Genomic DNA, 55365 nt, shown 5'->3' with positions numbered 1-55365 from the left:
CGGTCGGCCATGGCCTTTTGCAATGCCTATCACGCCGATCACACCGCCACGGTCGCGTTCGGCCGCGCGCTGGTGGAAGCAAAGCTGCTCGCGCTCCATCACGCGCAATTCCAGCTTCCCGATGGCTCGCAGCATCAGATCAACGGCTTCCAGTCCGTCGATGAGCAGGCGTTTCGGGCGCTGCCCGCCAAAACCGTCGCCGACTGGCACGCAAAGGGCTGGCTCGATCTGGTGACGCTGCATCTGGCTTCGCAGCGAAGCTTCCAGAACCTCCTCGACCTCAATGCGCAGCGCGCGAACGAACGAAAGGCGCTCGTATGATGAGCAAGAAACGTGTTTTTGGTCTCTCCACGGTCGCAACCGTCCTGCTTGGTGCGGGTGCGGCGCTTTATGTCGCGCCGGGCATTGCGGTCTCGAATCCGACGCAGACCGTATCTGCAAAAAGTGGTTTCAACGATCCCGCGCCACAGCGTTTCGAGGTCGCACAGGCGCAGACCGGCGGCGCGGCGTCCAGCCTTCCCGGCGGAGCTTCCTCGCTAAACGAGACCTATAAGGACTGGCGTGTCACCTGCGTCGCGCAAGGCGCGGCGAAGCGTTGCGCGCTGTCACAGGTTCAGGCCCAGCAGAACGGCCAGCGTGTGCTGGCGATTGAATTGAACGCGCCCAGCGGCAACACCGTCTCCGGCACACTCATCCTGCCGTTCGGCCTGGCGCTCGATTCCGGCGTCACGTTCCAGATCGACGAGAAGCCGGCCATGCAGCCTGTGCGCTTCCGCACCTGTCTGCCCGCAGGCTGCGTCGTCAACGTCACATTTGATGCTCCAACACTGGTGGCGTTACGTGCTGGTGCAGCCCTCAAGGTCAAGGCGACTGCCGATGGCGGCGCGGCCGCACCATTCTCGATCTCGCTGCAAGGATTCGGGACTGCACTTGATCGTGTGGGAGCATTGTCGCGGTAACGATGGCTGAGGAAAGTACGCTGAGGGAGAATCTCAGGATAAAAGTTGTCGCTATTTGTGAAGAGAAGATCACGCAAATAAGCAAAGGTATTGGCCTATCGTTCTACGCCTTCTTTTTAACAAGAACGATGATCCCGCGGAAGTCGGTCGCGTCAGGATCGGCATTCTTTCAGCGACCATGTAAACAGCAGGATGCCGACGAACGACAGCAGAAGGCTCGGCAGGTCGATCCGGCCGTAGGTCGAGGAGCGGACCTCGCGCAACAGGATTGGCGCTGCGATCAGGAAGGCGAGTACCACGGGGACGTTGATGGGGAGGGCGATGCTCGGTGCGGCAGATGCCTTGTCCCATGCCGCCGCGACAGGCGAGATCACGTCCGAGCAGGCGCAAGCCGAACTCTACGAGATCATCGTTGCAATGGTCAGCCGGAGCCATGGATAGCCGCTAGCCCGCCATCGGCGGGTTGAGGCGAGCGAAACCCTCTTGCCGCCGATAAGGCGAGTGGGGATAGGGCGCGGTCACAGTGCTGGCCTCGTCCAGCTTTGCAACCTGTTCGGGCGTCAGATTCCAGCCAACCGCCCCAAGGTTTTGGCGAAGCTGGTCCTCGTTGCGCGCGCCGACGATGACCGTGGAGACGGTCGGGCGGTGCAGGAGCCAGTTCAATGCGACCTGCGGGACCGTCTTGGCGGTTTCCTCCGCCACGGCGTCGAGCGCATCGACCACGCGATATAGATATTCGTCGTCCACCGGCGGGCCGAAGCTGGCGGTCTCGTGCAGGCGGCTGCCTTCGGGGAGCGGTGCGCCGCGGCGGATTTTTCCGGTGAGACGGCCCCAGCCGAGTGGGCTCCAGACCATCGCGCCAAGACCCTGATCCTGCCCCAGCGGCATCAGGTCCCATTCGTAGTCGCGCCCGACGAGCGAGTAATAGACCTGATTGACGACGTAGCGCGGCCAGCCATAGCGGTCGGCGACGGCCAGCGATTTCATGATCTGCCAGCCGGAGAAATTGGAGACGCCGACATAGCGGACCTTGCCAGACCGCACGAGCGTATCGAGCGTCGAAAGCACTTCCTCGACTGGCGTGAACGCATCGAAGGCGTGAAGCTGGAAGATGTCGATATGATCCGTCTGGAGACGGCGTAGCGCATTGTCCACCGCACGGACCAACTGGAAGCGGGACGAACCGGCATCGTTCGGCCCGTCGCCCATCGGCAGGCTCGCCTTGGTGGAGATCAGAACGCTGTCACGACGGCCCTTAATGGCCTCGCCGAGCACTTCCTCCGACGCGCCGTCCGAGTAGACATCCGCGGTGTCGAACAGGTTGACGCCGGCTTCCAGGCAGACGTCGATTAGTCGGCGGGCTTCCGTGGCGTCCGAGTTGCCCCAGTTGCTGAAGAGCGGGCCGGAGCCGCCGAAGGTGCCGGCGCCGAAGCTCAGGACCGGCACCTTGAGACCGGATTTGCCGAGAGTGCGATATTCCATGGGATGTTCCTTTCGTTATGGGGAGGATGGGTCAGCGCCCGAGCAGCGCATCGAGATCGATGGCGTCGGCCATCGCCCGATTGCCCTCGTCACCGGGATGAAGGTGGTCGCCGGAGTCGAACGCTGGGTTGATCCGCGCCGGTTGGTCGGGATCGCGCAGCACCGCGTCGAAATCGACGATGGCGTCGAAGGCGCCGCTCTCTCGGATCCAGCGATTGATTCCCTGGCGCAGCGCGTCCTTCTCGGGGTTGTAGTAATTCCCGAGCGGCGTTCCGCTGAGCGCGCCTTCAAACGGCGGCAAGGTTGCCCCGATGAGCCGGACGTTGTTCGTCTCCGCCAGCGCGATGAGCTGCTGATAGCCAGCAATCATGTCTTCCGCGGTCGGGCGCTTCTGATCCGGCGCGAAATCGGTTCCCGGCCAGGAGATGTCGTTGATGCCGATGAGGACGATCGCCGCCTTCACATTCGGCTGCGAGAGCACGTCCCGTTCCAGACGTGCGGCGACGTTCACGCCCATCTTGTCCTGAAGCAGACGACCGCCTGAGATGCCGGCGTTCAGCACTGCGATCCGCTGTGGCGCGAGGCGCTTTGCGAGGAAATCCGGCCAGCGGGTATCGGCATCGACCGTCGCCCCGTTTCCGTCGGTGATCGAGTCGCCGATGACGACGACCGCACCCTCATTCGGGGTATCGACCAGAACGTCGCTGAGGATCACGCGGGCATCTGTTGCGGACGTGGCGGTGAAGTTTTTGGCCTGGGTCTGGTCTCCCTTGCCGAACCATGCCGTCTGGCGGCCATCCCAATGGAACGTGGTCAGCGGCGTTTCCTCGGGCAGGTAGAGGGAGACCACGAGTTTGCCATGCGGATCGACGGACATGTCCAGCGGATCGCTGACGGCCGGAGCGCCAGGCGGCACGACGATGGCATCCTTTCCGCCGAAAGTGATCTTGCGGAGCGTGCCGGGCTCAACGGCAATGTCATTCCCGGCAATCCCGACGCTGGCTCCCCCGATCTGCATCGGCTGGCTGCCATAGGCATTGGAGAACACCAGTCGCACACGCGAGCCGCCGAGGCTGACGCGGACGATCTGCCGGAAGGTCTGGTCCTTCACGGATGCGGGGATCTTGGTTGGAAATGGGAAATCCACCCCCCAGATTGGCTGTGGGCTCGCCATCCAGGTGCCGACCCAGTTCTGGTCCTCGGCAAGTGCCATGGAAGGAGCGGAGAGGGTCGCGGCGAGCGCAAAGGCGGCGGCGAGGAAGGCTGACCGGATCGGCCTTTTGCGGTCAGCTCCTGTTGGTAAACTCATGGGCATTGTCATTCGGTCCTGATGTTCGGGCTGCGTGAGATCGCGGCATTGCCGCGGTGAGAGGGTTACGGGGCGGTCGACAGGGGAGGTTGCCGCGCGCCACCGGCAGAGCCGGTTGGGACGGGTTCGGCAAAGACGGCTTCGATCAGCGGGCCGCCGGGCGCGCGGAAAAACAGACGGCGCTCCTGAATGTCGTCGAGGTCCATCGTGCTGTAGGGAATGCCGAGACGCTCGAGCTTCGCCCGGAACGCGGCATATCCGGTGAGCCGAAAGCCGATGTGGTCTATGGCCTCGGCGGCATGGTCGGCGCCGTTCCCCAAAGAGCCGATGATGTGAACGAGCGGCTGTCCGTCGCTGTATAGCCAGCAGCCGGGAATTCGGCGGATCAGCTCAGGGCGCTCGCCCGGCGACATGCCAAAGACATTCACGAAGAAGTCGCGTGTGGCTTCGATGTTGCGAGTGCGAATCGTGACGTGATCGAGATTCATGATCGCCTCCCTCATGAGACAGAACCATGCGCCGCCGCCGATGCCATGTGCCGGCTTGACCGGACGGCGACAAGCGCAGTGGCGATGGCGAGAAGCGGAAACAGCGCAGCCGTCATTGGGACGAGGGCGAGACCGGGCCCATGGTCGATGACCATACCGCCCGCCCATGCGCCGATGGCGTTGCCGAGATTGAAGGCGCCGATGTTGAAGCTGGAGGCAAGGCTCTGGCCCGCGCCCTCGGCCTTGGACAGCACCCACATCTGCAAGGGCGCGACGGTGGCGAAGCCGGTGGCGCCGAGCAGGCCGGTGAAGACGATGGCCGCAATCTGGTTGTCGAACGCGAAGGTCATCAGAGCGAGCGCGACGGTAAGCGCGGCCAGCGTGCCGAGAATGGCGCGAGTCAAGTTGCGATCGGCCAGCCTTCCACCCAGCAGATTGCCCGCGACGAGGCCGCCCCCGAAAACCAGCAGGATCGGTGAAACCGCGCCGTCTTCGAACCCACTGATCTGTGTCAGGAGCGGCGCAATATAGGTAAAGACGGCGAAGACGCCGGCATAGCCGAGCACCGTGGTCACCAGGCCGAGCAGGACGGGACGGCGCGCGATGGCGCGCAGGTCGGCCCGCCAGTCAGAGGCTTCAGGCTTGCTCCAGTCCTGCGGCACCAGCAAGGCCAGAACGAACAAGGCGACCAGTCCGACCAGCGTCACCGCCCAGAAGGTCGCGCGCCAGCCGTAGTGTTGGCCGAGCCATGTGCCGAAAGGCACACCGAGCACGGTTGCGACCGTCAGGCCGGTAAACATGATGGAAATGGCCGATGCGCGCTTGTCGTCAGCGACGAGCCCCGTCGCCACGACGGCCCCGACGCCGAAGAAGGTGCCGTGGGTCAGCGCGGTCAGCACGCGCGCCGCCATCAGCCAGCCATAGGTCGGCGCAAGCGCGCAGGCAGCGTTGCCGATCACGAAGATCACCATCAGTCCGACCAGCACATGCTTGCGCGGCCAGCGGGCGGTGAGCGCAGTCAGAACCGGCGCGCCGATGGTGACGCCGAGCGCATAGCCGGAGATCAGCAGTCCTGCGGCAGCGATGGTGACGTTCAATTCACGGCTTACCTCCAAGAGAAGGCCCATAATGACGAATTCGGTGACGCCGATGCCGAAGGCTCCGGCCGTCAGGGCGTAGAGCGCGACGGGCATAAATCGATCCGGTGATGTTTCCTTGCCCGAGAGATAGACGTTCTGCCGTGGATGAAGTAGGATGCCGTCAGGAACATCACTTGTGAATTCGGTTCAACGGATGCTTGATGGACATCACGCTAGAGAAATTCGGCAGCCACGACTTCGCTGACTATTTCCGTCTGGTCAGCAACCCCGAGGTCATGGCGATGATTACGGAGCGGGCCATCCCGGCCGACGAGGCGCGCCGCGACTACGACAAGATGCTGGCCGAGAACGCCCTTCACCCGGACTTGGGCCACTTCCGCGTCCTCGATGCGCAAGACGGGCGCTTCATCGGCCTGGGCAAGCTGGCGGTGGAGACCGCGGAGGCGAACCAGGCTGAACTCGGCTACATCCTCGCGCCGGAATACTGGGGCAAGGGAATCGCCAGCCGGATCGCCACCCTTCTGGTGGCGCGGGCGGAACGGCAACCCGCGCTGCGCAGCCTGTTCGCGATCATCGACCCGGCCAACATCCCGTCGAGGAAAATCCTGACCAACAACGGCTTTGTGTCGAAGGAATTCAAGGATTTCGATGGCCTGCCGGGCGAAGTGCTCGAAAGGCACTGGTAGGGCATGGGCAGCCCGCACCAGAACCGCTCCGGCGAGATGGAAGTCTTCGTGCGTGTCGTGGAACTCGGCGGCTTCTCGCCCGCCGCGCGGGCCGCGAACATGACGCCCTCGGCTGTCAGCAAGCTGATTGCGCGGCTCGAAGCGCGGCTGGGCGCGCGGCTTGTCAATCGCTCCACCCGCCAGCTCCAGCTCACGCCGGAGGGCTGCGCTTTCTACGAGCGGGCAACGCGCATCCTGGCCGATATCGAGGATGCGGAGCGCGCAGCGGGAAGCGGTGAACAGGCGGTGGGCCGTGTTCGCCTCAACACCAGCGCCTCCTACTTCAATCACATCCTGGCACCCATATTGCCGGACTTCCTGATGCTGCACCCGGGCGTGTCGCTGGATATCGTCGAGACCGATGTGGTGGTCGATCTGCTGGCCGAGCGCACCGATGTTGCGGTTCGGGCCGGGCCGCTGAAAAGCTCCAGCCTCGTCGCCCGCAAGCTGGGCGAGACGGCGCTGACCATCGTTGCCGCGCCGTCCTATCTGGAACGCTGCGGCGAGCCACGCACCATCGCCGATCTTGAACAGCACAATCGTCTGGGTTTCGGCTATGCGCGGGAGGTGAACGGTTGGCCGCTTCGCGACCACGGCGAAACCATCGTCGTCCCCGTCACGAGCCGCGTGCAGATCAGCGATGGTGAAGGCTTGCGGCACCTCGCACTCGCCGGCGTGGGCCTCGCCCGCATTGCGGCGTTCACAGTGCGCGCGGACATTGCCGCCGGCCGGCTTGTCCCGGTCCTCGGCGATCTCGATACGGGGGAGAAGGAAGCCTTTCACGCCGTCTATGTCGGCCAGGGCGGCCCGTTGCCTTCCCGTGTCCGCGCGCTGCTCGATTTCCTCGCAGCGCGCGGAAGGGTGTCGTGAGCCGGTGTGCGGCCTCTACTGCACGGAAACGCCGCTCAAGTGCCGGAGCTTGTCCGGGTTTCTGGTGACGTAAATGGCGACGATTTTTCCCTGTTCGATCTGCAAGGCCGTTGTCTGAACAATCCCGCGGCCCTCGATGCTGATGAAGCCGGGAAGCCCATCGACAACCGCATAGCGGATAAGAAGCGACGGCGATTGACTGAACTCCTGCGCAAGCTGGACGTGCCGCGCCATGACCTCGGCGATGCCGATCAGCGGACGGGGCGAGGCCGGAACCTTGCCTCCGCCATCCGTGGAGGCCGTAACGTCTTCGGCCAAAAGCGACCGCAGCGCGCCCATGTCGCCATTGCGCGAAGCGGCGAAGAACGCAGCGGCGATTTCCAGACCATGTTCCTTCGTCACCGTGAAACGCGGGCGGGCAGCCCGAATATGCTCTCGCGCCCGGCTGGCGAGCTTGCGGCACGCCGCCGGTTCGCGGCCGATCGCACCGGCTACGTCATCGAAGCCCATGCCGAAAATGTCGTGGAGCAGAAATGCCGCGCGTTCCAGCGGGGACAGCCGTTCCAGCGCGATCATTAGCGGAAGGGTAATGTCGTCGCCGGTGTCCGGCTCCCCGTCGTCGAATATGGGTTCGGGGAGCCATGGTCCGATATAGGTCTCGCGCCTGCGCCGGGCGGATTTCAACGCATTGAGACAAAGGCGCGTGACGATGGTGCGCAGCAGGGCAGCCGGTTCGCGCACCGCATCGCGGTCGGTCGCCAGCCACCGCGCCCAGGCATCCTGAACGACATCCTCGGCATCCGCCACCGATCCCAGCATCCGATAGGCCAGCCGGACGAGGCGTGGACGTAAATCGGCGAAAGAGGGTTCCGGTCGCATGTCGTTCATTTCCCCACCGTCCTGATGTTACTCCGTGATAACCGCGTTGACCCTGTAGAGGCTGGGCGCGACGGACTTCGCAAGTCCGGCGAACCGCTTGAGCTGATCCTGCGTCTCGGGTCTCCTCATGAAACCCTCGAAGTGCTCCTTCGACGCCCATTGTGCATAGTTGACGACTTTCTGGCCGTCGAAGCTGCTGTGAATGCTGACCGAGATGAAGCCGGGCTGATGTCGGATGGTGCTTTCCGTCACTTCCGTAAGCGCCTTCGTCAACTCGGCCTGTTTTTCAGGATCAACCTCATAGACATTGATAAGCGTCAGGCGCTCGGCTTGCGGGTCAATCATCGCTGTCGTCTTCTCGGCCATCGTCATCTCCTTCGCGAACTGCGGTTACGAAAGACGTGACAACGATGGTCCCGGAAATGTGACATGTGATAGCTCTTTCAGGGCGATGCCGCTCCTTGCTCAAAACTCCTCCCGTGTACCCTTGGCCTTGCTGCTTTCGATCTGGGCACGGCCGCGCTTCAGGTTCGCTGCATTGATCGGGCCGAGGTTTTCGGCCAACATATGAATCTCAAGGTCTCACCGTTGCAGCCACCGAACCATCCTTTCTGGAAGAAATTTTGGAAGCGAGGCCAGTGCGTTGGCCGAGCCAGATGCTCCCAATTACGAGCACGACGCCGACGATTTGGAGCGGGGCCAGCGATTGATTCAGGAATAGCCATCCGAGCAGAACGGCCGTCGCTGGACTGAGAAACCCAAACAGGGAAACCACCGCCGGCTCGATCCGCGAAATGCCCCGGAACCAGAGAACATAGGTCAGGGCCGCACCGATCAACCCGAGCCATAGCAAGCCGAACAGATTGGCTCCCGTCGGCATCGGCATCGTCGGCTCAAACAACAGGGCTGTCGGGACCAGAAGGATGCCGCCGGCAGTCAGTTGCCATGCGGTGAATGTGAGCAACGAAACCGGAGGCTGCCATTTGCGGGTCAATACGGTTCCGAAGGCCATGGACACGGCCCCGGCAAGCCCCGCCGCGACGCCAATCGAATCCAGCGCCGCGTTAGGTGCCAGGACAAGCAGCGCGACACCCGCGAGTCCGACGACAGCGGCGAGAACCGATATAAATCGGATCGTGCTGCCCAAAAGTGCAGCAGCAATGAAAACGACGATTAGCGGTTGGACCGCCCCGACTGTGGCCGCCACCCCGCCCGGCAGACGATAGGCGGCAATGAACAACATGCTCCAGAAGATCGAGAAGTTGAGGGCGCCGAGAATGAAGATGCGCAGCCACCAGATTCCCGATGGTAGCTGTCGCACGATCAGTAGCAGCAACAGACCGGCGGGCAAGGCCCGCAGCAACGCCACAGTCATCGGCGAGAAGTTGGGCAGGAACTCAGTCGTGACGATGTAGGTGCTGCCCCAGGTGACGGGCGCAATCGCCGTTAGCAGCAGATCGGACGTGCGGTTTTTCATGAGATTTCCAGGACCTCCGCGAGCGGGCGGCGGGGTTTCTGCGGCCAGTTGCCGGGCGCGGCGCGGCCGACCGCGACGAGCATCACAGGCACCTCCTCCCGCGCCAGGCCGAACGCTCGCGCCACGCCCTGCGGCTCGAATCCGGTCATCGGGCCGGAGGCGAGGCCCAGTGCTTCAGCCGCATGTATCAGCGTTGCGGCGCCCAGGGTCGCTGAACGCACGGCCTCGTCGCGCGCCGCCTGCGGGTCGGCGTATTGTCCGCCGGCCGCGGCCCGCCACGTGGCGGGCATATCGGCCGGCATGTATCCGGCCGCGACAGCCGGGCTCAGCCTCTCGGGTAGGGACGCCGGATCGGGCAGCACGCCGCAGACGATGAAGGTTACGGCTGCATCCTCGACCTTTGCCTGGTTCCATGCCAGCGCGCGCAAACGTGCCTTCGCTTCCGCCGTGCGAACCGCGATGAATCGCCAGTTTTGCAGGTTGTAGGCGGTCGGCGCGCGTGTGGCGAGGCGCGCCAGTCGTTCGATCGCGGCGTCCTCCAGCTTGTGCGAAGGATCGAAGAGATTGGCAGATACGCGCCGTTCTATGAGCGAGATGGTGGAATTGGTCATGAGATCGTTCCGGCTGTGGGGTTCCCCGGAACAGATATTTCGCCAACCTGCTGGTGATAATATACGATAGTTTCAAGATACTCTTTACTGTCAGAGAATGATGAGATGGATCGCTTCACAGCCTTGCGCGTTTTTCGCTATGTCGCGGAGTTGAACAGCTTCGCCGAAGCCGGGCGCAGGCTCGGCCTTTCGCCCGCCGCAATCAGCAAGAATATCGCCGAGCTTGAGGCCCATGTCGGCGCGCGGCTGATCAACCGGACCACACGGCGCATGGCTCTGACCGAGGAAGGCCGAATTTATCTCGATCATGTCACCCGCGGACTGGATGCCCTGGCCGAGGCCGATCAGGCACTTTCGCCGATCCGGTCCGCGCCTGCCGGCACCTTGCGGGTCAGCGCGCCGATGACCGTCACTCTGACGCGACTTTCGCGGGCCATTCCTGGCTTTCTGTCACAATATCCCGATCTGCGGCTCGATTTGGACCTCGATGACAGGCGGATCGATATCATCCGCGAGGGCTTCGATCTTGCCATACGCGGCAGGGACAACCTCGAAGACTCCAGCCTGATCGCGCGAAAGCTGACGGTCATGCCGCATGTGTTGTGCGCCGCTCCGTCCTATTTCGAGAAACACGGCCTTCCCGAAACTCCCTCGGATCTGAACGCTCTGGATCACCTGCGTTTCAGCCTTTCCGGCCATGCGGACATCTGGGAGTTCTCCAAGGACGACCGCACCGAGCGGATCGCCGTCGATGCGCGATACTCGGTCTCGTCTAGCCTTGCTGTGCGCGATGCGCTGCGCGAGGGCTTCGGGGTCAGCCTGATGCCGCGCCCCTATGTCGAGGAGGACCTAGCGCGCGGATCTCTCCAAGCCGCACTCACGGATTGGAACACCGTCGAAACGACGCTCTACGCCGTCTATCCCTCGCGAGAGCACCTCGCTCCGAAAATCCGCGCCTTTCTGGATTTCATGATCGCGCAGTTCAGGTCCCCGTCCGTGATTGAAACCGCGATCAGCACAGGGTGAATGCCAGTTGCACGGCAAGTCCGGCGAAAGAGGCCTCAATGCCGCGCCGCATCCATGTCTGGACTGAGGCGCCGGAGGTGACCTGCCGTCGCACAACAGCGGCAAACGCTCCATAGGCGAAGAAGATCACGAGCCGGTGCGCACCATGTCCGGCTTCAACATCGATGTGGAACACGATCTCAACCTTCTCAATGAGCCGACACAGTGATCCTGCCTGCTTGGCCCGATCCACGCGAAACACCTTCAAAGGCGCTTACGGAGCCGCTGAAAGCAGCCCATGCGCGCGGCGCATGGATCGTAGGGTCTTTGTCTGGGAACCTTCGTGCTGGCCGAGGCCGGATTGCTCAATGGACGGCATCGACCCATTAGGCGTGGGCGAGCGAGTTCGAGCAGCGCTATCCGCAGGTGCGTTGAACCACAACGCGCTCTATATCGACGGAGGCGATATCCTGACCTCGGCTGGGACCGCCGCCGCCATCGATTGGTGCCTGCACACCGTGCGCAACGACTATGGCGCGGAGATCGCCAGCCGGATCGCGCGGCGTCTCGTCGTCGCACCGCATCGCCACGTCGATCAGGCGCAGTATATCGGGAGCCGTTACCGGCAACGGCGGACGCGGATCAACTCGACGCGACGATCAACTGGGCCATCACGCATCTGAACGAGCCGCTCTCGCTGGAGCGGCGGGCCGGCCACGCGGGCATGAGCCCGCGCAGCTTCACCCGGCACTTCAAGAAGAAGAAGACCGGCAACACCTTTACCCAATGGCTGCTCAACCATCGCCTTGCCGCCGCGTAGCGGCTCCTTGAGACAAGCGCATTTTCGATCGATCAGGTAGCGGAGATGGCGGCGACGGTTCCCTGCGCCAGCATTTCACGCGGGCTTTCTCGATCTCCCCTGCAAGTTATCGGCGGCGGTTCAGAAACAAGCCGGCGAGACGCGCCGCGTGAGGTCGTGATTCGACACTAAGACAAGAATGCTTCAACGGCTGCACGATCGGCGCCGCCGCCGCGCCTACCCAGCTCTATCCAAATACCCGCTTTTTTCTGGAGACAATGTGGAGACAACGACTCGAATGGAAAGCCTTGTCTCCATTCCCGCCGCCCGAGGGCGGTGGCTATGCCATTGTTTTCCTTAGGAAAGTCTGGAGCGGGCGAAGGGATTCGAACCCTCGACCCCAACCTTGGCAAGGTTGTGCTCTACCCCTGAGCTACACCCGCTCGCGCCAGTCGTTTCCGTCAGGCAGGCGGTATATGAACCAACGCTTCCGAGATTGCAACAGGGAAATTGCAGGAAAATACAGTTTCCACGAAATTAGCTGCCAGATTTGAGCTAACCGACTGTAATATAATCTTATTTTAAGGCGAAGCGTATGGTTTCAGCTGTAGTTTCTTGTCGAGGCGAGGGCGCGCGTACCTGCGCGCTCGGCTGAATCGAGCCTCATATGCGCGAGTCAGGCTGCCGTGCTTTGGGACAAGCAATCCAATTTGTTTTGCGTGGTTTCTAAGCCTCTATCCATGGTCTATAAGCGCTGTTGCGTGTCGCCGAAACGTGAGGAGCGTTGCGACATGCCCAACGTATCAGTGCCGAACAGAATGGGGTGGAATGATGCCTTTGTCGCCGAGCGAGCTTCACGATTATCTTCAGAAACTTGGTATCGAAGTGAATACGGTCGAACATCCCCCCTTGTTCACGGTCGCCGACTCCCAAAACCTGCGCGGTGAAATTTCCGGCGGTCACACCAAGAACCTGTTCCTGAAAGACAAGAAAGACAATTTCTTCCTCGTGACGGTTGAGGAAGATGCGGTGGTCGATCTGAAATCGATCCACCAATTGATCGGTGCGGCAAGCCGTGTTTCGTTCGGCAAGCCGGAAAAGCTGATGGAGTATCTGGGTGTGATTCCCGGTTCCGTCACGGTGTTTGGCGCGGTCAACGATACCGGGCATAATGTGCAGGTCATTCTTGACGCCGATCTCATGAAACATGATGTCATCAACGGGCATCCGCTGACCAACGAAGCCACGACTTCCATCAGGCGCGACGATCTTGTCGCATTTCTAAAGTCCACAGGACACGAACCGCGCATTCTAGCCGTTTCCGAGCGTGCCAAGGCGGATGCTTCGGTATAGACTGGTCGTCAGAGCGGCGGTTTTTCCACGGGCGATTGGCGATTGAAGTGGAAAGCAGAAGCGCTAAGTTACGGCGCAACTGCTGTTTGACCGTCTTGAAATTGGCTTTCGAAGTTACGAACTGAATGGACGACGCCGGCTTGCATGCGGGCCTTTGCATCAGCCGGAAAATACGAAGGAATTTCTTATGAGCAGCCAAAACAATCCTTACGCGGGTGCAGGCGGCCAGATGACGGCGAATGTCTCTTTCGGCGCGTCGCCAGCCACGGCCGGGGACGCGAATCTTGTCAAGGACACCACGACGGCAGGCTTTCAGGCGGATGTCATTGCAGAATCTCGCAAGCAGCCGGTTCTGGTGGATTTCTGGGCGCCCTGGTGCGGACCCTGCAAGCAGCTGACCCCGATTATTGAAAAGGCGGTTCGCGAGGCTGGCGGCGCCGTCAAGCTGGTCAAGATGAATATCGATGATCATCCGGCCATTGCCGGGCAGCTTGGCATTCAGTCTATTCCTGCGGTCATCGCCTTCGTCAACGGGCAGCCGGTGGACGGTTTCATGGGGGCTCTCCCAGAATCGAAGGTGAAGGAGTTCATCGCCAAGGTCGGTGGACCGAGCGACGCCGAAACTGCGATTGCCGAGGCGATCACGGCGGCGAACGAACTGGTTGAAGGGGGCGATTTTGTTCAGGCGTCGGAAATCTTCTCATCTATCCTTCAAGCTGTCCCGGATAATGTCGATGCAGTGGTCGGCCTTGCGACCTGCCTTCTGGAATCCGGCGACGCGGAAAAGGCGCGGGAGATTCTGGCCCAGATTCCGGCAGACAAGCAGAATGCGCCTGCCGTCCGCGCGCTGGAAGCGCGTCTTGCGCTGGCTGACCAGGTCAAGCTCATCGGTGATCCGATCGAGCTCGAAAAGCGAATCCAGGCCGATCCCAAGGATTATCAGGCCCGGTTCGACCTTGCGCAGGTGCGTAACGCGCAGGGGCGGCGCGAAGACGCGGCCAATGAGCTGCTTTTCATCATGAAGGCCAGCCGCGAGTGGAACGATGACGGTGCGCGCAAGCAGTTGCTCCAGTTCTTCGAGGCATGGGGCAATGCCGATCCGGCGACGCTCAGTGCGCGGCGCAAGCTGTCGTCGCTTCTGTTTTCCTGATCGCGAGCGATCGGGAGCATGGCGAACAAATTGCGCTTTGCTCGCCATGCGGATTCCAACTGTTAGGTCTCACGTCGCGTGAGCCCTAAAAGGAGGTTGCAATGCAAGTGGGCAATGCCCGTTACAGGACGGGCGCTGATATTCCTGAGACCGTGCCGGTCTTCCCGTTGAAGGGGGCGCTGCTTCTGCCCGGTGGCCAGCTTCCGCTCAACATTTTCGAACCGCGTTATCTGACGATGGTTGAAAATGCTCTGGCCGGCAAGCGCATCATCGGCATGATCCAGCCGAAAATCGACGGCGTGGAAGACGAACCGATCGACGAACTGGATGAAAGCCTTCGCCCCCAGTTGAGCAGTGTCGGTTGCCTTGGCCGCATCACCACTTATGCCGAAACCGGCGATGGCAGGTTGCTGATCACCTTGCAGGGTATCTGCCGTTTTCGTGTGCGCGAGGAGATCAATTGCCGCCAGCCTTATCGGCAATGCCGGATCATGCCGTTCCTTGCCGATCTGGAGCAGTCGCGGGATTCATCGGAGATTGACCGTGAGTCCTTGCTGGGTGCGTTCCGTGATTATCTCGAAGCGCACAATCTGGAAGCCGATTGGGACAGTATCGCGCGGGCAAACAACGAAACCCTCGTCAATGCGCTTTCCATCATGTCTCCTTTCGGTCCGGCTGAAAAACAGGCGCTTTTGGAAGCTCCCGATTTGAAGACGCGCGCCGCGACTTTGATCGCCATTACCGAGATGGTGCTGGCCAAGGTGAAGGACGACGATTTCGGATCGCGGCTACAGTAGATTTCAGGAGTACGAACATGGACGACAAGACGGAAAGCGGCAATATCGACGTGCGCCTGCTGGAACTTCTCGTGTGCCCGATAACCAAGGGCCCGCTTGAATACGACGCGGAACATAGTGAGCTGATCTCGCACAGGGCAAAGCTCGCCTATCCGGTTCGGGGCGGCATTCCGATCATGCTGCCATCCGAAGCGCGCAGTTTGACCGAGTGACTGCCAAGCCTTTCCGCAGATTGCTGTCAGCTTCGGGGTGGGCGGTGCCTGCCTGGGTGGCTGTTATATAATTTCCACACAAGCCACTATCTTTTTCATAAGTTTCAGCCATGCGCATTATTGCTTGTCGGACAACGGAGCTCTATAACCCTCGCGGAACTTGATAAAGATGGTGGCGAACGGTTCCGTGCTGTTCGCCATTGTCGTGAATCCCAACGCAGTATTCTGGAAACAGCGGGTTTCCGTTTTGCTGAATACGCGAAATAAAACAGAGGCTTGGCAATATGGCATCCAGAAAACTCCTTCTCCTGCCCGGCGACGGCATCGGTCCAGAGGCGATGGCGGAAGTCCGCAAGATTATCGCTTTCCTCAACTCGGGCCTCAATCTCGGTTTCGAGACCGAAGAGGGTCTGGTTGGCGGTTCTGCCTATGACGCGCATGGCCAGGCGATTTCCGACGCGGATATGGAGAAGGCACTGGCTGCCGATGCCGTGCTTTTCGGTGCCGTTGGCGGCCCGAAGTGGGATAGCGTGCCTTATGAAGTGCGCCCGGAAGCCGGTCTTCTGCGTTTGCGCAAGGACATGCAGCTTTATGCAAATCTGCGTCCGGCGATCTGCTACCCGGCGCTGGCTCATTCTTCCTCGCTTAAGCCGGAAGTGATTGAAGGCCTCGACATCCTCATCCTGCGTGAGCTGACCGGCGGCGTCTATTTCGGTGAGCCGAAGGAAATCATCGATCTGGGCAATGGCCAGAAGCGCGGTATCGATACGCAGGTTTATGACACCTACGAAATCGAACGCATTGCGGATGTTGCCTTCGAGCTGGCACGCACGCGCCGCAATAAGGTCACGTCGATGGAAAAGCGCAATGTGATGAAGTCGGGCGTCCTGTGGAACCAGGTCGTCACCGCCCGTCACAAGGAAAAGCACGCTGACGTGGAACTGGAGCATATGCTGGCCGATGCTGGCGGCATGCAGCTCGTGCGCTGGCCGAAGCAGTTCGACGTTATCGTGACCGACAATCTGTTCGGCGACATGCTGTCGGACGTTGCCGCCATGCTGACCGGCTCGCTCGGCATGCTGCCGTCGGCTTCGCTCGGTGCGGTCGATTCCAAGACCGGCAAGCGCAAGGCGCTTTATGAACCGGTCCATGGTTCGGCTCCGGATATCGCCGGCAAGGGTGTTGCCAACCCGATTGCTATGATTGCTTCGCTTGCCATGTGCCTGCGTTATTCGTTCAATCTCGTTGACGAAGCGGATCGTCTGGAAGCAGCAATTGCTCAGGTGCTGGATGACGGTCTGCGCACTGCCGACATCTGGTCGGAAGGTAAGTCCAAGGTCGGCACCGTCGAAATGGGCGACGCCATCCTCGACAAGTTCTCCAAGCTCTCCGCCGCATAAGCGCGACAAAATCATAGGAACGAAAGCCCGTCATGTTATCCGCATGGCGGGCTTTTCTTTTTTGAATAAGTGCCCGATTTGAGGCTGTAAATTCATGGCATGCTGCATAAGAATAGCGGCATGTTGTTCACGCTCCCTGACCAAGACAAACTTTACGATGCGCTTGTCGCCCGCGATGCCGCTTATGAGGGCAGGGCCTATGTCGGCGTTATCTCGACCGGGATTTTCTGCCGCCTGACCTGTCCGGCGCGCAAGCCCAAACAGGAAAACTGCCGCTTCTTTGCGTCCGTTGCCGAATGCATGGCCGACGGGTTCAGGCCCTGCAAAAGATGCCATCCGTTGCAACCCGCCGCCGAAGCTGAACCTTCGATAAAAAGGCTTCTCGAAGCGCTTGAAGCGCAGCCGGAGCGCCGCTGGAGCGAAGAGGATGTCATTCGTATGGGGTTCGATCCATCAACCGTCCGCCGCAATTTCCGCCGTCATTTCGGAATGACCTTTCTGGAAATGGCGCGGCAGGAGCGTCTGCGGCATGGATTTCAGGCGCTCGCCGATGGCGGGCGGGTGATTGATGCGCAGATTGATGCGGGATTTGAATCTCCCGAAGCTTTCCGCAGCGCCTTTGCGCGCATTCTTGGGCTTCCGCCTGGCAAATTACGGGGCGACGGCTTGCTGCGCGCCGATTGGATCAGGACGCCGCTGGGGACGATGATCGCCATCTGTGATGCTCGAAACCTGCATCTTCTCGAATTTGTGGATCGCAAGGCGCTGCCTGCTGAACTTAAGAAGCTCTATACCACCTGTCGCGGTGATCTGGGGATCGGCCGTTTCGACATGCATGATCTCGTCGAGCATCAGCTCAATGCCTTTTTTGAGGGCAATTCGCCGACATTCGATCTCCCGCTGGTGCTGCACGGCAGTGCTTTTACGCAAGATGTCTGGCGTGCACTTCAGGACATCCGGGCAGGGGACACACGCAGCTATAGCGAGCTTGCGCAAGCTATCGACAAGCCGCTTGCCGTGCGTGCGGTTGCGCGGGCCAATGGCGCGAACCAGATCGCGATCATCATTCCCTGCCATCGCGTGATTGGCGCGGATGGGTCGCTGACCGGTTATGGCGGCGGTCTCTGGCGCAAGCAGAAGCTGATCGAGATCGAGGCGCAATATCGCTGAAAAGTTGGAGCGTTTCCAAACGCAAAACGCCGCCCTTTCGGAGCGGCGTTTCGCATCGTTGTGTGCAGGATCAGTCAACCTTGTGCAGGTCGACGCCCTTGGTTTCCTTGACGAAGATCATGCCGATCACAAAGGTGATGGAGGCGATGATGATCGGATACCAGAGGCCGTAATAGATGTCGCCCTTTGCGGCGCTGAGCGCGAAGACGCCAGCCGGAAGCAGGCCGCCGAACCAGCCATTGCCGATATGATAGGGCAACGACATGCCGGTGTAGCGGATGCGGGTCGGGAACATCTCGACGAGGATAGCGGCAATCGGGCCGTACACCATCGTCACATAGATGACGAGGATGGTCAGGATGGCGATTGTCAGGACCCAGTTCACTTCTGCAGGATCAGCGACCATCTTGAATGCACCGGCATTCGGAATGGTGTAGACGGCCTGCTCGGTGCTGACGCCGAGGCCGTCGGCTTCGGTCTGGGTGAGAAGCTTCTGCTTCACCAGATCTGCGGCCGGAACCATGGCCTTGTCACCCGCGCGGATGGCTTCGGCATTCAATTGAAGCTCCGGATTGGCGGCGACAAATGCGTCAAGCTTGCTGTCCGGTACTTTCGCCGGATCGCGGACGAGCGGGAAGCCGGCCTTCTGCAAGGCAAGGTTCACGTCGTGAGCCAGCGCCGACTGCTTGGCCGCAGCGTCGGCTCCAGCCTGAACAGCGTCGTAAGACGTGATCGTGCTGTCACCGAGCGTGATGGTTGCAGGCGTTCCGGCTGCTGCCGTCTGCACGATTTCATAAGGCACCGAGCTTTTGGCGAGGAAGCTTGTCGCGACATCGCAGGAAGTGGTGAACTTCGACGTGCCGGTGGCGTTGAACTGGAAGTTACAATCGCCGGGTGCTGCCGTGACGGTTGCCTTGATGGTCTGTTCGGCCTGCGCCAGAGCCGGGTTGGCGGCATTGGTCAGCGCCTTGAACAGCGGGAAGTAGGTCAAAGCCGCCAGAATCAGGCCTGCCATGATGATCGGCTTGCGCCCGATCTTGTCCGACAACCAGCCCCAGAAAACGAAGAAGCCGGTGCCGATCAGAAGGGCAATAGCCACCATGATATTGGCCGACTGGTTTTCCACCTTCAGAACGTTCTGCAGGAAGAACAATGCGTAGAACTGACCACAATACCACACCACAGCCTGACCAGCGGTAAGGCCGAAAAGGGCGATGAGTGCGATCTTGGCGTTCTTCCATTGGCCAAATGCTTCGGAAAGCGGCGCCTTGGAAGTCTTGCCTTCTTCCTTCATGCGCTTGAATGCCGGCGACTCACTCATCTGCATGCGAATCCAGACGGAAATACCAAGCAGGATGATGGAGACGAGGAATGGAATGCGCCAGCCCCAGGCAGCGAAAGCTTCCTTGCTCATCACAGCCTGAATGCCGAGGATCACCAGCAGCGACAGGAACAGGCCGAGCGTTGCCGTCGTCTGGATCCAGGACGTGAAGAAGCCCCGACGATTGTTCGGAGCATGTTCCGCAACATAAGTTGCCGCGCCGCCATATTCACCGCCGAGTGCAAGACCCTGCAGCATGCGCAGGACAATCAGGATGATCGGCGCGAAAATGCCGAGCGTGGCCGAGCCGGGCAGGATACCCACCAGGAACGTGGACGCGCCCATGATGACGATAGTCACGAGGAAGGTGTATTTGCGCCCGACGAGATCGCCGATGCGCCCGAAAACCAGAGCGCCGAACGGACGGACGAGGAAGCCCGCCGCGAAGGCGAGCAGAACGAAGATGTTTCGGGTTGCTTCAGGATATTCGTTGAAGAATGCCGCGCCGATAAAGGCGGCAAGCGTTCCGTAGAGATAAAAGTCGTACCATTCGAAGACGGTACCAAGCGATGACGCAAAGATCACCTTGCGTTCTTCGCTCGTCATTTTCTGCGTGCCGACCTCGGCACTTGACGAGACTGCCATTAATCTGTCCTCCCAAACAGAGCCCATACGGGCAAATGTAAGACGATACTTCTTCACCGGGTAAAATGAAGTTCGCCTGGTGCGCCGGGAACAGTTCCTCTCAACTGTCCGGACGCTCTCCTCACACTTGCATGATGAACCGAAAAAGGGGATTCGTGCAGTAGTCTTTAGTATGAGACAGAGTTTGCGGCTTGAAATACTGAAAGAAAGCAACAAAGCGCCAAAAAAAGTGCCCGTCGTGAGGGTGGAGAATTGACTCCATCCATAAACCGCGTAAAAGCAGTGGCGAACGAAGGAGAACCCGCGTGGATCGCGTCAACGTAGCGTCAGTTTCTCTTGGAACTGCCGGCATTCTTGCCGGGGCAGCGCGCATGCCTTCGATTTCCAAAACACTCACGGCCATTACCAAAACGACCACGAAAACGGTCTGATTCCCTTGGCCTGCTCGCCCTCTCCCCGGGTCTGGCCCGGGGGCGGAAGTCCCGCGTGGCCTGCGGGGTTCCGAATCTGGAAGCGGAGAGGGACAGGAGACGAAAAATGGGTTTCAAGGTTGCAGTTGTCGGCGCCACCGGAAATGTCGGGCGCGAAATGCTCAATATCCTCGAGGAACGCGGCTTTCCGGCGGACGAAGTGGTCGCGCTTGCATCGCGTCGCAGCCAGGGCACTGAAGTGTCCTATGGCGACCGGACGCTGAAGGTCAAGGCGCTCGATACGTATGATTTTTCCGATACGGATATCTGCCTGATGTCTGCCGGCGGCGAAATTTCCAAGGAATGGTCGCCGAAGATCGGCAAGCAGGGCTGCGTCGTCATCGATAATTCCTCGGCCTGGCGTTATGACGCGGAAGTGCCGCTGATCGTGCCCGAGGTGAACCCCGACGCGGTCGAGGGTTTCCGCAAGAAGAACATCATCGCCAATCCGAACTGCTCGACCGCTCAGCTCGTGGTGGCTTTGAAGCCGCTGCACGACGTTGCCAAGATCAAGCGCGTCGTTGTCGCGACCTATCAGTCGGTCTCGGGCGCGGGCAAGGAAGGCATGGACGAACTGTTTGAGCAGTCGCGCGCTGTTTTCGTAGCCGATCCGGTTACGGCGAAAAAGTTTACCAAGCGCATCGCGTTCAACGTCATCCCGCATATCGATGTCTTCATGGAAGACGGCTACACCAAGGAAGAATGGAAGATGGTGGCCGAAACCAAGAAGATGCTCGATCCGAAGATCAAGCTAACGGCTACCGCGGTTCGCGTTCCGGTTTTCATCGGCCATTCCGAAGCGGTGAATATCGAGTTCGAAAACCCGATCACGCCGGAAGAAGCACGCGAAATCCTGCGCGAGGCCCCGGGCTGCCAGGTTGTCGACAAGCACGAAAACGGCGGCTACATCACGCCTTATGAATCCGCTGGTGAAGACGCGACTTATATCAGCCGCATCCGCGAGGATATCACGGTCGAAAACGGTCTTGCCATGTGGGTTGTTTCCGACAATCTGCGCAAGGGCGCTGCTCTCAACACGATCCAGATCGCTGAATTGCTGGTTGCGCGCGGCCTCATCAAGCCGAAGGCGCTTGCCGCCTGATCAGCCTTCCCAGCACTGATATTGAAAAGCGTCGGGAAACCGGCGCTTTTTGTTTGATGCGGATGGCGGTCCATTAGGCTCCGGGATAAGAAGTGATCGGGAGGGCGATATGAGCTTGATACATAACACTACAGTTGCATTCTTCGTGATGCCGGGCTGCAAAGAGCAATTTGTCTGCGTTCCGGTGCTCACGTACCTTTAAGTACGCTGCGCTCCGGTACTCGAAAATCACTCTTTTCGCCACGGCCTGACGAATTTGCAACTGTAGTGATAACGAACGAACCAAGCTGCTGGCGAACAATCTTGATCGCCTTTCCACGGCGTTTCTCGCTGTCGGAGTTCTGGGCAAGACCTTCAATTTCACACCGGGAAGCGGACTGCTTGTGTCTTTTCTCGGCGTCACAGCTTGGATTTTGCCGGCGATTGGCTTACATTTAGCGGCAAGGCGCGTTCTAGGGAGATTGGAGCCATGACCTCTGAAGTGTTCTTCTGGTATGTTTTCCCGTTGATCGTTGCGGCCGCTGCTTTCGGCTGGCTTTGGTACGACAAGCATTATAACGACCATTATCGCTGATCTGCATAGTCTTTTCAGCAGTCCGAGCGCCGGTTTTCCGGCGCTTTTTTGTTAGCGGTTGAGACTGTTGGCGAGATTGCCGCGTATATCGAGCAAGCGCGCGCGCAAATCCTGTAATTCATCGATAGGTTGACCAAGTGCGCAGAACACCTGCTCGGGGATGTTCTCAGCCTCCTTGCGCAACTCTCGGCCCTCGTCGGTCAAAGTAATGCGCACCTGCCGCTCGTCGCGGGCATCGCGCCGCCGTGCAATGCGCCCGGCAGCTTCAAGTCGCTTCAGCAACGGGGTCAGGGTTCCTGAATCCAGATTGAGTTTTGCGCCGATCTCCGAGACGGTCCGGTCGTCTTGTTCCCACAGCACGATCATCACCAGAAACTGTGGATAGGTGAGGTCGAGTTTGTTGAGGATCGGCTGATAGGCGCGCGTCAGCGCATTTGCGGTCGAATAGATCGCAAAGCAGACCATGTTGGAAAGACCGAGACTGGATTCCTGTTCGTCGCGCTTCATCTGATAACTCCTTTGGAAACATATACATCAAGCGCAATCCTATTGTGCATCATATAATTGTGATATTTTATTTTGCAAAATTAGATTGCGCACAATTTAATAATCTGCAAGCTTGGTTGCGAAGACAATCCAAAGGAGAAACCCAGATGCCAATTCTGTACACCACCCAGTCCACAGCAACCGGCGGCCGTACCGGTAGCGCCAAAACCGCCGACGGACGGCTCAGCGTCGTTCTCGACACGCCGAAGGAACTGGGCGGCTCGGGCGGCGAGGGCACCAATCCCGAACAGCTTTTCGCTTCCGGCTATGCGGCCTGCTTCCTCGGCGCGCTGAAGTTTGTTGCCGCAAAGGAAAAAGTTTCCATTTCAGCCGACAGCACGGTCACCGCGACGGTCGGTATCGGTCCGCGGGAAGATGGAACGGGCTTCGGCCTCGATGTCGCGCTGCAAGTGGCATTGCCGGGCGTCGAGAAGGCCAAGGCAGAAGAGCTGGTTCAGGCAGCTCACATTGTCTGCCCTTACTCGCACGCAACGCGCGGCAATATCGATGTTCGCTTGAGCGTGGCCTGACAAAACATTCAAAAGGCGTCCGATGAGGGCGCCTTTTTATGATATTTTCCCATTTTCAGCAGGAAGCCATTTCGATGAACCCGAATATTCGCGACCTTCGCTCCACGTGTGAAAGAATGGAGGCGCGCTATCTTATAAACCCGACATTAGAGCATAATCCGACCGGAGTGAAACGAGGATCGATAAGATTATGCTCAAAATAGAAAGCTTTAGAGCGCCGATCTGATCCAATCAGATCGAAACGCGCTCTAGATGCCTCATATCACAGGCTTGCAGATCGCTTTGCCACAGACCTCTCAGAAGAGCGAGACATCTTGCTCAGTCGTTGCGCCGCGCTTATGGCGATCAAATTCTGAGGACGGAGCGCTTTAAATCGCCCCACAAAGGCAAATGATTATTCCGCCTGCGCCTCGATATTTTCCATATCGTCGTCCGACAGGCCGAAATGGTGGCCGATCTCATGAATCAGCACATGGGTGATGATATCGCCCAGCACTTCTTCATGTTCGGACCAGTAGTCGAGGATCGCGCGACGATAGAGCGTGATACGGTTTGGGCCTTCGCCGGTCTGCAGGCTGAAACGTTCGCCGATGCCGCGTCCTTCAAAAAGGCCAAGCAGGTCGAATGGGGTTTCTAGCCCCATGTCCTCAATGATCTGATCGTCAGGAAAGTCGGCAATCTGGATAATGATGTCGCCGCACAGCGCGCGAAACTCCTGCGGCAGATGCGCGAGAGCTTCAATCGCGATGGATTCAATTTCGTCCAGCGAGGGCGAAAGACGTCCCGCCCAGTCGCCGCTTTGATCTTCTCGGGCCATTTCAGCCAATCGTGTCCTATTCACTTGTGCAGGCCGCCAGACCTGCGACCGGGCATTCTGGCGGGCATTCTGGCCGAGTATATATAGTACATGCCGTCATTATGCCCAGGGACGCAGTTCGGCGCGCTTGGCCTCGAATGCGTCGATGCTGCCAGCCTTTTCCATGGTCAGGCCGATATCGTCGAGACCGTTGAGCAGGCAATGGCGCTTGAAATCGTCGAGATCGAAGGAAATCGTGCCGCCATCGGGACCGTGAATTTCCTTGGCTTCGAGATCGATGGTGAGGGTTGCATTGGCGCCGCGCGAAGCGTCGTCCATCAGCTTGTCCAGCTCTTCCTGAGTGACCTTGATCGGCAGGATGCCGTTCTTGAAGCAGTTATTGTAGAAGATGTCGGCGAACGAGGTCGAGATGACGCAGCGGATACCGAAATCAAGCAAGGCCCACGGCGCATGTTCGCGCGAGGAACCGCAGCCGAAATTGTCGCCTGCAACCAGAATCTGAGCGTTGCGGTAGCCGGGCTTGTTCAGGACAAAATCCGGGTTCTCCGTACCGTCTTCATTGAAGCGCATTTCGGCGAAAAGTCCCTTGCTCAGACCCGTGCGCTTGATCGTCTTCAGGTAATCCTTCGGAATGATCATATCCGTGTCGATATTGACGATCGGCAGGGGGGCAGCGACGCCTGTGAGCTTGGTGAACTTATCCATGTCCTGAACCTGTCGGTTGGGAATTTGCAATTTGCAAACTGGTTTACATCAGCTTGACCGAGAGTCAACGTTTGAGGCCGGAACTGCCCAATAGGTCGCAACTCCCGACCCGTTTTGCAAACTGTCCGGCGCGCCTGCAAGCACGCCTGACAGTTCAACTTTCGGGTTATGCGCATAATCCTGTCCGGAAACCAGGTCAAGCTTTCCTGATCATGCGTATGCGATGCATATTGAGCAATTATGCAACATTGAGAGCAATGCCGCCGGTCTCGCTGCCGGTGAGCCGGCGGGATTTGCCGTCGGTGCCGACAACAGCCGTGACGCGCCTGCGCAGCATCGAAAGGTTCGGTGAAACCGCCACGTCAATAGCCGGATCGAACTGGAGCGTGATGCGCCACAACTCCGGCTTGATCGTTTCCTCAACCGCGATGATGCGGGCATCGAACGGCGTGGTGTGAAACAGGCCGGTGATGCGCTGGCCGACGCGGTAAGGCGCGGTATCCTCCTGCATGGGGGCGGCTTCCGCCTTGCTGCCATTGGCGGCAAGCGTGTTCCAGTCGCGTGTGCCGGACTGGCGCGCCACAAGGTCAAGCGCCTTGCCATGGCTGATGGTGATGCCTTCCTCGCTCAGCGCCTGCCGCAGACGGCGGGCCTGATGCTTGAAGTCAGCGTTATTGGTCCCAGCGACGATAGCTGTGGTCATTGTTTTCGCTCCTGATTGTGAGCGGCGTTTTCATGAACGGGTGCCCGCATTGCCGTTTCTGCCGTCACCGGAACAAAAACGAAATTTGAAAATGCTTTACCGTGCCTTGGAAGCTGCGGGCGGCAGGTGCATTCAACCGAAGGCCGGAAAATAGGCGTGCCGACGCAGGATTTCAAGGCCCGCTCCGCAAGCGCTCTCTGTGCTTGCGCTGCCCGGCGGTTCGGTGCACAAATCGGGACATGAAAACCATTGTTCGTCCTCGCCGTTCCGTCCTGTTCGTCCCTGCCGCCAATGCCCGCGCTCTGGAGAAGTCGCTGACGCTGCCAGCGGATTGCGTGATTTATGATCTGGAAGATTCCGTCGCGCCCGAGGCAAAGGTTTTGGCGCGCGATGCGCTGTCGGCGCATTTCGCAAGCCATCCGAAGGTCGGCTTCGAACGCATCGTTCGGGTCAACATGGCGGAAACGCCATGGGGCAAGGACGATGTCGCGGCGGCGGCAAAGATGGGCGCGGATGCGATCCTCCTGCCCAAGGTCGAACGTCCGCAGGATATAATTGACGCAGCCAACCGGCTTGATCGTCACGATGCCGATCCCGCAGTTGGCGTCTGGGCGATGATCGAGACGGCAAGAGGCATTCTCAATGCCGACGAAATCGCGGTTCTCGGGCACCGTTCGGCGGTGCGGCTTGCCTGTTTTGTCGTCGGGCCGAATGATATTGCGCGGGAAACGGGCGTGCGTCCGCAACCGGGACGCCCCTATCTCATCCCCTGGCTGATGCAGATCATTCTTGCGGCGCGCGCTGGCGGGATCACTGTTCTCGATGGCGTTTATAATGATTTTCGCGACAGCGTGGGCTTCGAGGCAGAATGCGCGCAGGGCGCTTCCATGGGTTTCGATGGCAAGACGCTCATTCATCCCGGCCAGATCGAAGCGGCCAATCGTGCATTCTCGCCCACCGAGGATGAAATAGCCCATGCCCGCAGCGTCGTTGAAATCTTCGCTCGTCCTGAAAATGCCGACAAGGGCGTCGTTTCGCTGGACGGGCAAATGGTCGAAAGACTGCATCTCGAAATGGCCGAGCGTTTGCTCGCCAAGGCGGGCGCAAAGTTATAACAGGGGAAGTACCAGCATGAAGTTATATCGTTTCATTACAGGCCCGGACGATTCCGCATTCTGCCATCGCGTCACGGCGGCGCTCAACAAGGGCTGGCAGCTCTATGGCTCGCCGACCTATGCCTTCAACGCCGCCACCGGCGTCATGCATTGCGGCCAGCCGGTGGTGAAGGAAGTCGACGGCGTTGACTACACGCCCGACATCAAGCTCGGCGAATACTGATGGCCGTGCGCCGCATCGTCGCCAATATCGCCGCCGGTGATCCGGCGGCGGCAAAGCGCTTCTATGGCGATTTGCTGGGCCTCGATGTGGCGATGGATTTCGGCTGGATCGTCACCTACGTCACCGATGCTGAGGCACGGGTACAGGTGAGCATCATGAGCGAGGGTGGATCGGGTACGCCGGTGCCCGATCTTTCCATAGAGGTCGATGACGTCGACGCCGTGCTGGAACGCGCGATCACGCTGGGATTTACCGTCGAATACGGTCCGGCGGATGAGGAATGGGGCGTACGCCGTTTTTTCACGCGCGATCCATACGGTCGGCTCGTGAATATTCTGACCCACAAGTGAAAAGGCCGGTTTCCCGGCCTTTTCAGTCGATCAGTTCAGTCCACGCTTTTCAATCATGGCGTCCGGTGTCGGCATCTTGCCGCGGAATGCCTTGTAAAGCTCTTCCGGGTCGCGGCTGCCGCCGGCGGCATAGATATGCTGCTTCAGTTTCGCTGCCAATTCCGGATTGAAAGCGTCGCCGGTTTCCTCGAATGCTGAAAAGGCGTCCGCATCCAGTACTTCCGACCACATATAGGAATAGTAGCCGGCGGAATAACCGTCGCCGGAAAAGACGTGGGTGAAGTGCGGCGTGCGATGACGCATGATGATCGCATCCGGCATAGAGAGCTTTTCCAGCGTCTTTATCTCGAAGGCGAGCGGATCGGCGATCTTTTCCGTACCGGTGTGGAATGCCATGTCCACGAGCGCCGATGAGGTGAACTCGACTGTGTTGAACCCCGCATTGAAGGTGCGGGCAGCCAGCACCTTGTCGAGAAGCGCCTTGGGCATGGCTTCTCCGGTGCGATAGTGCACGGCGTATTTTTCAAGAACCGCAGGGACCGTGAGCCAATGTTCGTAAAGCTGCGAGGGCAGTTCCACAAAATCGCGGGAAACAGCAGTGCCGGAGACAGCAGGCCAGGTCACATCCGACAACAGGCCATGGAGCGCATGGCCGAATTCATGGAACAAGGTGCGTGCGTCATCAAGCGAGAGCAGGGCAGGTTCGCCCTCCTTCGGCTTTGCAAAATTCATCACATTATAGATGATCGGCTTCTGCCCGCCATCAAGCTTGTGACTTGATTGCAGGGAACTCATCCATGCGCCCGAGCGCTTCGTTGTCCGGGCGAAATAGTCGCCAAGGAACAGGCCGCGTTCGCTGCCATCGGCGTTGAACACCTGAAACACCCGCACATCCGGGTGCCACGCGGCAATGCCCGTCTTCTCCTCGAAGCGGATGCCGAACAGGCGGTTAGCCACATCGAAAGCTGCGTCGATGATCTTTTCCAGCTGAAGATAAAGTTTCAGTTCCGCTTCATCGAAGGCAAAGCGTTCTGCGCGCAGCTTTTCCGCATAGAAGCGCCAGTCCCACGGCGCGACCTTGTGATTGCCGCCATCGGCTGCAATGAGCCGTTCCAGTTCGCTCTCTTCCTCCCGAGCCTTGGCGCGGGCCTTGTCCCAGACGGGTTCCAGCAGATCCATGACAGCCTTGGGCGTCTTTGCCATGGTATCGTCAAGCTTGTAGGCGGCAAAGTTGGCGTAGCCGAGCAGATGCGCCTTGCGCTCGCGCAGCTCCACCATTTCGCGCACGATCTCACGATTGTCGCTTTCACCGCCATTTTCACCGCGCTTCGCCCAGGCGTTGAACGCCTGTTCGCGGAGCGCGCGGTTCTGCGAGAATGACAGGAACGGCTCGATGATCGAGCGCGACAGCGTGACGGCCCACGCATCCGGCTTGCCGCGCTCGGCGGCAGCACTTTGCATGGCGTTCTTCAGGAAATCCGGCAGTCCGACGAGGTCAGCCTCATCGGCGATGAACAGCGCCCAGCTCGATTCATCCTTCAGCACGTTCTGGCCGAAGCGGGCGCCAAGTCCGGCGAGCTTTTCATTGATGCCTGCAAGTTCCGTCTTGCCTGCTTCATCGAGCTTCGCGCCCGACCGGACGAAACCTTTCCACGTCTTTTCAAGAACCCGCTTGGTCTCGGTGTCGAGGTCCAGCATGTCGCGGTTTTCATAAAGCGCGTCGATGCGGGCGAAAAGTGCGGGGTCCATCATAATGCGCGAATAGTGGCGCGACATTTTCGGCGCGATCTCGCGCTCCAGCGCCTGGATCGTGGTGTTGGTATGTGCGCCCGCGCGCAGCCAGAACACGGCTGACACGCGGTCTAGCGCCTTGCCGGTCAGTTGCAAGGCCTTGAGCGTGTTTTCGATGGTCGCCTCTTCGGTAGCCCCGGCGATGGCCTCGACCTCGGCGAGGTCCTCAGCCAGCGCCACATCGAAGGCGGGAGCGAAATCGTCGTCCCCGAACGCGGTGAAATCCGGCAGGCCCAGCGGTCCGCTCCAGTCGGTCAGCGCGTGATTGTGGGCGGTCTTGTCGGACATGATGAAACTCCGGTTCAGATGGCATCGATACGCATCAGATTTAGGCGTCGCCTTGCAACCAAGCAAGAGGGAAACCGTGGGAGCCAACTTGCGGGAAAAACCGTTCCACATCGTCCGACAGGGCTTGACTTTATGGGCGACCAAGCGCACATCACGCCCGCAGCCGAATTTCTGCGGCAGCATTTTCAACCGGAGTTTTATTCTCTTATGCCAAGCGACAGTCACAGTCGATTGTTTCAGCCGTCAAGGCAGTTCGTGATCTGATCGCTCGCGGTCGGCTTGCACGGTCTGCCTTTGACGGCGGATCGATAGAAAGGCAAGCCCCATGACCGGCCTTAAGCCCGACAACAACTTCTTCCCGGAAGTGCTCAATGTTGCCGACCTCCCTGCTGCTGCCATCGCAAGCCGCATTGCGGACATGCGTACCGGCGACGCAGTGGAACTCGTTAACGAACTGGATGCCGATGATGCAGTCGCCGTCATCGCGCAGCTTTCGCACGAAGATGCCATCCGCCTGCTCGATCAGCCGGAACTGCACCGTGCCAGCGAGATCATCGCCACGCTTCCGCCCGGCCTTGCAAGTCTTTTGCTCGACGGCATGTCGGCGGACCGCGCCACCGACGTTTTCCAGGAGCTGGAAGACGACGACCGCGCAGGCCTGTTTCCCATTCTTGCGCCTGAAACCAAGGTCGCGCTGAAGAAACTGATGGGGTATCCGCCGAACACGGCGGGCTCGCTCATGACCATCGAATTCATCACCGTGCCGTCCAACTGGAATGTCGGCCAGACGCTGGATTATATCCGCAAGGTCGAGCGCACGCGTGAAACGGTTTATGCCATCTATGTCATCGATCCGGCCAGCCGCGTCCTGCTGGGCGTGGTCAGCCTGCGCCGTCTCATCATCCGCCAGCCGGATGAGCCGATCTTGTCCATAGCCCGCGATGACGAGCCCATCACGATTTCGCCGCTGGCAAGCCGCGAGGAAGTCGCCCGGCTTTTCCGCAAGCATGACCTTCTGGCTGTGCCGGTAGTGGATGAGAGTCGCCACATCATTGGCATCGTGACCGTTGATGACGTGCTGGACGCCATGACCGAAGAGGCCAGCGAGGATGCTTACCGTTTCGGTGGTATGGAGGCGCTGGACAAGCCCTATATGCGCATCGGGTTTGGCGAGATGCTGAAGAAGCGCGCCGGCTGGCTCGGTATCCTGTTCCTCGGCGAAATGCTGACGGCAAGCGCCATGCAGCATTTCGAGGCGGAACTGGAAAAGGCGCTGGTGCTGACGCTCTTCATACCGCTCATCATGTCTTCGGGCGGCAATTCCGGTTCGCAGGCAACGTCGCTGATTATCCGCGCGCTTGCCTTGCAGGAGATCAGGCTGAAGGACTGGTGGCGTGTCGCGCTGCGTGAAATTCCGTCGGGCCTCGCGCTTGGCAGTTTTCTTGGCTGCATCGGCATTCTGCGTATCATCGCATGGCAGACGCTTGGCATCTACGATTATGGCGAGCACTGGATTCTGGTGGCGCTCACTGTCGGCATGGCGCTGGTGGCCATCGTCACTTTCGGCTCGCTGACGGGCTCCATGTTGCCCTTCATCCTGCAAAGGCTGGGCTTCGATCCGGCCAGCGCATCGGCGCCCTTCGTCGCCACGCTGGTCGATGTGACGGGTCTTGTCATCTATTTCAGTGTTGCGATCATCATTCTGTCCGGCACGCTGTTGTGACCCGAAGAGTACAAAAAACTGTCAAATTGACAGTGTAAAAACGCAGTGAAATCCGGGTTTTTCGGGTTAATTGAGGGGCAGTTTCGTGCTGCCCCTTTCTAAAATGCAAAAAAACCTGTAAGAGCGCCGCATTGTTTTTCCGCGCGGGTCTGTTGGCGCGGCTCCCAACTCATATAGAAGTGATCTCCATATGGAATTGCGTAATATCGCTATTATCGCACACGTCGATCATGGCAAAACAACTCTGGTCGATGAACTCCTGAAGCAGTCGGGCTCGTTCCGCGACAACCAGCGCGTCGCAGAACGCATGATGGATTCCAACGACATCGAAAAGGAACGCGGGATCACAATTCTCGCCAAGGCCACTTCGGTTGTCTGGAAAAATACGCGCATCAACATCGTCGACACGCCGGGCCACGCCGACTTCGGCGGTGAGGTGGAGCGTATCCTCTCGATGGTGGACGGCGCTATCGTTCTCGTCGACGCTGCCGAAGGCCCGATGCCGCAGACGAAGTTCGTCGTCGGCAAGGCGTTGAAGGTCGGCCTCAAGCCCATCGTTGCGATCAACAAGATCGACCGTCCCGATGGCCGTCATGAGGAAGTCGTCAACGAAGTGTTCGACCTCTTCGCCAATCTCGACGCGACCGATGAACAGCTCGATTTTCCGATCCTCTACGGTTCGGGCCGCAACGGCTGGATGGCGCTGAGCCCGGAAGGTCCGAAGGACGAAGGTCTGGCGCCCTTGTTCGACCTCGTGCTGAAGCATGTTCCGGCCCCAAAGGTTGCTGAAGGTCCGTTCCGCATGATCGGCACGATCCTCGAAGCCGATCCGTTCCTGGGCCGCATCATCACCGGCCGCATCCATTCGGGCTCCATCAAGCCGAACCAGGCCGTCAAGGTTCTGGCGCAGGACGGTTCCCTGCTCGAAAACGGCCGTATCTCGAAGATCCTCGCTTTCCGCGGCATCGAGCGTCAGCCGATTGAAGAAGCACAGGCGGGCGACATCGTTGCTATTGCCGGCCTTTCCAAGGGCACGGTTGCCGACACGTTCTGTGATCCTTCGGTAAGCGAGCCGCTCGCCGCGCAGCCGATCGATCCGCCGACCGTCACAATGTCCTTCATCGTCAATGACAGCCCCTATGCGGGCACCGAAGGCGACAAGGTGACGAGCCGCGTCATCCGCGACCGCCTGCTGAAAGAAGCCGAAGGCAATGTCGCCCTGAAGATCGAGGAATCGACCGAAAAGGATTCGTTCTTCGTTTCCGGCCGCGGCGAATTGCAGCTTGCGGTTCTGATCGAAAACATGCGCCGCGAGGGCTTCGAGCTTGGCGTTTCACGTCCGCGCGTCGTCATGAAGGACGGCGAGAACGGCGAAAAGCTGGAGCCGGTGGAAGAAGTCGTCATCGACGTTGATGAAGAGTATTCCGGCACGGTCGTGCAGAAGATGTCCGAACGCAAGGCCGAAATGGTCGAACTGCGTCCTTCGGGCGGCAATCGCGTGCGTCTGGTCTTCTACGCTCCGACCCGCGGCCTCATTGGCTATCAGTCGGAACTCCTGACCGATACGCGCGGCACGGCGATCATGAACCGCCTGTTCCACGACTATCAGCCGTACAAGGGCGAAATCGCAGGCCGCAACAACGGCGTTCTGATCTCCAATGATCAGGGCGAAGCGGTTGCCTATGCGCTGTTCAACCTGGAAGATCGCGGCCCGATGATCATCGACGCTGGCGTCAAGGTCTATCAGGGTATGCTGATCGGCATTCACAGCCGCGACAACGATCTTGAAGTCAACGTCTTGAAGGGCAAGAAGCTCACCAACATCCGCGCCGCAGGCAAGGACGAAGCCGTGAAGCTCACCCCGCCGATCAAGATGACGCTGGAACGCGCCCTGTCGTGGATTCAGGACGACGAGCTGGTGGAAGTAACGCCGAAGTCGATCCGCCTTCGCAAGCTCTATCTCGACCCGAATGAGCGCAAGCGCTTTGAAAAGAGCAAGTCGAGCGCTGCATAAGCCCGACAGTATAAAAGAAAACGGCGGTCCGAAAGGCCGCCGTTTTTGCTTGGAGATTCTGCTGTGTCAATCGCGCTGCGGTTCGCGTGTCTCCCTCATCTTGAGGAGGCGGCCTTCGCGGAGCGAAGGATGCCGTCTCGAAAGATCGGGAGACGCTGCCGCACGGCATCGCCGCCCCTTGCCCTTCGAGACGCCGCCTGCGGCGGCTCCTCAGGATGAGGGGCTGGCGTTGCGTGAAGCGCTTACCGCTCGCCGCGGCGATAGGGCTGCATCAGCGCCTGTGGGACACGGGCGCGGCGCGCCATGATGATCAGCGCCACAATCGACATGATATAAGGGATCATGAGGAAAAGCTGGTAGGGCACGGCCTTGCCGTAAACCGTCTGCAAGCGAAGCTGGAATGCATCGAACAGTGCGAAGAGCAGGGCGCCCACAAGCGCGCGTGCCGGTTTCCACGAGGCGAAGACGACAAGCGCGATACAGACCCAGCCGCGTCCCTGCATCATGGTGGGGAAGAACGAATTGAACGCCGAAAGCGTCAGGAACGCGCCGCCGACAGCCATCAGCGCGCTGCCGAACATGATCGTGAAAATGCGCACCCGGATCGGGTTGATGCCTTGCGCTTCCGCCGCATGCGGGTTTTCGCCGGTCATGCGGATTGCAAGGCCGAGCGGCGTGCGGAAAAGCACGTAACCGAGCAGAAGCGCCAGCGGAATGGCGATCCATGTCAGCGCCGTCTGCGTGCCAAGCACCTGCCCGATGAAAGGTATGCCTGTGAGCCAGCCCGGATTGAGCGGCTGGAAAGGCGTGATGGACGGCGGTGTCGAGGACAGCGGCACCAGAAGCCGGAACAGGAAATAGGAAAGGCTTGACGCAAACAGTGTGATGCCAAGGCCCACCACGTGCTGCGACAGGCCGAGCGGCACGGTGAGGGCCGCATGAAGCAGGCCGAACAGCGCGCCGGAAGCCGCCGCCACCGCTACGCCGGTCCATAGGTCCGCGCCGTTGAACACGGTCAGCCAGCCGATCATTGCGCCGAAGGTCATGATGCCTTCGATGCCGAGATTGAGCACACCGGCGCGTTCGCAATAAAGCGCGCCGAGCGTGCCGAAAATCAGCGGCGTTGCAATGCGCAGGACCGAAACCCACAGACCGGCGGAGAGTAGAATATCCATCAACTCGTTCATCGGGCGATCCTGTATTGTGTGAAGAACAGCGCAACCAGCATGGTCAGGAGCGACAGAGCCACGGTAACATCGGCGATGAAGCTCGGGATGCCGATGGCGCGGCTCATGCCGTCTGCGCCGACAAACATCGCGGCTGCAAAAAGCGCGGAGAAGATCGCGCCGATGGGGTTCAGATTGGCGAGCATCGCGACAATGATGCCGGAATAGCCGAAGCCCGGTGAAAGATCGGTCGTGACATAGCCCTTCACGCCCATCACCTGTATCGCGCCCGCAAGCCCGGCCAGACCGCCGGAAATGCAGGCCACCTTTATCAGCGTTCTGGCCAAGGGCACACCGGCGAAGCGGGCAGCGGCAGGGTTGAGCCCCGCAGCCTTGGTTTCAAGCCCGAATACGGTCCGTTTCTGCACATAGGCGATGATGATCGCCAGCGCGATGGCAATCACGATGCCGATATGGAGCCGCATGCCGGACATGATCTTGGGCAGCACGGCGGCATCGGGAACGGGTTCGGATTGCGGCCAGCCGAAGGCAAGCGGATCTTTCATCGGCCCCTCGATCATCATCGAAACGATGAGCACGGCGACGAAATTCAAAAGCAGCGTCGTCACCACTTCATCGACGCCAAAGCGCAGGCGAAGCCCGAGCGGGATCAGCAGAAAAACCATGCCCGCAATCGCGCCGACGATCAGCAGAAGCGGAATGAGGATGGCGGCTGGAAGCTGCAACTGCGTGCCGCAGGCGACCACCGCCAGCGCGCCCATATAGAACTGGCCTTCGGCTCCGATATTCCAGAGTTTTGAGCGGAAGGCGACGGCGGCGGCAAGGCCGGTCAGCATCAGGGGCGTTGCGCGGGTGAGCGTTTCGGTGATCGAAAGCTTGTTGCCGAAAGCGCCAATGGCGATCTGCCGGAAGGCTTCCAGAACCGGCGCACCGGCGGCAGCGATCAGCAATCCGGCAAGCACGAAGGCAGTCAGGACGGCGATGATCGGTGCCGTTGCCACCAGAGCCATGGGCCGTGTTTCGCGTCGTTCGATACGCATCAGTTCAGCCCCTTGTTGGTATTATTCTGCCATTCGCCCGCCATCATCAGGCCCAATCGCTGCGCATTGGCTTCTTCCGCGTCAATGGGCGGGGAAAGACGGCCTTTAACAATGGCTTGAACCCGATCCGCCAAGCCAATGATTTCATCCAGATCTTCCGAGATCAGCAATACGGCGGCGCCCTTGGCGCGCGCTTCCAGAATGCGGGCATGGATGGCCGCGACCGCGCCTTCATCGAGGCCGCGCGTCGGCTGCGCGGCGATCAGGATGCGCGGAGCGGTTTCCAGATTGCGGCCCAGAATTAGCTTTTGCATGTTGCCGCCGGAAAGCAGGCGAATGCGGCTGTCGGGTGTGCCGCCGCGCACATCGAAATCCTTGATGATGCGGTTGGTGAATTCCCGCGCTGCCGTGCGGTTGACCAGCAGTCCGTTGGAAAACTGCGGATCGCGCACGCGTTCCAGCACCGCATTTTCCCACAGCGTCAGATCGCCGATTGCGCCTTCGGCATTGCGGTCTTCCGGGATGCGGCCAACACCAGCCGCCACAAACTGGCGAGGGTCGAATTTCGTGACCGTCTGCCCGAACATTGCAAGCTCGCCGCTTGCCGGTTGGCTGAGGCCGGAAACGAGCCGCCCAAGCGCTGCCTGGCCGTTGCCGGACACGCCGATGATGCCAAGCGTTTCACCGGCGCGAACGTGGAAATGGAGGTCGGAAAGGCGGGTGGCCCCATCTTCAACGACCGTTACATTCTTTGCTTCCAGCAAGGTCTCGCCGGGTGTGGCCGCAGCGCGTGCAGGGCGCGAAACGCGACGGCCGACCATCAGTTCGGCGAGTTCTTCTTTCGAGGTTTCGGATGCCTTGCGTTCGGCGACAAGCTTGCCGCCGCGCAGGACGACAACGCGGTCGGCTGCCGACATGACTTCATGCAGCTTGTGCGAAATGAAGATCAGCGACAGGCCCTGACGCGCCATCTCCTTGAGCGTCGCGAACAGGCTTTCGGCTTCCTGCGTGGTCAAAACGGCGGTTGGCTCGTCGAGGATCAGTATGTCGGCGTTGTTATAGAGCGCTTTCAGAATTTCGACGCGCTGCTGCTCGCCCACCGACAGATCGCCCAGCCGCGCATCGGGATCGACCTGCAAGCCGAAGCGCGTTGCAATCTGGGCGATTTTGGTGCGCGCAGGCCCGTGCGCGGATTTGAGCTTCCAGAGGCTCTCCGTGCCGGTGATGATGTTCTCAAGCACGGTGAGATTGGGCGCGAGCGTGAAATGCTGGTGCACCATGCCCACGCCCGCATCGATTGCCGCGCGCGGCTTGCCCTGCGGGATTTCCGCCCCCTTGACGAAGACGCGGCCTTCATCCGGCACATAATGGCCGAACAGGATGTTCATCAGCGTGGTCTTGCCTGCACCGTTTTCGCCAAGAAACGCGAGAATTTCACCGCGTTCGAGCTTGAGCGAAATATCGTCATTGGCGGTCAACGGGCCAAAGCGCTTGGTGATATTTTGCAGTTCAAGGACGGTGGAGGTCATGGGAGAGGCCCGTGCAGGAGGGTGCGCCGGTGCTGGAACGAGCGTTGAAGCACCGGCGCGGAGGCAAGATTATTTCGGCTCTTCGGCGTTCAGCTTCAGCGTAAAGGCACCGGATTTGATCTCGTTGCGGCGCGCTTCCATCTTCGCTTCCGCTTCTGCCGGTGCGATGCCCTTGACATAGATGATGTCGTTGCCGCCTTCCTTCATCATGCTGAAAGGCGTGTAGTCCTTGCCCGCGGGCTGTCCAGCCTTCACGTCCGCGATTGCCGCGTTAAGGATTGGCCCGAAGTTCCAGATTGCATTGGCAAAAACCGTATCGGGATAACGCGGCGTATAGTCGGTTAGCGAACCGATGGCCTTGATGCCGCGCTCCTTGGCGGCATCTGCCGTGCCGATGCGTTCGCCGAACAGAATGTCCGCGCCGGAATCGATCGCTGCAAGCCCGGCCTCGCGCGCCTTCGGCGGATCGAAGAAGGTGCCCATGAAGGAGGCGACGAACTTCGCGTCTGGCCGCGTTTCGCGCACGCCATCCTGAAAGGCGTTGATCAGCATGTTGATTTCCGGGATCGGCACCGCGCCGACCGAGCCGAAGATGCCGGACTTGCTCATCGCGCCCGCCAGCATTCCGGTGAGATAGCCCGCTTCGAAATTCCAGGTGCCGAAGACGCCGAAATTGTCGCCCTGCGGCTTGCCGGAGGAACCCATGACGAAAGCCGTCTGCGGATAGTCGCCCGCGACCTGCCGCGCTTCGCGTTCAACAGCGTAGGATTCGCCCACGATCAGCTTGATGCCCTGTTCGGCATATTCGCGCATGGCGCGGGGATAGTCGCTCGCCGAAACGCCTTCGGAAAAAACATAGTCGATCAGGCCAGCATCATTGGCCTGTTGCAAGGCGGCATGAAGGCGTGAGTTCCAGGCATTTTCCACCGGCGAGGCGTGGATGCCTGCGACTTTCAGCTTTTCATCGGCGGCGAAGGCGCGGCTGGTCATCGCCGTTGCACCAAGCGCTGCCGACATTGCAAGAAAATCGCGGCGCGTGAAGTTCGATGTCTTGATGATTTTGGTCATTTGGTCAGGGACCCCTCATGTGTGTTTTCGGCGCGCGGGTGCGCGCAGCCGGTTGCTTCGTTTTGACGTGCTTACGTCATGAGCAACGATTTCCATCATTGCCCAAACCGCCTTGAATTCAAGAAGATTCTGGAGCATTTCCAGCAAAACTGTGAAACGGTTTTGCGTTGGAAAATGCGACAAAACAAATAGTTAGAGCGGTTCCGGTGATTCAGTAAAAACAGAAACCGGCTCTAAAGCTGGCCGATCGGCGCGTAATCAGCCCCGTCAACCGATGCCGGACGGCCTTCGAGATTGAGCGTGCTGACGCGCTGCGGGGTTTCGGCGATCACCTTGCCGCGCTTCACGACCTTGAGGCGGTTTGCCTTGAGGCGCAGCGCTTCGATGGGGTCGCGTGCCTGCAACACCACGAAGTCCGCATTGCAGCCCTTGGCGAGACCATAGCCTTCGAGGCCGAGCGCCTTGGCCGAGTTGACGGTCAGCGCGTCGAAAACCTGCCGCTTGCCTTCGATGGACGTCATCTGCGCGACATGGATTGCCATGTGTCCCACTTCCAGCATGTCGCCGGAACCCATCGAATACCACGGGTCCATCACGCAGTCGTGGCCGAAAGCAACATTGATGCCCGCCGCCATCAGTTCCGGCACGCGTGTCATGCCGCGGCGTTTCGGATAGGTGTCGGCGCGGCCTTGCAGCGTGATGTTGATGAGCGGGTTGGGGATTGCGTTCATCTTCGCTTCCGCGATCAGCGGAATGAGTTTCGAGACGTAATAATTATCCATGGAGTGCATGGAGGTGAGATGCGAGCCGGAAACGCGGCCTTGTAGCCCGAAGCGCATGGTCTCGGCGGCCAGCGTTTCGACATGGCGCGACATCGGGTCGTCGCTTTCGTCGCAATGAATATCGACCGGCAGGCCGCGCTCGGCGGCGATGCGGCAGAGCGCTTCCAGCGAGGCCGCGCCATCAGCCATGGTGCGTTCAAAATGCGGAATGCCGCCGACGACATCGAGACCCATGTCGAGCGAGCGGTTGACGAGATCGACCGCACCCGGCGAACGGTAATAGCCGTCCTGCGGGAAGGCGACCAGTTGCAGGTCGATATAAGGCTTCACCTTCTCGCGCACTTCGATCATCGCTTCCGCGGTGAGAAGGCGCGGGTCGCTGACATCGACATGGCTGCGGATTGCCAGCAGGCCCTGGCTGACGGCCAGATCGCAATAGCGCAGGGCGCGCTCGACCATGGCTTCGACGGTCAGCATCGGCTTCAGTTCACCCCACAGCGCGATGCCCTCCAGAAGCGTGCCGGAGCGGTTGAGGCGCGGCAGGCCGAGCGACAGGGTCGCGTCCATGTGGAAATGCGGGTCGACGAAAGGCGGGGTTACGAGCCGGTCGGTTGCATCGATTTCCTGTGCCGCCTGATGCTCGCCCGTGGAGGGCACAATATCGGCAATCTTGCCGTCCTTGACCAGAATGTCCTGCTTTTCGCGACCGTCGGGGAGATTGGCGTTTCTCACGATCAAATCGAACATCGGCGGGACCTTTCATCTGGGTATGCAAGAACCGAGCCCAAAAAGAAGGGCTCATTTTTCAATTGCCTTATACCCTATAATCGGTGGGCGCAATGGCGGGAAATACCAAAACTCAATGAGTTTGGCTCATCGAGTTTTGGTCAAGCCCGTGCGGCGATTGAGCATTTCCCGGCGTGATGCGTCAGCATCTTAGCGCCCGGATAGAAAGTCGGAAGGGGTCGTCATCCTCAATGGAAAATGTTAGGGCGCAAACGTTATTGTTTTCGGGATTGCCATGTTCACGATCAGCCGCGTCGAAACCTTCAGCCAGGAGATCAAGAAGAGCCGGTTTCTGGCCATTGCCGCGCCGGTTGCGAACGAACAGGCGGCGAAGGATTTCTTGAGCGAGCATTCGGACCTTGCCGCCAACCATAATTGCTGGGCGTGGCGCATGGGGCAAAACTATCGGTTCAGCGACGATGGCGAGCCGAGCGGCACGGCGGGCAAGCCGATCCTGCAAGCCATCGACGGCCAGCAGCTCGACAACATCGTGGTTGTGGTTACGCGCTGGTTCGGCGGCATCCTGCTTGGCAGCGGCGGCTTGATGCGCGCATATGGCGGTACTGCCGCGACCTGTCTGCGACAGGCCGAAAAGACCGAGGTCATCCCGCTGGTCGGCTTCCATTTCGCCTGCGATTTTTCCGACCATGCGCTTTTAAAGGCGCGTCTCACCGCTGTCGAAAATCTCGCTATTGCGCAGGAAAACTTCACCGGCACCGGCGTCGAGATAACGGGTGCGATGCCCATTGCCGTGCAGGATGATATTGCGCGGCTCGTGACCGATCTGACGCGCGGCAAGACCGTCATCAAGTTCGACGACTAGATCGTGCGGCCCGTATATTGCTGGCGTTTGTTTTCATACATTAGCAGGTCGGCGCGCTTGGCGACGGTTTCCAGCTTTTCGCCGGGTAGGCTCGTGGCGGTGCCGATGGAAAGATTGAGCTTGAGCTGCGAATAATACTGGTTGTTGATATCCACCAGCCGCTGAATATCCTCGACCATCGCTTCGGCGCCGCGCTCGTCCACATAGGGCAGTACGACGGCGAACTCGTCACCGCCGATGCGGGCCGCATGGCCCGGCTGCTTCACAGCCTCATTCAGCACTTCGCCCAGGCGCCGCAGCAATCCGTCACCCGTGGCATGGCCCCATTGATCATTGGCGGCCTTGAGGCCATTGAGATCGATGATGATGATAGAAATCGGCGTATGGCCCTTGCGCTCGAGCCGGTTTAGCTCATCGACATAAAAGGCGCGATTGTGCAGCTTCGTCAGCACATCGTGCTTGCCGAGATATTCCAGATAGGCTTCCGCCTTCTTGCGGGCAGTGATGTCGGTGAGGGCGACCTGCACCAGCGACCAGTCCTGCTCATGCCCCGGCAGGACCGAGAATTGCAGCAACACATGCCGCTCGGTGCCGTCGAGCGCATAATTGACCACTTCGCGGCGCTGGAACAGAACGCCGTTCCACAAGTCGATCAGCTGCTCGCGGAACGATACTTCCATCTCATCCTTAAAGATATGCGGCAGGTTTTGCAGCAGGGTTTTCTTGTCGGGCGCGAGAAAGAGGGCAAGCGTTTCGGAATTGATTTCGAGCACGCGGATTTCGCTCATGCACTGGCGCACGAATTCCGGATGCACGTCGGTGAATACGCGAAAATCGACAATACCGCGCTGGCGCACATCATCCATCAACTGCTTGATGCGGCTGAAATCCTCGACCCAGAGGGAAACCGGCGAATGCTCGAAAAGCCCCTGCGCATGACGCTTGTGGCGGTCCTGCTCGCGACGGGCATTTTCGCGCGCGGTCACGTCCTCGATGGAAAGCAGGACGCGCTCCCAGGTGTGCTCATAGCCAGGCAGCACAACACCCTTCAACTGAATGTCGAGCCGTTTGCCGTTGAGCGTATAGTTGATGGTATCGCTCGAAAAGGCATTGCCGCCATTCCACAGCTGCACCATCTCGTCGATATGCGGGTCCAGCATGTCGTCGCGGAACACGCGTTCCAGATTGGTGACCAGATGGTCGACGCTATCGGCCTCGAAAAGCGAAAGCGTCTTGCGATTGACCTTCAGCACCCGGATATGGCTGGTGCAGATTCGCAGCCGGCTCGTATCTTCGTGCAAAAAGGCCCCCAGATCGGTAACGCCCTGCGCGCGCCATTCCTCGAACTGCCTGCGCAGGCCGCTATAGTCCTCAAGCCACAGGGAGATTGGCGCGAGGTCAAAAATATTGGCGCTGTCGCTTAAGGCAGACTCGATATTCATGGATTTCCGTTCCAACTTTTTGCCGAAACACGTGTCCAGATGGAAAGCCGTTTCACAATGTCCGGGATGCGTTGTCCGTCCCATCGGAAATGACGCGATGGCTTATCGGGAGCGCCTTATATTATGGATATCTTGGATAAACTAGGGGTTTTAGACTTGATATCTCAGCTTTGTGCGCAAAGACGAAAAAGGGCGGTCCAGCGGACCGCCCATTCATAACCCAAATTTCGCCGGTAGAGGCGGGGTTCGCTCAGTTGCTGATTGGCAGGCGATGCCGCACGAGGGTTGTCCAGTAGGAGCAGCCCCAGGCGATCACATCATCGTTAAAGTCATATTTCGGATGGTGCAGATTGGCGCTCGGGCCGTTGCCGATGTTGATCATCGCGCCCGGAACCTCATTGAGCATGAAAGCAAAATCCTCGCCGCCAAGCGTTGCGGGCATGTCCCGCGTGACGCGCTCCGCGCCTGCAACGGCTTCGGCGGCAATCGCCGCAAGCTCGGTTTCCCGCTCATGATTGACGGTCACCGGATAATTGCGCTGGTAGTCGAGCGTCGCCTTGGCTCCGAAAGCATCGGCAATGCCCTGCACGGCGCGGGTGAGCTTCTCCTCGATATGGTCGCGCACTTCCTCGCGCAGCGTGCGCACCGTGCCGGTCAAGCGGATTTTCTGCGGAATAACGTTGAACGCATCGCCGCCCTGAATGGTGGTGATCGAAATCACGGCGGAATCCAGCGGATCGATAGTGCGTGCCGTCAGTGTCTGGATCGCCTGAATGAGCGCCGCCGTTACCGGAATGGGGTCGATGGTATGGTGCGGCGAGGCCGCATGTCCGCCAACGCCTTCAATGGTGATGTCCAGCACATCGACCGATCCCATGATCGGACCGGAATTGATGGTGAAATGCCCGACGGCAAGGTTCGGGCGGTTGTGCATGCCGTAGACTTCGTTGACCGGCCAGCGCTTGAACAAACCGTCGTCAATCATCGCCTTGGCGCCTGCGCCGCCTTCTTCGGCAGGCTGGAAGATCACGATAACCGTGCCGTCGAAAGCGCGGCTTTGCGCCAGTTCGCGGGCAGCGCCCAGAAGCATGGTCGTATGGCCGTCATGTCCGCAGGCATGCATCTTGCCCGGCACTTTCGATGACCATTCCGCGCCGGTTTCCTCGAGGATCGGCAGGGCGTCCATATCGGCGCGCAGGCCGATGGCCCGGCCCGAACGGTTGGACTGGCCGCGAATGACGCCGACGACGCCGGTGCGCCCGATGCCGGTCACCACTTCATCGACGCCAGCAGCACGCAACGCCTCGGCCACCTTTTCGGCGGTGCGGCTGACATCATAGAGCAGTTCCGGGTTCTGGTGCAGGTCGCGGCGGAATGCGACCAGTTCTTCAATCTGGTTTGAAGTCCAGTTTTCAACCGGCATGTCAGGCTTCCTCGTCTTTCTTGTCGTTCGTTTCGAGGCGGTAGCGGAAATCGCAGTGGCTTGCGCCCTTCATGATGGTCTGCGTGCGCTCCAGCTTCATGTCGGGGTTGTAGCCGATGCAGAAGTCGCCGTCTCGATTGCACGACAGCAAGTGGCCGATATGGCCAAGGCCCATCTCGCGGTACATTTCCGAATAGCGGCAGCGCGTCACGTTGAAATCGAAATGATCCTCGCCCTGCGAAATCACGTCGATTTCCAGCGCGTTTTCCTTGGTCCACAGCGGCTGGATATCGGCAAAATCCTGTATGGTCGGGGTGCGGCCAAGCTCGTCGGCAAAGCTCTTGCCCTGTTCGATGGCCGAGCGGCTGACGGCTTCGCCGATTGCGGCTTGCGCTTCCTCCTCGCCGGAGCGCTCGCGAATAACTTCGTAGACATTCTTGAGAACCAGCGCCTCGATGCGGCGGCGTTCGAGAATTGACATTTGATTCATGGACCTGACCTTTCACATGAACATTCAATGAGATGCGTTAGAGATTTGGCTCGGTAAGATCCTTGCGCCGAAGCCATGCGAGATAGAACGGTGCGATTTTTCGGGCGACCTTGTGGAAAGGCAGCGGTGCCGGTTCCGAGACGGGAAGGGCAAGTTCCTGCACCGGCTCGCCGTCGAGCGCGCGGGCAAATTCCCGGCCAAGCGATGTGCCAAGCGCAACGCCGCGACCGTTGCAGCCGATCCAAGCCCAGCCATTGGCGCTGAGTTGATGGACACGCGGGAAACGATCCCATGTCATGCCGATATAACCGCTCCACACATGGGTGATTTCCGGTTCGCCCAGCGCTGGAAAGGCTTCCGCCATGTTGCGCGCTGTCTTGCGCCTGACGCGCTCGGCCACGTTGAAATCGCCCATCACCACGCCGCCGGTAATCAGCCGGTTGCGGGCATCGTAGCGGAAGAAGCGCAGGTCGCCGCGTGTGTCGGAAACCGCTTGCCTGCCGGGCAAGATCGTTGCGCGCAGATTGTCGCTGACGGGGGCGGTTGCCATCTGCCATGAGAGCACCGGCACAATGGTGCGGGCGAGGCGCGGGGCAAGCCCTTCGCGCAGTTCGCCTGTATAGGCGTTGGTGGCAAGCAGAAAGCCCTTGGCGCGCACTGTGGCGCTGGCGGTCTTGACTTCCCAATGGTCGCCCGCTTGAGCATAGGAGATGACCGGGCTTTGCTCGTGGATGATCGCGCCGTGGCGTTCGGCAGCGGCGGCAAGCCCGCGCGCGAAAGCCAGCGGATTGATATGACCGCCGGTCGGGTTGAACATGCCGCCATACCAGAAATCGCTGCCCAATAGCTGCGATGTTGCCGTGCGGTCGAGAAACTCCGCCGGGAAGCCGAAGCGCTTCCACGCTTCCACGCGACTTTGCGACAGCTTCACCCGACCCGGCGAATGGGCAGGCTGGAACCAGCCGTTCTGCTCAGCCTCGGCCTCGATGTTTTCATCGCGCACGATGGAAAACAATATGTCGGCGCTGTTGCCGATCAATCGGGCAAAACGCTCGCCCGAAGCACCATAACGTTTGGCAATGGCGTCCGGTTCGGCGGCGGTCATGGTCGGGATCACCTGGCCATTATTGCGCCCAGATGCGCCCCAACCGACCGCTTTGCCTTCCAGCAGGATGACGCGCTTGCCGCGCTTTGCCAGATGGAGTGCCGCCGAAAGCCCGGTAAAGCCGCCGCCGACAATGACAATATCGGCTTCCGCGTCTTTCGTGAGCGCGGGGGCGGGTATGCGTTCGGGTGCGGTTGCGGCCCAGATGGAGGGTGGAAATTCTATCTTCTGCATGGCTTCACGCATTTTCAAAACGGGGGGGCGTCCAGCTCTTGCCGGGGATGGAGGCGAGCAGGCGCTGTGTATATTCATGTTGCGGGTTGGCGAAGACTTGCGCCGTTGGCCCCGTTTCCGCGATCTCGCCCTTCGACATGACGATGACGCGGTCGCAAAGCTGGGCTGCGACGCGCAGATCGTGCGTTACGAAAAGCAGCGACAGGTTCAGCCTTTCGCGCAAATCGGCCAGAAGCCGCAGCACTTGCGCCTGCACCGAAACGTCGAGCGCGGAGACCGGTTCGTCGGCCACGATGATGCGCGGCTCAAGCGCCAGTGCGCGGGCGATGCCGATACGCTGGCGCTGCCCGCCCGAGAACTCATGCGGGAAACGGTCGGCGGCGGCAGGCGAAAGCTCGACCAGTTCCAGCAATTCACGTGCCTTCGCGTGGGCCTCATCCTTCGGCACGCCATGGACGATTGGCCCCTGTGCGATCAGGTCCACGACGCGACGGCGCGGATTGAGCGAGGCCATAGGGTCTTGAAAGACCATCTGGATATCCTTGCGCATGGCGCGCACTTGGCGCGGGCTGGCGCTCAGAAAATCGCGGCCATTCACATCGACTGTGCCGCTATCGGCTTCCAGCAGTCGCGTCACGATGCGCGAAACGGTCGTCTTGCCCGAGCCGCTTTCGCCAACGACGCCCAGCGTTTCGCCCTGACGCAGCTCGAAGGAAAGGTCCTTCACGGCGGGCACGGCGCTGCGTTTGCCGGTAAGCAAGCCGCCACGCGCCTTGAAGGTTTTGCGCAATGCGCTCGCCTTGAGGATGATCGGCTGCGCGTCACCCGCTGGTTTCGGTTCGGGCGGCGTGAGGGCTGGAACCGAGGCGATCAGCGCCCTTGTGTAAGGGTGCTGCGGATGGTTCAACACCGTGTCTGCCGGACCCTCTTCGACCAGTTCGCCAAGCCGCAACACGGCCACACGGTCGGCGATTTCCGCCACCACGCCAAAATCATGCGTGATGAACAGGATGCCGGTATTGTGTTCGCGTTGCAGGTCGCGGATCAGCTTGAGGATTTGCGCCTGCGTGGTCACGTCGAGCGCGGTGGTCGGTTCGTCGGCGATGATGAGGCGCGGTTTCAGGATCAGCGCCATGGCGATCATGACACGCTGGCGCTGCCCGCCGGAAATCTGGTGCGGATAGGCGTTATAGGCGGATTCCGGGTCGGGGATTTTCACCTCTGCCAGCATGTCGAGCACAGCGGCGCGGCGCTCCTTGCGGCCAAGCTTCGTGTGCAGGCGCAGCACTTCATCGATCTGCCAGCCAACCGTCTTTTGCGGGTTGAGCGCAGTCATCGGCTCCTGAAAGATCATGCCGATGCGGTCGCCGCGCAGCTTCTTCATATCGGCTTCGCTGAGCGAATAAAGATCGGTGCCTTCAAGGCGGATTACGCCATTGGTCACGCGCACTTGCGGTTCCGGCAGAAGGCGCATGATAGCGCCTGCCGAAAGCGACTTGCCGGAGCCGCTTTCACCGACGAGGCAGACGATCTCGCCGGGATTGATGGTGAGTGAAAGGTCTTGCAAGGCATAAGGCCGGTCGGCGCCTTTCGGCAGCGCGATTTGCAGGTTTTTAATTTCAAGAACGGGTGCGGCGGTCATTATTTCTTCTGCCTCGGATTAAGCGCGTCGTTCAGGCCCTCGCCGAGCAGGCTGAAGGACAGGACGGTGAGCAGAATGGCGATGCCGGGAATGACCGAGCAGAACCAGTCGGTGCGCAGCACGGCGCGGCCCTGGCCGATCATGTTGCCCCAGCTCGCATAGTTCGGGTCGCCAAGGCCGAGGAAGGCGAGCGCGCTTTCCATCAGGATAGAGGTTGCCATCACCACGGATGCGAAGACGATCACCGGCGGCAGGGCATTCGGCAGGATCTCGCGGAAGATGATCGAGACATTGCCGACGCCCAGATTGCGCGCGGCGTCGATGAATTCGCGCTTGCGCAGAGCCAGAAACTCGGCACGCACCATGCGGGCAGGCGCAGTCCATGAAACAATGCCGATGCAGATGATGATGTTTTCGATGGAAGAGCCAAAGATCGCCACCAATGTCAGAAGCAGCACGAAGCTTGGCACGGTCTGGAAGGCTTCGGTGATGCGCATAAGCACATCATCCACCCAGCCGCCGTAATATCCGGCAAGCGCGCCGATAATGATGCCGATGACGATCGAGATCAGCGTGGCGACGACCCCGATCAGAAGCGAGATGCGCGCGCCATGGAAGATGCCCGCCATGATATCGCGACCAAGCTGGTCGGTGCCGAGCGGCGTTGCCGCATTGAGGAACGGCCAGACGAGCGGATCGCCAGCGCGGCGCAGCGGGTCGCCGGGGGTGATGACATCGGCCAAAAGCGCGATCAGCACCACGGCAATGAAAAGGATGAGGCCCAGCACTGCGGCGCGGTTGCGGCTGAAGCGCTGCCACAGAATTTTCGTGCGCGAGACCTGCGGGCGGGTGAGGGAGAGGTCCTGGGAAGTCATGACAGTTCGATCCTGGAATCAAGCCGCGCATAGATGAGATCGGTGATGAAATTCACGATCACCACCAGTACCGAGCACAGGAAGATGATCCCCATCAGCGTGTTGAGATCGCGCTTGATCACGGAAGTGTAGGCAAGCTGGCCGAGGCCGGGCAGCGAGAAGATCGTCTCGATCACGACCGAGCCGCCAAGCACGGTGGAAAATTGCAGGCCGAGCAGCGTGACGACCGGCAGGAAGGCGTTGCGCATGATGTGGTGGAACATCAGCCTTGCGCCGCTGGCGCCCTTGGCGCGCGCGGTGCGTACATAATCGAGGTCTGCCACTTCCAGCACGCTGGTGCGCATCAGGCGCATATAGAAGGCGAGATAGATGAGCGAAAGCGCCGTCGTCGGCATGACGAGATGGACGGCAATATCCCAGACATTTTTCCAGCCGGTATAAAACCCGCCAAGCGTCTTGTAGCCGCCGACCGGCAGCCAGCCGAGCTTGACCGAAAAGATGAACATCAAAATGAGGCTGAGGAAGAAGCTCGGCATGGCGTAGAAGACAAGGCCAAGCGTGGAAATCGCATTGTCGGTCAGCGAATAGGCGCGCCGCGCCGCGAAAGCGCCGAGCGCGATGCCGAAAATGAACGCCACCGAAAGCGAGGAAACCATCAGCAGCAGCGTCGGCACGAGGCGCGCCATCAGCACGTCCAGCACCGGCTGCTCGTAGACATAGGACCAGCCGAAATCGAACTGCGCCAGCTTCGTCATGTAAATCCACAACTGCACCCAGACCGGCTGGTCGAGGCCATATTCGGTGCGCAGATTGGCGACGAATTGCGGGTCTGCGCCGCCCATGTCGCCGACAAGCGCGTCCACCGTATCGCCGGGGGCAAGCTTGATCAGCAGGAACGACCCGATCATGATCAGGAGAATGACGGGTATCGCCTGCAGGATGCGCCGCAGCGCAAAAGTCAGGATCGGGGGCAGGGGCATTGCGGATTATCCAGCAAGATATTCATTTCAGCATTCACGCAAGAAGTGAGCCGCCGCCGGATGACCGGCAGCGGCTGTGTCTGGCTTATTGGTCGATCCAGAGGTCGTACCAGCTCGAAGAATCCCATCGCGGCGTATTGTGATGGTTCTTCAACACCTTGTTGGTCACGCCGACGAATGGATGCTCGATGGCGAAGATGACCGGCAGGTCCTTCATCTCAAGCTGCTGGATCTGGTGATAGAGATCGGCGCGCTTGGCCGGATCGAGCTCGGAAGCGGCCTGATCAATGAGCTTGTCCATCTCGTCAGACTTGTAGCCAAACTGGTTCGACCATGCCGTGCCGACAGGAGCGCCGGAGCGCAGCCAGACGGTCGTGGAGACAGCCGGATCGGAGCGGAACTGGTGCCAGCCGCTTGCCGTGTCGAAGTCGTGGTCGCGATAGACGCCGTTGAGGAAACCCGGCGCGTCGTTGGTCAGGATTTCGACGTCGATGCCGACTTCCTTCATCGCCTGCGCATAATATTCAGCCCAGAGCTGCGTATATTCACCCCACGGGGCCGGACGATGGCGCAGCTTGAAGCGGATGCCGTTTTCCTTGACCGGATAGCCGGCTTCATCGAGCAGCTTCTTTGCCTTTTCAATATCATACGGGTAAGTCTGAACCTGATCCGTATAGTTGGCGCCGCCGGCGCTCGGGATCGGGCCGCGACCCGGCTTGGCGTAGCCGCGCATGATCGTCTTGATCGCGAAGTCGATGTCGAGCGCGTGGTAGATCGCCTGACGCACCTTCAGATTGGCAAGGATCGGGTTGCGCAGGTTGAACTCGATTGTCGAGTGAGCGACGTTGTTTTCAAAACCCTTGGTGCCGGTATCGAAGCGGCCATCCTTCTGAAGGCGTTCAGTGTCCGACATGGAAATGCCGTTGAAGGCGGTTTCCATCATTTCGCCGGCTTCAAGCGCTGCGGCGGCAGCGGCCTTGTCCGGCATGAAGCGCCAGATGATGCGGTCGAGATAAGGATATTCCTTGCCGCGCCAGTAATCGTCGTTACGTTCGGCGATGATGTGCTGGCCGCGCTCATATTCGACGAACTTGAACGGCCCGGTGCCAACCGGCGCTGCGTTATACTTGTTCTTGAGGATGTCGGTGCCTTCATAAAGATGCTTCGGCACCGGATGGCCGAGGTCGGGCATGGCGGCGACGAGCAGTTCCAGCGGCATCGGCTTGGAATAGCGGAACACGGCGGTGTGCGGATCGGTGCAGTCGACGGCTTCCAGATTGGCCTGAAGCGTGGTCGAATAGTTGAGCAGCTTCTTCCAGAGGTTCATCGCGCTGTACGAAACGTCATCGCAGGTGAAGGGCTGGCCGTCATGCCAGCGCACATTCTCGCGCAACTTGAAGGTGATGGCCTTGCCGTCTTCCGAAGATGACCAGCTTGTCGCCAGAACCGGCACGTAGCCCTCATAGGTGCGGTCAATCAGCGGCTCCATGATGCGGCCGGTGATCTGGTAGACGCCGGTGGAGGCGCGCAGCGCAGGGTTGAGCACACCCTGCTCGGTGTTCATATGGACAATGACAGTGCCGCCGCGCTTCACTTCTTCGGCGTGGGAAGACGCCGCCGCAAGCGAAAACGCCGCAACAAACAGGCCAAGGCCAGCTTTTCTGATATGCATTCTCTGTTCCCCTGAAGGACGTTGAGGGAGGGCTTTCAAGCCTCTTTTCCCGCACGTCCCAATATTGTTCAAGCCCCTGAAATTGCTCGAAAAGCGGCTTCAGAAGGTCTTTATTCTATACAAGCACTGGTATGCTAGAATGCGCAGCGATATTGTCAAGATAAACTAATATGAGACATAAAATTAGAAAAATATATCAGCGGTTTCGCGCCGATAAATGTGTATTTTTCCGATGAAGGTCGGCGACGGGCCGGTTTCCCGGAAAATGACGGGTAAACGGGCGGCGGCGATGAAATTGAAAAGGAAGTCTTGCATGTCTCATCCGGTCAAGGGCGTCGATCATATTTTTCTGCTGGTCGGGGACCTGGAAAAAAGTGCCGCGCAATATCGCCGTTTCGGGTTCACGCTGAGCCCGCGCGGGCTGCACAGCAAGGAAAAAGGCACCGGCAATTACACGATCATGTTTCCGGAGGATTATTTCGAGCTGCTGGGCATTGTTGCCGAGACGCCGGGCAATCTGCACCAGCGCGAGAAGCTGGCGGCGCAGGGCGAGGGGCTGCACGCCATTGCCTGCCGGATCGACAATGCGCGAGACGCCAAGGCGGAACTGGGCGCGCTCGGCATCGAGACAGGAGAGGTCGGCGCGTTTCAGCGCCCCGTGGAACTGCCGAATGGCGGCGAGGGTGTCGCGGCCTTTGAAACCGTTTCCTTCGCGGATCGCGAAGTGCCGCAAGGCATGGTGTTCATGTGCCAGCACAAGACCCGCGAGACAGTCTGGCTGCCGGAACTGATCGAACATGCAAATGGCGCGAATGGACTTTCCGCGATCATTGCCATTTCATCCAGTCCGGAAACAGCCGCCAAGGGGTTTGCCCGCCTGTTCGCCGATGGAAAGGCCGAGGCACAGGATGGCGGCTGGAAGGTTTCGACCGGCCCGCGTTCGGCTGACATATGGGTCGTGAGCCAGGAAAAAGCCGCCACACTCTATCCCGGAGTGAATTTTGGCCAGACGCCGGGCAAGGCTTTCGCCGCCCTGCGCATCCGTGTTGCATCGCTCGACAAGGTGCGCGGCCTGCTTGATGCCAACGGCGTTTCCTACGCCAAGACACCGGCAGGCATCGCCGTGCTGCCGGAAAATGCCAGCGGCACGGTTCTGGAGTTCTCGGAACAGTAAGGGTTTGAGCAAGCGGGGCCGGGCGGCCCCGCTTTCTCACTCAGCGCGGAAAGCGCTGGTTTTCTTCCAGCACGTTCAGGTCCATATGGTTGCGCATATAGCGCTCGGACGCCTTTTGCAGCGGCTGGTAATCCCATGGATAATAGGCGCCGTTACGCAGCGCCGGATAGACGACGTGGCGGCGCGCCTGGCTGGCGCGGACATCGGCATCGTAGCGGTCCAGATTCCAGCGCTTTTCAGCCTTGTCCAGCAGCGCATCCAGAACCGCATTGAATGCCGGGTCTTCCGCCAGATTGCGCAACTCGTCAGGATCGTCGGCAAGGTTGAACAGTTGCGGCGGGTCTGCGCGGCAGATGTTGAGCTTCCAGTCGCCATCGCGCAGCGAAACCATCGGCGCGACCGTGCCTTCGGCGGCATATTCGACCGGCACCGCGCCGCGTTCGGCGGAACCCGAAGCAACGCCCGTCAGCGAAACCCCGTCGGTCCATGGCATGATGCCCTTGAGATGGATGCCAGCAAGGTCTGCCAGCGTCGGCAGAACGTCGAGCGTCGAAACGGGGGCATCGACGCGGCCAGCCTTCAATTGCGGCGCGGCAATCATCAACGGGACGCGGGCGGAACCCTCGTAGAAGCTCATCTTGAACCAGAGGCCGCGCTCGCCGAGCATGTCGCCATGGTCGGAGGTGAAGACGACAATCGTGTCATCCGCCATGCCGCAGCGTTCGATCACGTCAAGCAGCGCGCCGATCTTCTCGTCCACATAGGAAATATTGGCGAAATAGGCCTGCCGCGCTGCGCGAACCTGTTCGCGGGTGAGATCGTAGTCCTCCGCCTTGCAGGCCCGCAGCAGGCGCTCGGTATGCGGGTCGATCCCGCCTTCTGGCAACGGCCCGATTTTCGGGTCGAGTTCGGGAATGTCCGCATAGAGATCGAAGAAGCGCTTGCGCGCCACATAGGGATCATGCGGATGGGTGAAGCTGACCGTCAGGCACCATGGCCGCTGGTCGTGACCGCGCGCCAGATCATAGAGCTTCGCTTCGGCCTGATAGGCCACCTCATCGTCATATTCGAGCTGGTTGGTGATTTCGGCGGAACCTGCTCCGGTGATGGACCCCAAATTGTGATACCACCAGTCGATGCGCTCGCCGGGCTTGCGATAATCCGGCGTCCAGCCGAAATCCGCCGGGTAGATGTCGGTGGTGAGCCGCTGTTCAAAGCCGTGAAGCTGGTCTGGCCCGACGAAATGCATCTTGCCGGAAAGCGCCGTCTGGTAGCCAGCATTGCGCAGGTGATGCGCATAGGTGGGGATTTCCGACGAAAACTCCGCCGCATTGTCGTAGACGCCGGTCCGGAACGGCAACTGGCCCGACATGAACGATGCGCGCGCGGGAGCGCAAAGCGGGCTCGCCGTGTAGCAATTGGCAAAACGGGTGGAGCGTCCGGTCAGCTTTCTCAAATGTGGAACGTGGAGAAATTCGGCCGGGCCGTCTGGGAAGAACGTGCCGTTCAGCTGGTCGACCATGAGGATGAGGATATTCGGCTTTTTCATGTTGCGGAACCGTTGGCAGGGGTGGAAACGCGAAAGGGCGGGCGCCGAAACGCCCGCCTTGCTCGTCTTGCTTGTCAGGATCAGAGGCCGAGGCTTGCCTTGACGGCTTGCGCGCCCGGTTCGCCCTTGAAGGTGGTGACGCCCGCAAGCCACTTGTCGATCTGGTCGGGATGGGCCTTCAGCCATTCCTTCGCCGCTGCGGGGCCCTCCGCGCCGCCGTCGAGAATCTTGCCCATCAGCTCGTTCTCGATGTCGACGGTGAAGACAAGGTTCTTGAAGAAGGTCGCGGCGTTCGGGCACTGCGCCGCCCATCCGGTGCGGCCAAGCGTGTAGACTTCCGCGCCGCCGAAATTCGGGCCGAAATAATCATCGCCGCCTGCCAGATATTCGATGTTCAGCTTTGTGTTCATCGGATGCGGCGCCCAGGCGAGGAACACGACCCAATCCTTGTCCTTGTTCTTGCGGTCCACCTGCGCGAGCATGGCCTGCTCGCTCGATTCCACCAGCTTCCAGCCGTCGAGCTTGAATTTCTGGTCCTCGATGATCTTCTGGATATTCTGGTTGGCGGGCGCGCCCGGCTCGATGCCGTAGATTTCCTTGCCGAACTTGTCGGCATGGGCGGCAAGATCGGTGAAATCCTTCACGCCTTCGCTCGCCACATAATCCGGCACGGCCAGCGTGAACTTCGCCCCTTCAAGGTTTTTCACGAGGACTTCGGCAGCCTTGGCCTTGTCGAGATCGTCGCGGAATTTCTGCTGCGCGGGCATCCAGTTGCCAAGGAAGACATCGAGATTGCCCGTCTTGATCGCCTCATAGCCGATCGGCACCGACATGGTCTTCACGTCCGGCTTGTAGCCGAGGCCTTCCAGCAAGACGCTGGCGATGGAGTTGGTGGAGGTAATGTCCGTCCAGCCCGGATCGGACAGGCGGATGGTTTCGCAGGCCGCGGGATCGGCAGCGGAAGCCGTTCCCGAAAGGCCCGCCAGCGCCGTGAACGCCAGTGCTGCAAGCTTGAAGTAGCGCATGTGATGACCCCTCTGATTAATTAAAATCGGTTATGTCTCGCATTCCTGCTTTAAGGAAAACATCATTTAGGCTAAGGAGAAACCCATTCATTTTTTATCGGAGCTATAGAACGGTTTTATGGTTTCTCCATCCTGGGACCTTGGCAGCCTTGGCGTTTTCGAAGCGGTGGGACGATTGGAAAATCTGACCCTCGCAGCACGTGAACTCGGCATGACGCAACCGGCGGTGAGCTATCAGATAAAACGCATTGAAGAGCGTCTGGGCGTCGCGCTGTTCGCCCGGCGCGCCCGCGGCGTCGAAATTTTGCCGGAGGGCCGCATTCTTTACGATGCAGTGCGCACCGGTCTGGATGGAATCGATGAGGCGGTGCAGCAGATCAAGCGCCGCCAGCGTGCGCCGGGACTGCGCATCGCGACCGACTACGGCTTTGCTACCTTCTGGCTGATGCCGCGTGTCGCGCAGTTCCGCCCGAAACATCCGGAAGTGGACGTGCGCATCACCGCGTCATCGATGCTCCAGCCGCTCGACCGGCGTGACGCGGACATTTCGATCCTGTTCGGCGGACGCGAGGATTTCCCGAAGGATGCCACAGCCTTCATCGGCGAAAAGGTCGTGCCGGTCTGTTCTCCGGCCTATCTCGCCGCTCATGGTCCCTTTCCGGGCGGAAAGCGGCTTGGCGCGGCCTCGCTCCTGCATCTCGATACGTTGCAGGGCGACCGCTGGTTCACATGGCCGTCATGGCTCGATGCTATCGGCGAGGACATTGAGGACGGCAATTACGGGCTGGTCTTCAATACCTATAATCTGGTGATCGAGGCAGCGATTGCGGATCAGGGCGTGGCGCTCGGCTGGGCGGGGCTGATCGACGGCGCGGTGCAGCGCGGACAGCTTGTTCATGCCTGCGACGTGTCGCAGACGAGCGACAAGGGCTACTGGCTGATCTTCAATCCGGACATTTCCGCCGCGGCGCGGAGGCTTGCGCTGGAATTGCTCCAGGCGACACAGGCAGGCTGATATTGCAGGAAGGCCATCGCGATCCTACTTTTGCACATCATTCCCAATCTCGCGCGCTTGTCAAAAGCGCGATGTTTTTTAAGAGGGTATCCGCATGATTATCTGGTAACGGATCGATGAAACGAATTGAACTCCTGATCGAAAACATCATTCTGGCGTCGCGCTGGCTGCTGGTGGTCTTCTATCTCGGCCTTGCCATCGCGCTGGCGATCTATGCCGTATCCTTCGTGGGCAAGCTGTTCGATTTTGCCACGAAAGTCACCGCGCTCAACGATACGGACACGATCCTGAAAGTCCTCGGGCTTATCGACGCCGCGCTGATTGCGAGCCTCGTCGTGATGGTCATCATTTCGGGCTATGAGAATTTCGTCAGCCGCTTCGATCAGGCAGGCGACGAGGTGCACTGGCTTGGCACCATCGATGCCGGTTCGCTCAAGATCAAGGTCGCCTCGACCATCGTTGCGATCTCGTCGATCCACCTGCTGCAGATATTCCTCAACGCTACCAGCTATACGTCAGCCCAGTTGATGTGGTTCACCATCATCCATCTGGCATTCGTGTTCTCGGCGCTGTTCCTCGCCTATATCGACAGGCTCACCGCCAAGGACAAGGGCGGAGCCAAGGGGAAGGGCAAGATCGAGCCCAATATCTGACCTTTACGGAATAATTCCCTGAAAAGCCCGGTTTTCCCGGGCTTATACATTTGAGGCCGGAACGGTAAACTTCGTTCCGGCCTCGTTTGTCATTGGGGTGAATGCAACACCGCACTGACGGCTGCAAAGAGGTTGGGTCATGCCCGGCAGGAACTTTCGTTCGTAAAA

Annotated in this window: 52 protein-coding genes, 1 tRNA gene and 3 pseudogenes (1 of these 56 only partly in view); 24 read left to right on the top strand and 32 right to left on the bottom strand. The window is 59.8% G+C overall.

Annotation, left to right across the window (positions count from 1 at the left end; genetic code table 11):
* Both F9K78_RS14885 and F9K78_RS14880 read left to right on the top strand, forming a co-directional pair.
* On the top strand, positions 1-321 hold the 3' end of the coding sequence (locus tag F9K78_RS14885; protein WP_167518117.1) for a SapC family protein. It extends 468 nt beyond the left edge of the window; only the last 321 of its 789 coding nucleotides appear in the window; its start codon lies off the left edge, out of view; the stop codon is at positions 319-321.
* Positions 321-959: an invasion associated locus B family protein gene (locus tag F9K78_RS14880; RefSeq protein WP_151682279.1), complete on the top strand. Its 639-nt coding sequence runs from the start codon at positions 321-323 to the stop codon at positions 957-959. The genes F9K78_RS14885 and F9K78_RS14880 overlap by 1 nt, the downstream gene beginning before the upstream one ends.
* Positions 960-1126: 167 nt before the next feature.
* On the opposite strand, the pseudogene F9K78_RS14875 reads toward F9K78_RS14880, so the two are convergent.
* Positions 1127-1270 (bottom strand): annotated as a pseudogene (locus tag F9K78_RS14875) (MFS transporter); the annotation flags it as partial.
* 7 nt (positions 1271-1277) lie between these two features.
* Here F9K78_RS14875 and F9K78_RS22090 point away from each other — a divergent pair.
* Positions 1278-1400, top strand: a pseudogene (locus tag F9K78_RS22090) (TetR/AcrR family transcriptional regulator); the annotation flags it as partial.
* 3 nt (positions 1401-1403) lie between these two features.
* Here F9K78_RS22090 and F9K78_RS14865 read toward each other — a convergent pair.
* From F9K78_RS14865 to F9K78_RS14850, 4 genes are all read right to left on the bottom strand, one after another.
* A complete protein-coding gene (locus F9K78_RS14865) occupies positions 1404-2441 on the bottom strand; it encodes an aldo/keto reductase (protein WP_151682278.1) in 1038 nt (345 codons plus the stop codon).
* A gap of 31 nt (positions 2442-2472) precedes the next feature.
* Positions 2473-3750: an SGNH/GDSL hydrolase family protein gene (locus F9K78_RS14860; RefSeq protein WP_151682277.1), complete on the bottom strand. Its 1278-nt coding sequence runs from the start codon at positions 3748-3750 to the stop codon at positions 2473-2475.
* A gap of 65 nt (positions 3751-3815) precedes the next feature.
* Positions 3816-4238, bottom strand: coding sequence for a VOC family protein (locus tag F9K78_RS14855; protein ID WP_151682276.1), 423 nt, complete (start codon positions 4236-4238; stop codon positions 3816-3818).
* 11 nt (positions 4239-4249) lie between these two features.
* Positions 4250-5431 carry an MFS transporter gene (locus F9K78_RS14850; RefSeq protein ID WP_151682275.1) on the bottom strand — a complete coding sequence of 394 codons (1182 nt, stop codon included), beginning with the start codon at positions 5429-5431 and terminating at the stop codon, positions 4250-4252.
* 107 nt (positions 5432-5538) lie between these two features.
* Between F9K78_RS14850 and F9K78_RS14845 the strand changes: the two genes are divergently transcribed.
* Positions 5539-6024, top strand: a complete 486-nt coding sequence (locus F9K78_RS14845; protein WP_151682274.1) for a GNAT family N-acetyltransferase — start codon at positions 5539-5541, stop codon at positions 6022-6024.
* A gap of 3 nt (positions 6025-6027) precedes the next feature.
* Positions 6028-6933: a LysR family transcriptional regulator gene (locus F9K78_RS14840; RefSeq protein WP_208851923.1), complete on the top strand. Its 906-nt coding sequence runs from the start codon at positions 6028-6030 to the stop codon at positions 6931-6933.
* Positions 6934-6948: 15 nt separating this feature from the next.
* Here the strand turns inward: F9K78_RS14840 and F9K78_RS14835 are convergent, their stop codons facing one another.
* From F9K78_RS14835 to F9K78_RS14820, 4 genes are all read right to left on the bottom strand, one after another.
* Complete coding sequence (locus F9K78_RS14835; RefSeq protein ID WP_151682273.1) at positions 6949-7821, bottom strand: sigma-70 family RNA polymerase sigma factor; 873 nt, start codon at positions 7819-7821, stop codon at positions 6949-6951.
* An 18-nt stretch (positions 7822-7839) separates the two neighbouring features.
* Positions 7840-8178 carry an antibiotic biosynthesis monooxygenase family protein gene (locus tag F9K78_RS14830; RefSeq protein WP_151682272.1) on the bottom strand — a complete coding sequence of 113 codons (339 nt, stop codon included), beginning with the start codon at positions 8176-8178 and terminating at the stop codon, positions 7840-7842.
* A 208-nt stretch (positions 8179-8386) separates the two neighbouring features.
* On the bottom strand, positions 8387-9289 hold the full coding sequence (locus tag F9K78_RS14825) for an EamA family transporter (RefSeq protein ID WP_151682271.1): 903 nt from the start codon (positions 9287-9289) through the stop codon (positions 8387-8389).
* Positions 9286-9900 (bottom strand): nitroreductase family protein, encoded by a 615-nt coding sequence (locus tag F9K78_RS14820; protein WP_151682270.1) that lies wholly within the window; start codon positions 9898-9900, stop codon positions 9286-9288. The genes F9K78_RS14825 and F9K78_RS14820 overlap by 4 nt, the downstream gene beginning before the upstream one ends.
* Before the next feature lie 105 nt (positions 9901-10005).
* Between F9K78_RS14820 and F9K78_RS14815 the strand changes: the two genes are divergently transcribed.
* Positions 10006-10926, top strand: coding sequence for a LysR family transcriptional regulator (locus F9K78_RS14815; RefSeq protein ID WP_151682269.1), 921 nt, complete (start codon positions 10006-10008; stop codon positions 10924-10926).
* Here the strand turns inward: F9K78_RS14815 and F9K78_RS14810 are convergent.
* Complete coding sequence (locus F9K78_RS14810; RefSeq protein WP_151682268.1) at positions 10913-11158, bottom strand: hypothetical protein; 246 nt, start codon at positions 11156-11158, stop codon at positions 10913-10915. The genes F9K78_RS14815 and F9K78_RS14810 overlap by 14 nt on opposite strands.
* A gap of 115 nt (positions 11159-11273) precedes the next feature.
* On the opposite strand from F9K78_RS14810, the gene F9K78_RS22010 reads away from it, so the two are divergent.
* Positions 11274-11588, top strand: coding sequence for a hypothetical protein (locus tag F9K78_RS22010; RefSeq protein WP_208851922.1), 315 nt, complete (start codon positions 11274-11276; stop codon positions 11586-11588).
* 484 nt (positions 11589-12072) lie between these two features.
* On the opposite strand, the gene F9K78_RS14800 is transcribed toward F9K78_RS22010, so the two are convergent.
* Positions 12073-12147 (bottom strand) — tRNA-Gly (locus tag F9K78_RS14800).
* 388 nt (positions 12148-12535) lie between these two features.
* On the opposite strand from F9K78_RS14800, the gene F9K78_RS14795 reads away from it, so the two are divergent.
* From F9K78_RS14795 to F9K78_RS14770, 6 genes are all read left to right on the top strand, one after another.
* Positions 12536-13057, top strand: coding sequence for a prolyl-tRNA synthetase associated domain-containing protein (locus F9K78_RS14795; RefSeq protein WP_121985229.1), 522 nt, complete (start codon positions 12536-12538; stop codon positions 13055-13057).
* A gap of 187 nt (positions 13058-13244) precedes the next feature.
* On the top strand, positions 13245-14207 hold the full coding sequence (gene trxA, locus F9K78_RS14790; protein WP_121985228.1) for a thioredoxin: 963 nt from the start codon (positions 13245-13247) through the stop codon (positions 14205-14207).
* A gap of 101 nt (positions 14208-14308) precedes the next feature.
* Positions 14309-15004 (top strand): LON peptidase substrate-binding domain-containing protein, encoded by a 696-nt coding sequence (locus F9K78_RS14785; RefSeq protein ID WP_121985227.1) that lies wholly within the window; start codon positions 14309-14311, stop codon positions 15002-15004.
* 17 nt (positions 15005-15021) lie between these two features.
* The gene (locus tag F9K78_RS14780; RefSeq protein WP_121983626.1) at positions 15022-15216 is read left to right on the top strand and encodes a Trm112 family protein; all 195 of its coding nucleotides are present in this window, start codon (positions 15022-15024) and stop codon (positions 15214-15216) included.
* A gap of 284 nt (positions 15217-15500) precedes the next feature.
* Positions 15501-16616: a 3-isopropylmalate dehydrogenase gene (leuB, locus tag F9K78_RS14775; protein WP_006468554.1), complete on the top strand. Its 1116-nt coding sequence runs from the start codon at positions 15501-15503 to the stop codon at positions 16614-16616.
* Between the two features lie 120 nt (positions 16617-16736).
* A complete protein-coding gene (locus F9K78_RS14770) occupies positions 16737-17786 on the top strand; it encodes a bifunctional transcriptional activator/DNA repair enzyme AdaA (protein ID WP_121985251.1) in 1050 nt (349 codons plus the stop codon).
* A 70-nt stretch (positions 17787-17856) separates the two neighbouring features.
* Here F9K78_RS14770 and F9K78_RS14765 read toward each other — a convergent pair whose 3' ends face one another.
* Positions 17857-19752, bottom strand: a complete 1896-nt coding sequence (locus F9K78_RS14765; protein WP_121983628.1) for an MFS transporter — start codon at positions 19750-19752, stop codon at positions 17857-17859.
* A gap of 537 nt (positions 19753-20289) precedes the next feature.
* On the opposite strand from F9K78_RS14765, the gene F9K78_RS14760 reads away from it, so the two are divergent.
* Positions 20290-21324, top strand: coding sequence for an aspartate-semialdehyde dehydrogenase (locus tag F9K78_RS14760; RefSeq protein WP_121983629.1), 1035 nt, complete (start codon positions 20290-20292; stop codon positions 21322-21324).
* A 625-nt stretch (positions 21325-21949) separates the two neighbouring features.
* On the opposite strand, the gene F9K78_RS14750 is transcribed toward F9K78_RS14760, so the two are convergent.
* Entirely contained in the window at positions 21950-22405 is a 456-nt protein-coding gene (locus tag F9K78_RS14750) for a MarR family winged helix-turn-helix transcriptional regulator (protein WP_121985226.1), read from the bottom strand.
* 146 nt (positions 22406-22551) lie between these two features.
* Here F9K78_RS14750 and F9K78_RS14745 point away from each other — a divergent pair, with 146 nt between their 5' ends.
* The gene (locus F9K78_RS14745; RefSeq protein ID WP_121985225.1) at positions 22552-22974 is read left to right on the top strand and encodes an organic hydroperoxide resistance protein; all 423 of its coding nucleotides are present in this window, start codon (positions 22552-22554) and stop codon (positions 22972-22974) included.
* Positions 22975-23368: 394 nt separating this feature from the next.
* Here F9K78_RS14745 and F9K78_RS14740 read toward each other — a convergent pair whose 3' ends face one another.
* The 3 genes from F9K78_RS14740 to F9K78_RS14730 all read right to left on the bottom strand — a co-directional run bounded on the left by F9K78_RS14740 (position 23369) and on the right by F9K78_RS14730 (position 25199).
* On the bottom strand, positions 23369-23791 hold the full coding sequence (locus tag F9K78_RS14740; RefSeq protein ID WP_006472228.1) for a metallopeptidase family protein: 423 nt from the start codon (positions 23789-23791) through the stop codon (positions 23369-23371).
* Positions 23792-23890: 99 nt separating this feature from the next.
* On the bottom strand, positions 23891-24496 hold the full coding sequence (gene leuD / locus F9K78_RS14735; RefSeq protein ID WP_121983633.1) for a 3-isopropylmalate dehydratase small subunit: 606 nt from the start codon (positions 24494-24496) through the stop codon (positions 23891-23893).
* Positions 24497-24734: 238 nt separating this feature from the next.
* The gene (locus F9K78_RS14730) at positions 24735-25199 is read right to left on the bottom strand and encodes a glyoxalase superfamily protein (protein WP_121985224.1); all 465 of its coding nucleotides are present in this window, start codon (positions 25197-25199) and stop codon (positions 24735-24737) included.
* A 169-nt stretch (positions 25200-25368) separates the two neighbouring features.
* Between F9K78_RS14730 and F9K78_RS14725 the strand changes: the two are divergent.
* The 3 genes and pseudogenes from F9K78_RS14725 (at position 25369) to F9K78_RS14715 (ending at position 26887) form a co-directional block, all read left to right on the top strand.
* Positions 25369-26314, top strand: a pseudogene (locus F9K78_RS14725) (HpcH/HpaI aldolase/citrate lyase family protein).
* A gap of 16 nt (positions 26315-26330) precedes the next feature.
* Positions 26331-26537 (top strand): DUF1737 domain-containing protein, encoded by a 207-nt coding sequence (locus tag F9K78_RS14720; RefSeq protein WP_002965766.1) that lies wholly within the window; start codon positions 26331-26333, stop codon positions 26535-26537.
* A complete protein-coding gene (locus F9K78_RS14715) occupies positions 26537-26887 on the top strand; it encodes a VOC family protein (RefSeq protein WP_121985222.1) in 351 nt (116 codons plus the stop codon). Before F9K78_RS14720 ends, F9K78_RS14715 begins: the two co-directional genes overlap by 1 nt.
* 30 nt (positions 26888-26917) lie before the next feature.
* Here the strand turns inward: F9K78_RS14715 and F9K78_RS14710 are convergent, their stop codons facing one another.
* The gene (locus tag F9K78_RS14710) at positions 26918-28966 is read right to left on the bottom strand and encodes a M3 family metallopeptidase (protein ID WP_121985221.1); all 2049 of its coding nucleotides are present in this window, start codon (positions 28964-28966) and stop codon (positions 26918-26920) included.
* 325 nt (positions 28967-29291) lie between these two features.
* Between F9K78_RS14710 and mgtE the strand changes: the two genes are divergently transcribed.
* On the top strand, positions 29292-30689 hold the full coding sequence (mgtE, locus tag F9K78_RS14700) for a magnesium transporter (protein ID WP_121983638.1): 1398 nt from the start codon (positions 29292-29294) through the stop codon (positions 30687-30689).
* Between the two features lie 190 nt (positions 30690-30879).
* Positions 30880-32703, top strand: a complete 1824-nt coding sequence (gene typA / locus F9K78_RS14695) for a translational GTPase TypA (RefSeq protein WP_121983639.1) — start codon at positions 30880-30882, stop codon at positions 32701-32703.
* A gap of 242 nt (positions 32704-32945) precedes the next feature.
* Here the strand turns inward: typA and F9K78_RS14690 are convergent, their stop codons facing one another.
* The 5 genes from F9K78_RS14690 to F9K78_RS14670 form a co-directional block, all read right to left on the bottom strand.
* On the bottom strand, positions 32946-33890 hold the full coding sequence (locus F9K78_RS14690; protein WP_121985220.1) for an ABC transporter permease: 945 nt from the start codon (positions 33888-33890) through the stop codon (positions 32946-32948).
* A complete protein-coding gene (locus tag F9K78_RS14685; RefSeq protein ID WP_122066563.1) occupies positions 33887-34930 on the bottom strand; it encodes an ABC transporter permease in 1044 nt (347 codons plus the stop codon). The genes F9K78_RS14690 and F9K78_RS14685 overlap by 4 nt, the downstream gene beginning before the upstream one ends.
* On the bottom strand, positions 34930-36459 hold the full coding sequence (locus F9K78_RS14680; protein WP_121985218.1) for an ABC transporter ATP-binding protein: 1530 nt from the start codon (positions 36457-36459) through the stop codon (positions 34930-34932). Before F9K78_RS14680 ends, F9K78_RS14685 begins: the two co-directional genes overlap by 1 nt.
* A 69-nt stretch (positions 36460-36528) precedes the next feature.
* Positions 36529-37527 carry a BMP family protein gene (locus tag F9K78_RS14675; RefSeq protein ID WP_121985217.1) on the bottom strand — a complete coding sequence of 333 codons (999 nt, stop codon included), beginning with the start codon at positions 37525-37527 and terminating at the stop codon, positions 36529-36531.
* A gap of 233 nt (positions 37528-37760) precedes the next feature.
* On the bottom strand, positions 37761-39056 hold the full coding sequence (locus tag F9K78_RS14670) for an amidohydrolase family protein (RefSeq protein ID WP_121985216.1): 1296 nt from the start codon (positions 39054-39056) through the stop codon (positions 37761-37763).
* A gap of 274 nt (positions 39057-39330) precedes the next feature.
* On the opposite strand from F9K78_RS14670, the gene F9K78_RS14665 reads away from it, so the two are divergent.
* Complete coding sequence (locus tag F9K78_RS14665) at positions 39331-39918, top strand: IMPACT family protein (RefSeq protein ID WP_121985215.1); 588 nt, start codon at positions 39331-39333, stop codon at positions 39916-39918.
* On the opposite strand, the gene F9K78_RS14660 is transcribed toward F9K78_RS14665, so the two are convergent.
* From F9K78_RS14660 to F9K78_RS14625, 8 genes are all read right to left on the bottom strand, one after another.
* On the bottom strand, positions 39915-41360 hold the full coding sequence (locus F9K78_RS14660; RefSeq protein WP_121985214.1) for a sensor domain-containing diguanylate cyclase: 1446 nt from the start codon (positions 41358-41360) through the stop codon (positions 39915-39917). The two genes, F9K78_RS14665 and F9K78_RS14660, sit on opposite strands and share 4 nt — an antisense overlap.
* A 250-nt stretch (positions 41361-41610) precedes the next feature.
* Positions 41611-42783: a M20 aminoacylase family protein gene (locus tag F9K78_RS14655; RefSeq protein WP_121985213.1), complete on the bottom strand. Its 1173-nt coding sequence runs from the start codon at positions 42781-42783 to the stop codon at positions 41611-41613.
* A gap of 1 nt (position 42784) precedes the next feature.
* A complete protein-coding gene (locus F9K78_RS14650) occupies positions 42785-43273 on the bottom strand; it encodes an L-2-amino-thiazoline-4-carboxylic acid hydrolase (RefSeq protein ID WP_121983648.1) in 489 nt (162 codons plus the stop codon).
* Positions 43274-43310: 37 nt separating this feature from the next.
* On the bottom strand, positions 43311-44612 hold the full coding sequence (locus F9K78_RS14645) for an NAD(P)/FAD-dependent oxidoreductase (protein ID WP_121985250.1): 1302 nt from the start codon (positions 44610-44612) through the stop codon (positions 43311-43313).
* A 4-nt stretch (positions 44613-44616) separates the two neighbouring features.
* A complete protein-coding gene (locus tag F9K78_RS14640; protein WP_121985212.1) occupies positions 44617-46254 on the bottom strand; it encodes an ABC transporter ATP-binding protein in 1638 nt (545 codons plus the stop codon).
* Entirely contained in the window at positions 46254-47129 is an 876-nt protein-coding gene (locus tag F9K78_RS14635) for an ABC transporter permease (protein WP_121985211.1), read from the bottom strand. The genes F9K78_RS14640 and F9K78_RS14635 overlap by 1 nt, the downstream gene beginning before the upstream one ends.
* Positions 47126-48109 (bottom strand): ABC transporter permease, encoded by a 984-nt coding sequence (locus F9K78_RS14630; protein ID WP_121985210.1) that lies wholly within the window; start codon positions 48107-48109, stop codon positions 47126-47128. The genes F9K78_RS14635 and F9K78_RS14630 overlap by 4 nt, the downstream gene beginning before the upstream one ends.
* A gap of 85 nt (positions 48110-48194) precedes the next feature.
* Positions 48195-49781, bottom strand: a complete 1587-nt coding sequence (locus tag F9K78_RS14625) for an ABC transporter substrate-binding protein (RefSeq protein WP_121985209.1) — start codon at positions 49779-49781, stop codon at positions 48195-48197.
* Between the two features lie 313 nt (positions 49782-50094).
* Here F9K78_RS14625 and F9K78_RS14620 point away from each other — a divergent pair, with 313 nt between their 5' ends.
* Positions 50095-50955, top strand: coding sequence for a VOC family protein (locus F9K78_RS14620; RefSeq protein ID WP_121985208.1), 861 nt, complete (start codon positions 50095-50097; stop codon positions 50953-50955).
* Between the two features lie 40 nt (positions 50956-50995).
* On the opposite strand, the gene betC is transcribed toward F9K78_RS14620, so the two are convergent.
* Together betC and choX are read right to left on the bottom strand one after the other, a co-directional pair.
* The gene (gene betC, locus F9K78_RS14615; protein WP_121985207.1) at positions 50996-52504 is read right to left on the bottom strand and encodes a choline-sulfatase; all 1509 of its coding nucleotides are present in this window, start codon (positions 52502-52504) and stop codon (positions 50996-50998) included.
* 80 nt (positions 52505-52584) lie between these two features.
* Positions 52585-53529, bottom strand: a complete 945-nt coding sequence (gene choX / locus F9K78_RS14610) for a choline ABC transporter substrate-binding protein (protein ID WP_121985206.1) — start codon at positions 53527-53529, stop codon at positions 52585-52587.
* Positions 53530-53647: 118 nt separating this feature from the next.
* On the opposite strand from choX, the gene F9K78_RS14605 reads away from it, so the two are divergent.
* Entirely contained in the window at positions 53648-54544 is an 897-nt protein-coding gene (locus F9K78_RS14605) for a LysR substrate-binding domain-containing protein (RefSeq protein WP_121985205.1), read from the top strand.
* A 116-nt stretch (positions 54545-54660) separates the two neighbouring features.
* Positions 54661-55197, top strand: a complete 537-nt coding sequence (locus F9K78_RS14600; protein WP_121985204.1) for a TIGR00645 family protein — start codon at positions 54661-54663, stop codon at positions 55195-55197.
* Positions 55198-55365: the final 168 nt, after the last annotated feature.

It is taken from the genome of Brucella pseudintermedia, assembly GCF_008932435.1.
Taxonomy (GTDB): domain Bacteria; phylum Pseudomonadota; class Alphaproteobacteria; order Rhizobiales; family Rhizobiaceae; genus Brucella; species Brucella pseudintermedia.
Note: the sequence above shows the minus strand (reverse complement) of the source record. Positions and strands in the feature narration are given on the sequence as shown.

Excerpts from the sequence above, each read along its gene's own strand:
- F9K78_RS14880 (WP_151682279.1), top strand. The coding sequence starts at position 321 with ATGAGCAAGAAACGTGTTTTTGGTCTCTCCACGGTCGCAACCGTCCTG.
- F9K78_RS14865 (WP_151682278.1), bottom strand. The coding sequence starts at position 2,441 with ATGGAATATCGCACTCTCGGCAAATCCGGTCTCAAGGTGCCGGTCCTG.
- F9K78_RS14860 (WP_151682277.1), bottom strand. The coding sequence starts at position 3,750 with ATGAGTTTACCAACAGGAGCTGACCGCAAAAGGCCGATCCGGTCAGCC.
- F9K78_RS14855 (WP_151682276.1), bottom strand. The coding sequence starts at position 4,238 with ATGAATCTCGATCACGTCACGATTCGCACTCGCAACATCGAAGCCACA.
- F9K78_RS14850 (WP_151682275.1), bottom strand. The coding sequence starts at position 5,431 with ATGCCCGTCGCGCTCTACGCCCTGACGGCCGGAGCCTTCGGCATCGGC.
- F9K78_RS14845 (WP_151682274.1), top strand. The coding sequence starts at position 5,539 with ATGGACATCACGCTAGAGAAATTCGGCAGCCACGACTTCGCTGACTAT.
- F9K78_RS14840 (WP_208851923.1), top strand. The coding sequence starts at position 6,028 with ATGGGCAGCCCGCACCAGAACCGCTCCGGCGAGATGGAAGTCTTCGTG.
- F9K78_RS14835 (WP_151682273.1), bottom strand. The coding sequence starts at position 7,821 with ATGAACGACATGCGACCGGAACCCTCTTTCGCCGATTTACGTCCACGC.
- F9K78_RS14830 (WP_151682272.1), bottom strand. The coding sequence starts at position 8,178 with ATGGCCGAGAAGACGACAGCGATGATTGACCCGCAAGCCGAGCGCCTG.
- F9K78_RS14825 (WP_151682271.1), bottom strand. The coding sequence starts at position 9,289 with ATGAAAAACCGCACGTCCGATCTGCTGCTAACGGCGATTGCGCCCGTC.
- F9K78_RS14820 (WP_151682270.1), bottom strand. The coding sequence starts at position 9,900 with ATGACCAATTCCACCATCTCGCTCATAGAACGGCGCGTATCTGCCAAT.
- F9K78_RS14815 (WP_151682269.1), top strand. The coding sequence starts at position 10,006 with ATGGATCGCTTCACAGCCTTGCGCGTTTTTCGCTATGTCGCGGAGTTG.
- F9K78_RS22010 (WP_208851922.1), top strand. The coding sequence starts at position 11,274 with ATGGACGGCATCGACCCATTAGGCGTGGGCGAGCGAGTTCGAGCAGCG.
- F9K78_RS14795 (WP_121985229.1), top strand. The coding sequence starts at position 12,536 with ATGCCTTTGTCGCCGAGCGAGCTTCACGATTATCTTCAGAAACTTGGT.
- trxA (WP_121985228.1), top strand. The coding sequence starts at position 13,245 with ATGAGCAGCCAAAACAATCCTTACGCGGGTGCAGGCGGCCAGATGACG.
- F9K78_RS14785 (WP_121985227.1), top strand. The coding sequence starts at position 14,309 with ATGCAAGTGGGCAATGCCCGTTACAGGACGGGCGCTGATATTCCTGAG.
- F9K78_RS14780 (WP_121983626.1), top strand. The coding sequence starts at position 15,022 with ATGGACGACAAGACGGAAAGCGGCAATATCGACGTGCGCCTGCTGGAA.
- leuB (WP_006468554.1), top strand. The coding sequence starts at position 15,501 with ATGGCATCCAGAAAACTCCTTCTCCTGCCCGGCGACGGCATCGGTCCA.
- F9K78_RS14770 (WP_121985251.1), top strand. The coding sequence starts at position 16,737 with ATGTTGTTCACGCTCCCTGACCAAGACAAACTTTACGATGCGCTTGTC.
- F9K78_RS14765 (WP_121983628.1), bottom strand. The coding sequence starts at position 19,752 with ATGGCAGTCTCGTCAAGTGCCGAGGTCGGCACGCAGAAAATGACGAGC.
- F9K78_RS14760 (WP_121983629.1), top strand. The coding sequence starts at position 20,290 with ATGGGTTTCAAGGTTGCAGTTGTCGGCGCCACCGGAAATGTCGGGCGC.
- F9K78_RS14750 (WP_121985226.1), bottom strand. The coding sequence starts at position 22,405 with ATGAAGCGCGACGAACAGGAATCCAGTCTCGGTCTTTCCAACATGGTC.
- F9K78_RS14745 (WP_121985225.1), top strand. The coding sequence starts at position 22,552 with ATGCCAATTCTGTACACCACCCAGTCCACAGCAACCGGCGGCCGTACC.
- F9K78_RS14740 (WP_006472228.1), bottom strand. The coding sequence starts at position 23,791 with ATGGCCCGAGAAGATCAAAGCGGCGACTGGGCGGGACGTCTTTCGCCC.
- leuD (WP_121983633.1), bottom strand. The coding sequence starts at position 24,496 with ATGGATAAGTTCACCAAGCTCACAGGCGTCGCTGCCCCCCTGCCGATC.
- F9K78_RS14730 (WP_121985224.1), bottom strand. The coding sequence starts at position 25,199 with ATGACCACAGCTATCGTCGCTGGGACCAATAACGCTGACTTCAAGCAT.
- F9K78_RS14720 (WP_002965766.1), top strand. The coding sequence starts at position 26,331 with ATGAAGTTATATCGTTTCATTACAGGCCCGGACGATTCCGCATTCTGC.
- F9K78_RS14715 (WP_121985222.1), top strand. The coding sequence starts at position 26,537 with ATGGCCGTGCGCCGCATCGTCGCCAATATCGCCGCCGGTGATCCGGCG.
- F9K78_RS14710 (WP_121985221.1), bottom strand. The coding sequence starts at position 28,966 with ATGTCCGACAAGACCGCCCACAATCACGCGCTGACCGACTGGAGCGGA.
- mgtE (WP_121983638.1), top strand. The coding sequence starts at position 29,292 with ATGACCGGCCTTAAGCCCGACAACAACTTCTTCCCGGAAGTGCTCAAT.
- typA (WP_121983639.1), top strand. The coding sequence starts at position 30,880 with ATGGAATTGCGTAATATCGCTATTATCGCACACGTCGATCATGGCAAA.
- F9K78_RS14690 (WP_121985220.1), bottom strand. The coding sequence starts at position 33,890 with ATGAACGAGTTGATGGATATTCTACTCTCCGCCGGTCTGTGGGTTTCG.
- F9K78_RS14685 (WP_122066563.1), bottom strand. The coding sequence starts at position 34,930 with ATGCGTATCGAACGACGCGAAACACGGCCCATGGCTCTGGTGGCAACG.
- F9K78_RS14680 (WP_121985218.1), bottom strand. The coding sequence starts at position 36,459 with ATGACCTCCACCGTCCTTGAACTGCAAAATATCACCAAGCGCTTTGGC.
- F9K78_RS14675 (WP_121985217.1), bottom strand. The coding sequence starts at position 37,527 with ATGACCAAAATCATCAAGACATCGAACTTCACGCGCCGCGATTTTCTT.
- F9K78_RS14670 (WP_121985216.1), bottom strand. The coding sequence starts at position 39,056 with ATGTTCGATTTGATCGTGAGAAACGCCAATCTCCCCGACGGTCGCGAA.
- F9K78_RS14665 (WP_121985215.1), top strand. The coding sequence starts at position 39,331 with ATGTTCACGATCAGCCGCGTCGAAACCTTCAGCCAGGAGATCAAGAAG.
- F9K78_RS14660 (WP_121985214.1), bottom strand. The coding sequence starts at position 41,360 with ATGAATATCGAGTCTGCCTTAAGCGACAGCGCCAATATTTTTGACCTC.
- F9K78_RS14655 (WP_121985213.1), bottom strand. The coding sequence starts at position 42,783 with ATGCCGGTTGAAAACTGGACTTCAAACCAGATTGAAGAACTGGTCGCA.
- F9K78_RS14650 (WP_121983648.1), bottom strand. The coding sequence starts at position 43,273 with ATGAATCAAATGTCAATTCTCGAACGCCGCCGCATCGAGGCGCTGGTT.
- F9K78_RS14645 (WP_121985250.1), bottom strand. The coding sequence starts at position 44,612 with ATGCAGAAGATAGAATTTCCACCCTCCATCTGGGCCGCAACCGCACCC.
- F9K78_RS14640 (WP_121985212.1), bottom strand. The coding sequence starts at position 46,254 with ATGACCGCCGCACCCGTTCTTGAAATTAAAAACCTGCAAATCGCGCTG.
- F9K78_RS14635 (WP_121985211.1), bottom strand. The coding sequence starts at position 47,129 with ATGACTTCCCAGGACCTCTCCCTCACCCGCCCGCAGGTCTCGCGCACG.
- F9K78_RS14630 (WP_121985210.1), bottom strand. The coding sequence starts at position 48,109 with ATGCCCCTGCCCCCGATCCTGACTTTTGCGCTGCGGCGCATCCTGCAG.
- F9K78_RS14625 (WP_121985209.1), bottom strand. The coding sequence starts at position 49,781 with ATGCATATCAGAAAAGCTGGCCTTGGCCTGTTTGTTGCGGCGTTTTCG.
- F9K78_RS14620 (WP_121985208.1), top strand. The coding sequence starts at position 50,095 with ATGTCTCATCCGGTCAAGGGCGTCGATCATATTTTTCTGCTGGTCGGG.
- betC (WP_121985207.1), bottom strand. The coding sequence starts at position 52,504 with ATGAAAAAGCCGAATATCCTCATCCTCATGGTCGACCAGCTGAACGGC.
- choX (WP_121985206.1), bottom strand. The coding sequence starts at position 53,529 with ATGCGCTACTTCAAGCTTGCAGCACTGGCGTTCACGGCGCTGGCGGGC.
- F9K78_RS14605 (WP_121985205.1), top strand. The coding sequence starts at position 53,648 with ATGGTTTCTCCATCCTGGGACCTTGGCAGCCTTGGCGTTTTCGAAGCG.
- F9K78_RS14600 (WP_121985204.1), top strand. The coding sequence starts at position 54,661 with ATGAAACGAATTGAACTCCTGATCGAAAACATCATTCTGGCGTCGCGC.